Below are 53,256 nucleotides of genomic sequence, written 5' to 3'. Positions count from 1 at the left end.
TACTAATCACCCAATATTAGTATGTAATTCATAATCAATTTTGTACATCTTTATTCAAGCACGTTTGTACATATTTAAATTATCATTTCTACCTGAGATAAAGGAAACACGGTGAACGTTAGTGAGCCGATGTTGACTTATCGTAGGGAACGGGCGCGAAGCCCATCTGCCCCTGGGTGCCTGGAGCTAGACAAATAGAAAAGCGCAGCTGCCTAGGTAGCTGTTTATTTAACACAAAAGGAATAAAAAAATGGAACGGAAACAAAATGGAAGTTGACAATAGCTTGTTTTCTAATCTCACTTTATAATAATAGACAAGATTACAATAGAAAGGATTTATTTATGTCGCAAACTCAAAACATTGAAATTGAATTTAAAAATATGTTAACCAAGAAAGAGTATGAATTGCTTCTTACTCATTTTCACATTCAAGAAGGAGATTTATTTGAGCAAGAAAATCATTATTTTGATACAAGCGATTTTGCTTTAAAGGCTAACCATTCTGCATTAAGAATTCGCAAAAAGAATGACGGGTATGAATTAACATTAAAACAGCCTCATCCAGATGGACTTCTTGAAACAAATAAAGTTCTTTCCAAAGAAGAAAGCGAAGCAATTTTTGCAACTGGGAAAATAAACGATGAGAAAATTTCTCGTCTATTGGTAGAAATGAACATCGAGCCTGCTTCCATTTTATATTTTGGAAGCCTCCGAACTATTAGAGCAGAAAAAACAATTGGAAATGGTTTACTAGTTTTAGATCATAGTTTTTATTTAAAAAAAGAAGATTATGAGTTAGAATATGAAGTAAGTAATCGGGAAGAAGGAGAACTATATTTCACAGAACTATTATCCAGCTTAAACATTCCCGTTAGAAAAACGAAAAATAAAGTACGCAGATTTTATGAAGAAAAATACAAACAAAAATAAATTTTAGTTTATTAATACACCATTTAATGGACCTTCATATATGGTTCCATTGCGTTTTTTAAGATTGTATCTTGAAAATTTTGCTTATAATTAGTTGGCAAAATGGAACAGCCTGAATACACGTAGACTCCTATGGAAGTGGCTCGGCGCCTTCCCCATGGAGAGCGAAGTGTATTCAGGCTGCGTGTAATAACAGCAGACTTCAAGAAAACATTTTTTTAGACTAAAACAAGAAAATGGTCGTGCTTATCGTTAACGGCAATACTTATGTCCCAACCATCTTCATTTTGTTAAACGAAATTTTGCATGACTGTATAAAAGTCCTTATTTTAACAACGGAGGAAAGCAATGAAAATTGATCAATTTAAAGTAATGCTTGAACTCCAAGCTTTACAAGGTTTAAATTCTATGAACACTACAAATAGTAGTGCATCCACCCTTTTCCAAGACTTTCTGAGTAGTATGTTGTCATCCGAATCAACTTTAACAAATTCTATTGAAAACAATACTCTAGGAACTTCTTCCCTTCCTGTAGGAGTGACTAGTAATGTATCCCTTCTACCAATGAACTTAACAAAGCTTTCTTCTTCATCGTCATCTGCCACCGATTACGATGAAATGATTAAAGTAGCTGCGGATAAATATAATCTACCTGAAAAATTAATAAGCTCCGTTATTAAAGTGGAATCTAACTTCAATCCAAACGCTACGAGCTATGCAGGAGCATCTGGATTAATGCAACTAATGCCTAGTACTGCAAAATCATTAGGTGTACAAAATGTATTTAACCCAATAGATAATATCATGGGCGGAAGTAAGTATTTAAAGCAAATGTTAGACAAATATAACGGAGATGTTGAACTTGCTTTAGCTGCATATAATGCAGGGCCTGCTAATGTTGATAAGTATGGTGGTATTCCACCGTTCAAAGAAACCCAGAATTACGTAAACAAAGTCACACAGCAATATATGGCATAATTTCTATCTCGATCTATTTACAAGCTATTTATTTGTACAATGAAATGTGGATTGTTACAATATAATAAAGTAATGTTATAAAAGAACGAAAAAGGAGTTTTAAATATGGTCGAGAAAATGTCGACACCTTATGATCAAATCGGTGAAGCCACATTAAATAAACTTGTAGATATATTCTACAATCATGTTGGTCAACATCCTGACCTAGCTCCTATCTTCCCAAAGGATTTAACAGAAACAGCTCGTAAACAAAAACAATTTCTTACACAATTTTTAGGTGGTCCTTCCCTTTATTCAAATGAACATGGTCATCCTATGCTTAGAGCGAGACATCTACCTTTTCCCATAACAGAAAAGAGAGCACAAGCATGGTTAGCTTGCATGGATCAGGCCATGGAAGAAGTAGAACTAGATAGCGAACTGCGTGATGGGATTTTTTCAAGACTCGTGCTGACAGCAAAACATATGATCAATTCGGAGGAAATCGAAACTAAAAAAGGTGATAACACGTGATGGAAAAAGACTTCTCTATATCCAAGCCGAAAACAGCTGATGATAATTGCCAAGAAAGTAAACCACTTGAAATCTATATGTTTATCGATCCACTCTGTCCTGAATGCTGGGCACTTGAACCTATTATGAAAAAACTACAAATTGAGTATGGACGATATTTCTCCCTTAAACATGTATTAAGTGGTAGATTATCTTCTTTAAATTGTAGTAAGAAAAGCAAGCATGCAAACATTGCTGAATTTTGGGAAAAAACAGCTAGTCGTTCTGGAATGTCATGTGATGGTTCCTTATGGTTTGATAATCCTATTATTTCGCCACATTTACCTTCCATTGCGCTAAAGGCGGCAGAATTGCAAGGCCGGAAATCGGGAATGAAATTCTTACGAAAATTACAAGAGCTTTTATTTTTGGAGAAAAAAAATATTGCCACATTTGATGTACTTAAATCTTGTGCCAAGAGCGTGGGAATAGATGTAATTGAGTTTGTAGCTGATATCCATTCACATAGTGCAGCGAAGGCATTTCAATGTGATTTAAAAATCACAAGAGAAATGGAAGTAAATGAAATTCCGACATTAGTCTTCTTTAATGAAAATATTGAAGAAGAAGGAATTAAAGTCACAGGTTATTATCCTTATGAGATATATGTTCAAATCATCGAAGAAATGCTGCAAATTCAACCAGAAAAAGCAGCGCCACCACCACTCGAAAACTTTTTAGAGTGTTTTAAACTTGTTGCGTCCAAGGAATTATCTGTTGTTTATAATAAATCGATACAAGAAGTGGAAAAAGAAATGAAGAAATTGCAATTACAACAACTAGTAGAACAAATACCTGCTAAATACGGGGTGTTTTGGAAATATATCGGTTAGTAAATAAGGGATATGGCATATCTACAACAGATGCCATGTCTATTTTTTTATTTTGCTTCAAAATAGGAAAGATAAAAAGGAATCCTAAAAAAATAAAAAAGGACTTGCTGTCTCAAGGCAAGGCCTTTTTTATTTTTTTACGAACAAAGGGGATGGGAGAAATTTTTCACGGTCAAACAAAGGGGTATAAGTTTGTATGTGATTAACTTCACAACTATATACTATCATAGGTCAATCAATTTTCGCAATACACTCGATACTTTGTTCACAAAAGCGTCAAAATTAAAGACGTTTTTGTAAAGATTATCGTCATTTCCCGTCCGCTCTTTCTGAGAATACAACTCCTCCAAATTTACTGAAAAAGTATAGAAATGCAAAATCCATTAGACAAATAGGGGCTAGATTATTTTATGCGCCAGCATCTCCTACAATATCTTAGCTTAATAACTCTATTTACAGGAATCTATACTTCTTAATTTATTATTCATCTTTTAAATCTTTTATTAATTTTTTCATTTCATTAATTTCTTCTATTTGCGTACTTATAATTTCATCAGCGAGACTTCGGACTCTTGGATCAGTTATTTGAGCACGCTCACTCGTTAAAATGGCAATGGAATGATGGGGAATCATTGCTTCCATATAATCCACATCGTCAACAAGTGTTTGGCTCCTCAACAAGTATAGGGAAAGAAAAAAGACAACTACACTTCCAATCGCAATCATTATATTTACTTTCCGATTTTTTAACATTTTAACCATAAATACTAGCATAATCAGCGCCATTGTCGCTCCCATCAACAAAGCCATATACGCTCTTGTTTCACTAAAAAAAATATGGTCCATTTTATAAGTACTCAAGTATTTAAATAGAAACATGACAATTGTTGAGGTTAAAACCATTCCAAAAAACTTTACATATGGCTTCATAAAAAAACTCCCTTTCTATTAATTTTTAGAATTAACCCCCTCCGATTCTCAAACATCCCTTCTTAGAGATTTCTCTTCCCTAACTACAATTAAACAAAACCTCATCCAAATAATATGGAGTATTTCATATCATAGAATCCCTTATAACCTAAAATCCATTTATTACCAATAGAAGTATAATCAGATTTTGCTTTAGTCAACTATTCCTTAGCTTTTTGATGACTTTATCGAATATCACGGTCTGCCAATTTTATTATATTAAACTAAACCTTTTGAAACATAGATAGTCCTAAAATTCACATGCCCTATCCCTTTGTTCGAAGTAATTTTTTATCTATTAATCAATGATTTTCTAGAAAACAAAATAAATGAACAAAAAAAACGAGTAAGAGAGCTGTCTCTCCTACCCGTTTTTCATCCTACAGACTATTATAGTTCATTCAATAAGCTTTCCATTTCATTTAATTTTTCTTCAAATACCTTACAAGCCTCTTCAATTGGTGTTTTGCTTGTCATATCTACCCCAGCTTTTTTAAGAACCTCAATTGGATAATCGGAGCTTCCAGCCTTGAGAAAATCGATATATCGCTCAACAGCAGGCTTTCCTTCCTCCAAAATTTGTTTACTTAAGGCCGTTGCAGCACTATAGCCAGTCGCATATTGATACACATAGAAATTATAATAGAAATGCGGTATTCTTGACCATTCTAATCCAATTTCCTCATCAATTACGATGTCTTCTTCACCAAAATACTTCTGATTTAATGCGTAGTACTCTTTTGTCAATAAATCAGCAGTTAATGGCTCATTATTACTTGCCTTTTCATGAATTAGTTGTTCAAATTCAGCAAACATCGTTTGACGGAATACTGTACCTCTGAATCCTTCTAGGAAATAATTAAGCAAGTATAAACGTTTTTGCTTATCCGTAATCGTTTTAAGCAAATAATCATTTAACAAGGATTCATTACAAGTAGAAGCAACTTCAGCGACAAAGATGGAATAATTCCCATATGGATATGGTTGTGATTTTCTTGTATAGTAGCTATGCACAGAATGGCCAAATTCATGAGCTAATGTAAATAAATTATTCACATTATCCTGCCAGTTCATTAAAATATATGGATTTGTTCCGTATGCGCCTGAAGAATAGGCACCACTTCTCTTCCCTTTATTCTCATGGACATCCACCCAGCGATTTTCAAAGCCTTCTTTTAAGATTGAAGCATATTCTTCTCCTAGAGGTGCCAAACCTTTCACTACTAATTCCTTCGCTTCATCATAAGGTATTTCCATCTTTACATCCTTTACTAACGGTGTATAAAGATCATACATATGAAGCTTTTCTACTCCAAGAACCTTTTTGCGAAGCTTCACATAGCGATGCAATAATGGTAAATTTTTATTTATCGTTTCCACTAAATTTTCATACACTTGTTCAGGAATATTATTCGCAGCCAGTGCAGCATGCCTTGGTGAGCTATAATTTCTTATCTTTGCATTGAATGTATGATTTTTTACTTCTCCACTTAAAGTGGAGGCAAACGTATTTTTAAATTTTCCATAGGTGTCATAAACGGCCATAAATGCATCATGACGTACTCGCTCATCTGCGCTCTCTAAAAAACGTGAATAACGGCCATGAGTAACCTCTACTTCTTCTCCATTCTCATCTTTAATGGTTGGGAATTCTAAATCAGCGTTATTAAGCATTCCAAATGTATTGCTTGAAGAATCCAATACTTCTGATGCTTGTGCTAACAATGCTTCCTGTTCTGCACTTAATACATGTGGACGTTGCAAGTTAACTTCTTCTAACGCCTTTTTATATAGCTGTAATTCTGCTTTTTCTTCTAAAAAAGCATTGATTACTTTTTCATCAATAGACAATAATTCTGGAACCATATATGCAAGAGCACTTGCAGCTTGGGCATATAAGCTTTTAATACGGCCATCTACCCCTTGATAGTAACTGTTCGTTGTATCTTGGTCATACCGCATATGTGCATATGTATATAATTTTCCGAGCCTTGATAAAAGCTCGTCTTGATACTGCAAAGCTTCATAAAGAACATCTGCGCTATCTGCCAGCTTGCCTTGATATTCTGTTGCCTTTTGTGATAAATTCTTTACTTCTTCAAATTCTTTATCCCATTCTTCATCAGTCACAAAAATATCCTCTAATTTCCAAGTGTCCTCAACTGGAATTTCATTGCGTAATGGTAATTTCTTAACACTTGTTTCTGTTGACATACTAAATCCTCCACTCTTATCCTTCGTAATTCGAAAATAAACCATAATACATAGTTCTCTTTTTATAAACTAATTCCTTCTTTATTGTAACAAAATTCCGGTTTAATTCCGATTATAAGCATTTGACCAATACTATTATCATATGTAATTTCTCCTTTTTCATTATCATTTATTGCTTATCCATCATATTTTTTAATCGCTGATAAAACAGTACTTCTTCTTGTGTTTGTCTCTCATAATTACTTATTTTTTTCTGATGAAGAAGTCGAAAGAAATTGGGTTTTATTTCTTCCAAAACTTGGATACTCACAAGCATTTGTAAATAATGCTTAACGACGGTTTTCCATTCTATGTTTTCTAGAAAAGGAAACTCTCTTATTTTAATTTGTCCTGCCTTTATTCTTTTTTGAAAAAAATCATAAACTTTTTGAAGTGGATAAATTTTCTTTTCTTCATTAAGACAAAAGCTATCGAGAAAAATATATGCTTGCCAGAATAGTGGTGGTGTTTCAAAGAGGAAACCTTCTTTTACAGGGATTCCGATAAATGGTGGCAAAAAATGAGGATGTAATTCACCGGCATAGAGTTCTTTTAAAAAATGATCATTCGTCTTAGTAGGATAATGTAAATCTTTTGTTTTTTGGCGGTTTAGTAGCTCACGCCAATAGGAATAATGGATATTCATGCTTGGAATTTTCGGGAGACTTTTCTCTAATTTCACTAAGGGATAGGAAGAAGTAGAGATAAAAGTTTGAGAGACGGAGATTGGAATGGGATTGTGAAGCAAATAAAAGACCTTATTAAATGGGCAATATATTGGTAGAAGATACTGGCTCTGATAGAAAGTGAGAAATTGAAAAATAAAAGCAGTAAGTTTCAATTTGATTGGATTCCATTTTTTTATTTGATTAAAGCCAATAATCCATATGGGCTGAATATTAATTTTTCGATAGCCATCTGTACGCTTTTTTACAAATTGAGGAGAAATGACGGCACACTGAAATTCAATTACATACTTTTTATGATGTAAGATAAAGCTGATATCTCCCCGTTGCTTTATTTCTGGATAATATGGTTCTAATTCTGGCTGAAGATTTACTTGAAGTAATTTTTGATATAATTGAAGCTTCCCTTGCAAATGGTAGGAAGACTCAGCCTCTCCGTTACCTGAACAGCAGTCTTTCCTTTGATGGGCAAAATGAGTAATCTTTTTTGTCCCCATTTTCAAAATGACACGTCCTTTACATTCTGGACAATATGTCGGAATATTTTTCCATGCTTTTAGTTCTTCCTTGTCTCTCATAGTAAATAAATTAATAATGCTTCCTTTTTCGGTCATGGCAGTAAACAAATACAAATCCCTCCCTTTGATTTCTTTCCTAATACTTATTCTTTTTTGTCCTTCCGAATCCTTCAAGAATATTAATTTTCATGTAAAAAATGCAAAAAAAACTATCTTTGTCCAAGAAAGATAGTTTTCCCTGTTGCAAGGCTTGCTTTATAACAATGGTGACAATAATCTAGAAGTGGATTCAAGCATCCTATACCCATAATGCCTTTTATTAAAGCTCGCCACTTCTAATTCAAGTGAGTGTTTGATGTCTTCCTTATAATCTTTTACTAGTTTTTCTATACTCCTTGTTTTATATAAAAAAGCACTTACTTCAAAATTTAAATGAAAGCTCCTCATATCCATATTACAAGTCCCAATGGAGGCTATTTCTCCATCCACAATAATAATTTTGCTATGCATAAATCCTCGATTGTATTCAAAAATCCTTACACCTGACTCTAATAATTCTGGAAAATAGGAACGAGAAGCATGGAAAACGATTCGTTTATCTGGTTTACTAGGTACAAGTATGCGAACATCCACTCCACTTAGAGATGCTATTTTAATTGCAGAAAAAATGTCCTCATCTGGAATAAAATATGGAGTGGCAATCCAAATCGATACTTTCGCAGTCGTAATCATACTGAAAAATATACTTTTAATAACACTCCATTCATTGTCAGGACCACCGGCTATTAATTGTACTCCACCATGTGAATTTTCCTCAGAAACAGGTGTTAAGTATTCCTCTGTTAAAAAACTATGACTAGTCATGTAGAACCAATCTTGGAGAAAAATTAATTGCAAAGATCTTACTGCATTACCTTTCACAAGTAAATGAGTGTCTCTCCAATATCCAATTGAAGGATTTCTCCCTAAATACTCATCCCCAATATTCAGCCCACCAACAAAGCCCACATTTCCATCCACAATAATAATTTTACGATGATTTCTAAAATTAAATTTGCTATTAAAAAAAGGCATTTTAACAGGCCCAAATGCAATTACTTCAATGCCAGCCTCTTTCATTTCTAGGCAAAACCTTTTAGAAAGCTTCCAAGATCCAACTGCATCATATAAAAATCTAACTTGTACCCCAGCCATTGCTTTTTCAACTAATATGTCCTTAATCTGAGAACCGATTGCATCATCTCTTACTATATAATATTCCATGTGAATATGGTGTTTCGCTCGCTTCAGTTCATCTAAAATAGTAGAAAATGTTTCCTCACCATCTGTTAACACCTGTGTTGAGGTACCAAAGGAGATTGGACTATTTCCAAGCTTCTCAGCTAGGTGAAATAAATTGCGTTGATGTCCGTCTAGAATCTTTCTTTTCTCTTCTGATTTAGAACCAATATCTTGCTCAATCTTAAGAAATGCTTCTTTATCCAAAAAGTATTTTTTTCGATAAACTCTTTCCTTCTGATAGTTCCTGCCAAAGAATAAATAAAAGACAAAACCAATAATCGGAAAACTTCCTAAAACAATTAACCATGTTAGTGTTTGTGTTGGGTGTCTATTTTCAAAAAATATAACAAATCCAATAAAAATCACTGATAAACTTATTACTAAACTTAACTGCCCGTAAATTCCTCCCCGAATAGAAAAAAATAAATTAAACACATAAACAAAAAGAGCTGCAACAACAAAAAATAATCCTAACCTAGCAGTATGATTCATAGCAAACACCGCCATTCTCCCATTTACTTACATTAAGCTTAGCTCTATTCATTATTATTCCCTTATATTTACCCACAATGTCAATTTAATACTCGCTTTAAAAGCTGCTAAATTGCTCTTTTGAAAAGAACACTAATGAACCCACAACTCCTTGAAAAAATGAGGCCACTGAAAAAGTGAATTACCTGGTGAATCGGTAGTTACCAAACCTTTCTAACTTAGTGTAGGTTTTTGTTTTCCGAGGCTTACCGCACGACTCACCGGGGCGAGCGCCGAGCCGCTTCACAGCTCACGCTCCTGCAGGGTCTCGGACTTTCTCGCATCTCCCGTAGGAGTCGAGCGGACGCCTCTCCAAACCAACTTATTATTCGCTTTCAAATAAATAAAACCTCATTTTATTTGGAGAACTAGACTTTTTCAGTGCCCTCGAAAAAATAAGGCTAATTTTCTATTTAATAAAGGTGTCTATATCTATTAAAAATGAAAGACAATTATACATGCTTCACTGTGATTCTTTGGCCTATATACACAAAGAAGCTCTACAATGCAGGCACTAACCGAACATTGTAGAGCTTCTTCTTCACTTCCAAATATTATTGTTGTATCCTATTTTTTAATGAAAGTATTTTCTTAACTCCATAAATACTTCGTTCTCAATAATTATTTTTCCGTATTCTTGGAGAACATGAATTGTCATTTTGGAATCTTCTTGAGCATATTCTAATAAAATGCTTAATGCATTTTCTACTTCCTCTTCTGGTATTTCTTCGTCAAGGAACTGTACAAATAAGTAGTATTTATCATTATAGGTATAAAGTTTGGTATCAATTCCTTCTAGTCCCTGTAGTTTGGATAAGGAGATGATGTCCTCAAAATCTTTAAATGTTAGTATAAATTCAAGACTGTCATCGTATTCTTCTTCCCCATCTTTAATGGTAAAGTGTTGATCCATCAAGTCTTCAAATCTTTCATCTACTGGTAAATCCTTCAACTTATCCTCAGGGATAGAAATTTCAAACTTCTGTCCATCTTTTGAAAGCTGTGCTTTTGTAACGAGAATTTCCAACCCTTTTTCTAATGCCTGAACCTGAATCCATAATGGTCCATCAAACATGAAGTCTTCTTCTTGATGCACTTCATCCATCATTTCCCAAAATAGTTCTTCACTACGTTCCCGATTATACCAAATCTCCTCACGCTTAAAACCACGTTCTTCTATATCAATATACGAAATATAAAACTTTACTGTATGATCATTAATTCTTTCAATTTCCATACGCTAACACTCCCTTCAGACTATGATGGAAGGGACAAGAGACCCCCATACAGATTTGTTTTATTCCTTACAATAAATCGTTCTGAAATAAAAATTTATATTTTCCTTGTATTGTACCTTGTACCTTATATTTTATGACAAAAGCTGTATAAATGGAATTAAAATATCTTGGGATCGAAAAAAACCATTAAATACCCATTCAAAAAACATTCACAATTCTCAATTTTCTAAAATAAGCACAGCTTCATTCAGCCTCAGGTTTTATTTCTTTTTAATACCTTATTCCTGTTTCGTTATATTTAGTAGTATTACCTCATAGAAATTATTTCAAACTAAAAAGAAAAAGCAAATAACTATCCGTTTTATCCAAACATATTGATTTTCAGTTTAAGCTAATCATTTAAACTTTTACAAAGCATTCGTTCGTCGCTTCTCTTCCTATTAATAGGATTGAGCCTATTTCCCAAATAAAAAATAAAAATCTGACCAAAGGATGATAAAATCACATCCTATAAAGTCAGATCTTTTTATACTTGCTTATAATTAGTTAACTAATCGTTGAGCTTCTCTTAATTGGAAAGTACGAACTTTTCTTGGTAAGAATCGACGAATTTCATCTTCGTTATACCCAACCTGCAGCCTTTTTTCATCAATTATAATTGGGCGTCTTAATAGCCCTGGATTATTTTGAATAATGCCAAATAAATCTTGTAGCGGCATTGTTTCTAAATTCACATTTAGTTTTTGAAAAGTTTTGCTTCTTGTTGAAATAATCTCATCGGTTCCATCTTCTGTCATGCGAAGAATTTCTTTTATCTCGTCAATTGAAAGAGGCTCTGAGAAAATATTTCTTTCTTTATAAGCAATTTCATGTTCCTCTAACCATGCTTTTGCTTTTCTGCAGGATGTACAACTTGGTGAAGTGTATAATGTTACCATTTTACAAATTCACGCTCCCTTTATTTAGACATGTAATTAACTACATTCATTATAATTATAAATAACTTGAATTCTTTTTTCGAAAATTCTTAAATTATAATTAATTCAATCAAGTAATTTATATTAATTATTATACACTAATTATTTGCTTTATGGTATATGTTTTGAAAAAATTATCCACAAGTATGATTTTTTTCTGTTTATAAGCTTCTATTCTTTGCAATGTTTGTTGGTGTTCTCCTCCTTTATGTAAGAAAAACTCGTTATACTTGTACGAATTCCTCTCTTATTTTGTTGCTTATCATTATAGACGTTTGAAAACAAAAAAAGTTTCAAAAATTTACGGTATCTGTTAGGATATTTGTTTTAAAAATGACCTTATTTTTTAATACCCCTTATTTCTTTTCATTAAACCTATTTCTATTCTCAATTAAAATGTTTTAATGAAAATACGACCTTTACAGATCGTTCATCCTCAACCTATCTTCCTCAAGGGGATTTTATCTTTGCAAGCTAATTAAATTTCGTCAAAAATGTTTTTTTGTTCTTCCTCATCGTTCAATTGCACTACTTTTTCAACTGGTTCATAAGCTTCCCCGTAAAAATGGACATCCTTATATGTATGAATTTTATTATATGTCTTTACCAATGCCTGATAAACGACATCTTCTCCTTCATTATTTGGAGCCCAATAGAGAATTTCCATCGCATTTACTTCTCTAGTTGCTAATGACAACCGTCTATAACCAATCGTTTTTGCATGTTTAAATCCTTCACGCTGATAAAATTTCAATCTCTTTTTTGTATCACTATCCTTATAATTTATAGGTTCCACTTCTAATATAATTGGTTTCCCCTTCTTTTTTAGCTTCTCAACTAATTGATGTCCAAGACCTTGCCCTCTGGCTTCATTAGAAACAAATAAATAATCTATAAAAATAAAGTCCTCCGCTTCCACATACATCAACACATGATATTTGTCTTCATCCTTATGATAATACTCTGGAAAATCCTTAAGCAAAGCTTCCATATGTTCTTGCGATTTCATTTCTTCAACAGGAAAATATTCATTAAGTTTATCGTACCAATGCATTTATTAATCTCCTTTTTCTTCTTTGTTATTCGGTATATAGTTAACATTTTTTGTATAATTATTTCCAGCATTCCATAATAAAAACTCAGAAACCCCTTGATCATTTAAGGCTTGTATCTGCTTTTGAATCTCCTCTTGTCCATATACTTGATAATTATCTTTACCAAGCCATGTCGCTGTGAAGTCTTGGAGCCATGGTCTTGAAATTGGCGGTTTGTCAAGTTGATTTAACTTTTGCTTTTCGACTTTTATATACTCGCTCACAAGTTCATAAGGATGGAGGTCTGGTTTTTCAATGCCAAAATAGGAAGACCAATGGCTTGGATAAATCATCGATGAAATAACATCAACATGTTTACTTATTTTTGAAAAGTTTTGCCCAATACCTGGTGCTTGATCTAAGGTTGCTGTGTATCCAAATATATCAACAGAAACCTTTACATCATATGGTTCGAGTTTTCCTTTCGCATATTCAACAAAATCTGTAACAGCTTCTACTCTTTTTTCCCCTTCTGTTACATTTAATTTCTCATAATCACCCTTCGTATAGGTTAATTTATCTGCCTTATTTTCAAATCCTTCTGGAAAACGAACATAATCAAACTGTATCTCTTGGAAGCCCATTTTCGCCGCTTCCAATGCTAGATTGACATTATATTCCCAGACCTTTTTTTCAAAGGGGTTCACAAAAGCTTCTCCCCTTCCATTTGTCCAAACCTTTTCCCCTTGAACAAAAGACCATTCTGGTTTTTCCTTTGCCAGCACTGAATCTTTAAAAACAACAATGCGTGCAATCGGATAAATTTTCTCTTTTTCAAGCTGCTCCAATAATGCTTTCATGTTCTTTATAGAATCACTCCCAATTTTCTGATAAGGAGAGCTTTCTTCCGGCATAAAGGTCAAATTTCCATGGTCTTCTTTATAATCAATTACCATTGCATTTAAATCCGTATTTTTTACTAAATTGATTAATTGGTTCCACTTGCTCCCACCAATTGAGTGGGCATTTACATATATACCTCTTACCGCATCTGGGTATGAAAAAGTAAAGGAATTGGTTTTCAATCTTGGTAAAGTAGCTGGCAATTGTTTTATCATAACTTCCATTTGTTTTACTGGTTGTTTAGGAATGACCTTCTCCCCTTTAGCCAAAGCGACATTAGGGAATAATAAAGATATAGTTAACCCGAAGGATATTAGTTTTTTATTCACGGCGATAACTCCCATCTATGTACAGTATCCATTATCCACTATCTTGGTATAAATTATGTATTCCTTTTATTGTAACAACTCAAACAAACTTAGGCTATTACTGTTTTTTCTCTTTTGCCACCGTGCTAGTATAAAAAGGCGACACCTCATTATCTCTGAGATTGTCGCCTTTTTTAAAATCATTATTTAGCTACTTGCGTTTTATATTTCTTATATTCACTTTCAGAGCAATAAACAAAATGACCTGGCTTTACTTCTCGCATTTTAAGTTCTTCCCCATCTTGATATTGATGAATCGCAGGATCATAAACAGTTCTTTTTCTTGTGCGCTCTGTTTCTGGATCTGGAAGAGGAATTGCTGATAGTAAGGACTGTGTATATGGATGAATCGGATTATTATATAGCTCATCTGCTGAAGCAATCTCCACTAATTTTCCAAAATACATTACTCCAATACGGTCACTTATATACTTAACCATCGATAAATCATGGGCAATAAATAAATACGTTAATCCCTTTTCCTTTTGAAGTTTCTTCATCAAATTAACAACTTGGGCTTGAATGGAAACATCTAATGCAGAAATCGGTTCATCAGCTATGATAAAATCAGGATCTACAGCTAAAGCACGAGCAATTCCGATTCTTTGTCGCTGCCCACCTGAGAATTCATGGGGATAACGATTAGCATGCTCCTTATTTAATCCAACTGTATGAAGCAAATCGTATACCTTTTCCATTCTTTCACTTCTGTTCTTCGCTAATCCGTGAATATCAATGCCTTCTGCAATAATATCTGCAACAGTCATTCGTGGATTTAATGAAGCATATGGATCTTGGAAGATCATTTGCATTTTACGATTAAATTTCTTTAAATCTGCTCTTGATTTTCTTCCATGCACGTCTTCTCCATTAAATAGAACTTGACCACCGGTTGCATCGTATAGACGAATGATTGTTCTCCCAGTCGTAGATTTCCCGCAGCCTGATTCTCCTACTAGTCCAAGCGTTTCTCCTTTGAAAATATCAAAGGTTATATCATCCACTGCTTTTACTAAGTTAGGAGTGCCCACATTAAAATATTGCTTAAGATTTTTAATTTCTAATAACTTCTCAGCCACTTATTTCTCCCCCTTTACTAATACTGGTGTTTCAAAGTTAGAGGGTAGCTTTCTCATTCTCTCTTTAACAGAAGCAGGTGGTTCTACTGCTGGTGCATTTGGATGTAAGAGCCATGACTTTACAAAATGTGTTTCTGAAACTTGATATAATGGTGGTTCCTGTTCGAAATCAATAGCTAATGCATATGGATTTCTAGCTGCAAACGCATCTCCAACTGGCGGGTTTGTTAAATCTGGCGGTGTCCCTGGTATTGCTGCAAGCTCATCTTCGTTATCATTATCTAAGCTTGGCATAGACGCAAGAAGTCCCCAAGTATAGGGATGTCTTGGATCATAAAAAATTTCATCTACAGTACCCATCTCTACAATTTGGCCTGCATACATAACAGCTACACGATCTGCCACATTTGCAACAACCCCTAAGTCATGGGTAATGAAAATAATGCTTGTATCCATTTTGTCTTGCAAATCGTTCATTAAGTCTAAAATTTGCGCTTGAATGGTAACATCTAATGCTGTTGTTGGTTCATCGGCAATTAGCAAATGTGGATTGGCAGCTAAAGCAATGGCAATCATCGCACGCTGTCTCATTCCGCCTGAAAATTCATGTGGATATTGGTCCACTCTTTTTTCGGGTTTTGCTATTCCAACTAAGCTTAAAAGTTCTATTGCTTTCTTTTTCGCCTTTTCTTTATTCATTTGCTGATGTTTAATCAGCACTTCCATAATTTGCGTTCCAATTCTCATTGTCGGATTCAAGGATGTCATTGGATCTTGGAAAATCATACTCATTTCTTTTCCACGGATGCTTTCCATCTCTTTATCCGTTTTTTGAACAATATCTTCTCCGTTAAATAAAATTTGTCCGCCTTTAATATGACCTGGAGGCATAGGAATTAATTTCATTAATGTTTGAGAAGTAACACTCTTACCTGATCCGGATTCACCAACAATTGCCAATGTTTCTCCTTTATATAAGTCAAAGGATACTCCACGAACTGCCTGCACTTCTCCTCCATACGTATGGAATGAGACTTGTAAATCCTTTACTTCTAATAATTTTTCCATTTATCTCACTCCTTACTTACGTAGTCTTGGATCAAGAGCATCTCGGATTCCGTCACCTATAACATTAAATGCAAAGATTGTTAAACAAATAAACATTGCCGGGAAGAATAATCGCCATGGGTAATATTGCATCGCTCCGATTCCATCATTAGCCATTGTTCCCCAGCTAGCTAATGGAGGCGTTAACCCTAATCCAAGATAGCTTAAAAACGCTTCTGTAAAAATAGCGTTTGGCACAGTTAGTGTTAAAGTTACAAGAATAGGTCCCATTGCATTAGGAATTAAATGCTTGCCCATTATTCTTGATACTCCTGCTCCTAATGTTCTAGAGGCAAGTATATATTCTTGACTCTTTAAAGATAATACTTGTCCTCGGACCATACGAGCCATATTAATCCAACCTGTAATACTCATCGCTAAAATCATCGTCCAAATTCCTTGTCCAAGCACAACCATTAGAAGGATTACAAGTAATAGGTAAGGAATTCCATATAATACGTCTGCTATACGCATCATCACTTCATCAACCTTACCACCTTTATAACCTGCAATTCCGCCCCAGATTACCCCAATCACTAAGTCGATTAATGCAGCAGCAATCCCAATGAAGAGGGATATCTTTGCCCCATACCAAATACGTTCGAACATATCTCGACCCAATTCATCTGTTCCAAAATAATGCTCTGCACTTGGTGGTTGATTTGTTTTTGTTAGATCATTTTCATAGTAATTGTATGGCGTAAGGAATGGTCCAACAAATGCCATGACGATTAAAAGAATTAATAGTACAAGTCCAAATACTGCAAGTTTATTTTTCTTAAAACGAGTAAATACATCTTTCCAAAAAGACAGACTTGCTTTTGAAATCTTCTCTGATTCAACGCTGCTATTTCCTACTATTTCAAATTTATCTTTCGAAATTTCTTGCATCTTTACTCTCCTTTCTTCCCGCCCGATAATTTAATTCGAGGATCTATTAATCCGTACAATATATCGACAAGAAGAACAGATACTAACAGGATAATACTATAGAAAACAGTAACTCCCATAATAGCTGTATAATCACGATTGTTTATACTTTTTACAAACTGTGATCCTAGTCCCGGGATACCAAAGATTTTTTCAATAACAAAACTTCCTGTAACGATCCCAGCTGATAATGGTCCCATGTAGGAAACAACTGGTAGAATCGCATTACGGATTGCATGCTTTACGGTAATATTAAAGCCGCTAATTCCTTTAGCTTTTGCTGTTTTAATATAATCATTGCTTAATACTTCTAGCATGGAAGATCTAGTTAAACGGGCAATAAATGCTGTTGGACCAGCTGCTAACGCTATTGCCGGCAGGACACTTTGCATAAATGTTCCCCATCTTGCTACAGGGAAAATACCTAGCTTCATCGCAAAAATATATTGTAAAAAAGCAGCCATTATAAAGGAAGGTACGGAGATTCCTAATACAGCAACGATCATTGCCAAATAATCTTGCCATTTATTATGTCTTAATGCAGCAATTACACCCAATGTTACTCCAATTGCTAAAGCAATGAAAATGGCTTCGACTCCCAATACTAAGGAAACGGGGAAGCCCTCATTGATTAATTGATTAACAGTCTGACTCTTATATTTAAAAGATGGACCAAAATCCCATTGAACAACTCTTAGCAAATAATCTCCATATTGAGCATACCAAGGTTGATCAAGACCATAATGGGCATTTAAATTTGCTTCGATTGCAGGTGGCATTTTCTTTTCCGATGTAAATGGGTTACCCGGTGCCATCCTCATGAAGAAAAACGTTGCTGTAATGATTAACCATAAGGACAGCGCCATAAACAGCAAACGTTTTGTCAAGTACTTTATCATGGTTTTACCTCCATTTTTTTCTAAAACAACGCCAATTAGAAAGGAAGAGGATGTCTTAGGGAACGAGCTTCCTAGTGTATCACTCGTTAAATAAGACAGCCTCTTTTATCTCTTTGATCTTGTAGTTCATGAATGGTTTTCTTGTCCTAATTACACAAACAATTTAATAATATTTTTTAACAATTTCTATATGCAATTAGAATTTGAAATCCTTCTAACATGATTGCGGAACAAAGTAATTCCTTTTATTATTCAAAATGCGCCCATTTCAACTGAGCTTCCCCTAAACCTGAAATTACTACATCCTTCAGATTCTCTTTTTGTACCCAAGTGTTTGTATAAAAATATACAGGTGCAATTGGAAGTTCATTCATTAAAATAGCTTCTGCATCTTGTAATAATTGTTTACGCTTCGCTTCATCTGTTTCCTTTTGTGAAGCAATAAGAAGTTTTTTGTATTCTGGATTTTCCCAACCAGTATCATTGTTTCCGCCGTCTGCATCACGATACAATTCTAGGAAGTTAAATGCATCATTGTAGTCACCAGACCATGACATACGCCCAATCTGATAGTCACCAGAATCAATTTTTTCTAAGTAAACTTGCCATTCTTCGTTGTCTAATTCGACATTAATACCAAGGTTTTGTTTCCACATATCTTGAACTGCTTGCGCAATTTTAGCATGTGCTTCACTTGTATTATAAGATAATGTAATTTTTGGTAAGTCTTCTACACTATCATAGCCTTCCTCTTTCAAACCTTTTTCAAGAGCCGCTTTCGCTGCTTCGATATCATTATCTTTAAAGTAGCCTTTTTCGTTTTCAGAAAACATTGTTGGAGGAACAACTGCCATGGCTGGGATTTGTCCACCTTGTGTAATTTGCTCAACAATCGCTTGACGATCAATTGCATATGTTAATGCTTTACGAATATTTTCGTTATTAAATGGTTTTTCTTCCGTATTGAATTTATACCAATACGTTCCTGCTATTGCTTTAATATTTAGGTCCCCATTGTCTTTTAATGCCTTAATAGCATCTGTAGGTAATGAACCAAATGGTAAACCAGCCCAATCTAACTCATCGTTATCAAACATGCTTAATTCCGTTGTTGGATCTTCTACCATTGACATTTCCACTGTCTCTAATTTAACCGAGTCAGCATCCCAATAATCTTCATTTTTTTCTAAAAGAATAGACTCACTATGATTCCACTCTGTCATTTTGAAAGGACCGTTTGTAACATAATCATCGCCAGCATCTTTATACCAATCTGGATTTGCTTCTGCTACATTTTTATTCACTGGGAAATAAGTATAGAAAGCTAGTAATTGTAAGAAGTATGGTGTTGGATTTACTAAAGTTACTTCTAAAGTTTTTTCATCCACTGCTTTAATAGCAACATCATCAAGTTTACCTTCTCCATTATTAGCTGCTTCAGCACCTTTTATGGCATATAATTGATAGGCATATTGTGATTGGTTTTGAGGATCAATAGCCCATTTCCAAGCATATTCAAAATCTGCTGCTGTTACTGGATCACCGTTTGTCCATGTTGCATCTTCACGAATTTTGAATGTATAGTTTAATTGATCGTCTGAAACTTGAATATCTTCGGCCATTGCAGGCTGAGGCACTCCATCTTTATCAATACGAGTTAAACCTTCAAACGTTTGAATTAACACTCCACCAGACGTTGAATCTGTTGCTAGTGCTGGATGTAATGTTGGTGGCTCTGAAACGATGTTCAAGCGCAAGTTCTGTGATGATTTATCACTTCCACCATTGTCATTACCACATGCAGCAAGAAATGCACTTAGCACAAGCACTAAGCTCATTAGTACAAGCATTCTTTTTCTCATGTAATTACCCCCTAAATAATTTTCCTCAAATGGAACTTCGAAAATAGCTTTCCCATTCTAAACCTTAGAATACACAAGCAATCATTTCCTAAATAGTCTGTTAATTATAATAAACGACTATTGATGTATTAAAAACGATTAAATGCAAACCCCCATACATAGCGTTCAATATTATTATTTCGAAATAACTATTTCGCTAGTTCAACCTTTTATGTATTCTTATGTGTTTTAAAAAGTCTGAAAATACAACTACCTAATCCATTCGTAATCACAATTATATAATTGGAATATTTTTTACGCAAGAACTATGTAGAATTTTGTAGAATAAAAACAAATCAGAAATATACAAATCTACAGAATAATTATATTAATATAAATTTATCTAAATTTTTTTAATTCATAGAATTCATTTAACCGTTCTCATCTTCCTCATTTACCTTTAGACGAATCATTTATCTTTCTTTTCATCTGGCTCACTCTTTCTGTTTCTTCCACATATAGACTAAGCTGTTTTAAATCTGCATCTACCATCTACTACACTAAATCCAATTTACATGCCGTATACCTTCAACACTCCTTTAGAAACAACATTACTAATAGAAATCCACCATTTTTTCTATGAAAAACGACAAACTTTGAGAAAACAGCCTTTGAATATCAACTAATCATGCTAAAATGGTTATAATAATGAATATAATGTAGTTTCTGGGTTCTCTCTTTTTTGCTCTTTTTAACGAAAAAGTTGCTTTCTGATGCGAAGTGTACTTCACTAACGAGCGCTATACCAACGAATAGAAACCTAGTAAATAATATGAACAGTTTGTTTAGAGGATGCTGTCAACTAAACATTCGTGTCTAGAATACATAATGGAGGAAGTATTATAATGAAAACTATCTTTTCTGGGATTCAACCAAGCGGCACTATAACTTTAGGAAATTATATTGGTGCTTTAAGTCAATTTGTCGAGCTACAAGATGAATATAATTGTTTCTTCTGTATCGTCGATCAACATGCGATTACAGTACCTCAAGATCGAATGGTATTAAGAAAAAATATCCGCAGTTTAGCTGCACTTTACTTAGCAGTAGGTATTGATCCTAATAAAGCAACTCTATTCATTCAATCAGAAGTATCTGCCCATGCCCAAGGAGCATGGTTAATGCAATGTATCTCTTATATTGGAGAATTAGAGCGAATGACACAATTTAAGGACAAATCGACTGGTAAAGATGCTGTTTCTGCTGCATTATTAACATACCCACCATTAATGGCGGCAGATATTCTTCTATATAGTACAGATATCGTTCCAGTTGGAGAAGACCAAAAGCAACATCTTGAATTAACGCGTGATCTCGCAGAGAGATTTAATAAAAAATACAATGATATTTTGACAATACCTGAAGTTAGAATTCCAAAAGTAGGGGCAAGAATTATGTCTCTTCAGGATCCTACGAAAAAAATGAGTAAATCGGATACTAACAACAAAGCTACTATTACGTTATTAGACGAGCCAGCACAGATTATTAAAAAAATCAAAAGTGCCGTTACAGATTCAGAAGGTGTTGTTAAATTCGATCGAGAAAATAAGCCGGGAGTTTCTAACTTGCTTTCCATTTATTCTATCCTCTCTGGAGAAAGCGTGGAGAGTCTGGAAGCCAAATATGAAGGAAAAGGATACGGAGATTTCAAGTCAGATTTAGCAAATGTTGTGGTTGATGCATTAAAACCAATCCAAGAGAAATACAATGAGCTTATGAACTCTACTGAATTAGATGATATATTAGATGATGGAGCAGCAAAAGCTAATAAAGTAGCTGGTAAAATGATTAAGAAAATGGAAAATGCGATGGGATTAGGACGTAAGCGTCGTTAATTTAAATCTCTTATGGAAACGATGGAAAAGAGGATGTTCCTTTATTCCTACTGATTGATTATTTCTTGGAAAAACAAAATTTTCGAGTAATAAATCTTTAAAATCGAAGAGGAATGAAGCGGAAGACACTCGAGGCGCCGGGGAGGAATCTTAAGACTAGCCCATGGAAAGCGACGTGTATTCAGACTGCGAGCTTCTTCCCAAAATAAAAAAAACGAACAATTATGCATATCGTGATTGTTCGTTTTTTTTTATTAGTTGAAATACTTATGTCCGAGCCTTTATACTTATGCAAACTGGAGATTTTCATAAATCCCTATTTTATATAGTAATTTCTCCACTGAAAACGCTTAGTTTACCTTCGGACCATGCTCCATTTCCCATAGCTTTTCAAAAAACGGCTGACCTTTTATAATATTCTCACAAAAATGCTCATGCTTTTTAGACCAACCATACTTTGTACATTCATATAGTTCCTTCCATGCATTCTCAAAATCTAAGTGCTGAATCTCAAAATAACGTTCTGGACTCCATTCTGTGTACCAATAACGAACCTCTGCAACATTTTCAGAAGAATACAGTTGATCTAACGCCATAAACAATAATTGCTTTAATTGTCTTTCTTTTCTTGTTAATCCATTCATCACATGAGGTTCAGGTGATAAAATATGGAATTCTTTCTTTTCTTCATTGTTTTGAAAGTTATAATGAATCGTTTCTTGATTTTCAAGCAATTCATAGGCCAATTGTTCTTGTCTAGGTATCATTCGACTTTTCCTAATCGGAACAGAATATCCAATTGTATCTACTACTAAAAGTCCAATTCCATCAGAAACTACAAAACAATAATCTAATTGAATTCGTTCATGATTTTTTCGTAGATATGCTTTTTGATAAATTTCTTCTAATAATTGTCGTGGTAGTTCCGCCAAATCGTTTTCTATGTAATTGAATAAACAAGAGTCTACTTTTACTAGCGGAACTTGATCTAATAATTCAACACCATCATCTTTTCTCCATTCATGAAAGTGACAAACATTATATCCGTTTTCTTCTCCTTCAAACCAATTTACCCAAACATCATGAAGATACTGCATATTTTATCCCTCACTTCAACAACTGTTTGTCCATAAGTATTGGCAGAGCGTAGTAAATTTATTCCTATTTTCAAAGGATTATTTTATAATCCTCTATCTGATATGAAAAATATCTATCTTTCATGTATTCAGTTTGCTACGTATTTCTCTTTTTCTATAATTACTAAGAAGAAAGATAAGCAGAAGATATTTTCTTATTGAACCTATTATCATAATATGTACAAACTTTCCTTTCATGTCTTTTTTATTTCGTTTTCAGCCCCTTTTGCTAATTATTTATCCAGTTAAATTATTCTAATAGAAAGGAAATAAGTCTAAGACATAAGTACTTAAACCTAAGAAAAAGCCAACCAATCATACGGAATTTTGATTGGTTGGCTTTTAGTTTTTCAATAGACATTTATTTATAAAAAGGCTTCACTTTTTATCGTAAACTGCATCTTTGCTGTTTGTTTTTTCTTTTGAAAATAGGAATTGACAAGATAAAATCCTGTATTGTACCCAATCATGCGTGGATAGCGTCCATGTCCATACAAGAGTTGATCATGTTTCGTCTCTGTTTTTTTTACATCTAAATGTTCCTTTAACTCCTTCTCCCAAAATTGCTTAACCTCTTCTTCCTCATACAGGTGGCACCAGCCTGCATTATATGCCTTCCCACAGTTTTCTTTAACAGCAAACTCTGCTAATCCTTCCATGATGATAGAATCTAATAAGGTATAATCCTCTATTGGTTTTTTCAGACAATGCATGCGACATACATGATGATATTCGTGAATAAAAAGAGCCTCTAATTCTTTATCGTCCGTTACTTCCCCAACAAATAAAAATAGCTGATTAGGAAATGATACACCTGATTTGTTTTCATCCCCTCTCCATGTCATCTGAAAAGGAAAAAGATAAATAGGTACATCGGGTCCATCCCATTTTTTCTTATACTTTTTATAAAACCTCTCTACTTTATTCCAGGTTTCTAATTCTTTCATCTTCTCAAAAGTTTGTTTGGAACGCCTTGATGGTTTATACATTCCAAATCCATTTAAATAACGATAAATATTATGAGAGTCGTCTCCATCAAAGGAAGCTTTCATGTTTTCACATATAGAAGTCGGCTCATAAAAATGTTCCTCGAGCCATTTCTTTGTATTGATTATCCCCACCAATATTTCCCCTCTATTTCATTTTATTCTGTTCATTTAATCAGTATATGAATGGTGAATTGATGGCGTTCCAATGCAACTAATCTCTATTATTGAAAATAGGGGCGTGGACAAAATTAAATAACTAATCTTTAAAGACGAACACTCTCTAATTTAGCTCTTAAATAAAGCTACTTTCTCATGATGGTTATCTATGTTTTTTAAATATAGTCAAGTATAAAAACTAAGTCGTTCCATTGCGCTACAGACGCTCGCTTTCCGCGGGGAGGAAGCTCCTCGCTGCGCTGCGGGGTCTCAGCCTTTCCTCCACTTCCCGCAGGAGTCGAACGTCCTCCGCTCCATTACACTTCGTTTTTTAAACCTTTTTCTAAAAAAATAAAAGCGAACATTTACGCGAATTAATCACATTATAGTTCGTGTTTATTGTTAGTTGAGATGCTTATGTCCCATCCTCTATATAAATTATCTATGTGTTTCTTTCATGATTCTACTTCCGCATCCACAAATAATGGAGTGTTTTAATTTTTTGATTGGCTGTTTACACTCTAAACAAATGAACTCGCTTTTTCGCTTAGCCTTTTGAACATTGTTCACAGGTTCCGTAAAATTGGAGACTATGGGAGCTGATATTGAATTTAGATATGGATTTCGCAAATGATTCTACCTCCCTTAATGTAGGATACCAAATATCCACTATTTCACCGCAATCGCTACAGACAATATGATAATGTTCTTCTTTTTTCCATTCATATTTACTTAATCCTTCGCCAAATTGTATCGCTTTCAATAGCTCTAATTCTATAAATAAATGGATGTTATTATAAACAGTAGTAATACTTACCGAAGGCATATTCTCATTTAGGACATGATAAATTTCATCTACTGTCCAATGCTTATTGTCTTTAGATAGAATATTAATTAATTCAAGTCTCTGTGGTGTAAGACGAATATTTTTTTCTTTCAACAGGTTTTTAGCCTTTTCTATACTAAGCATAGAATTCTTCCTTTCTACGTAATATCTTCTTAAATAGTAAGTTCACCCTCGAAGAAAGCGTTTTCTTTTAAACATTAAAAATTTCCGAATTTATACCTTAAATAATAGAATTATAGTTTTAATTATATACACTTTATAATAATAGTCAATATTAATTTAAAATAATTATAAATAAAGATTGGATTGGTTTCATTTTTGCAATAAAAAAACTGCTAAGATTCAAGTTGTTAATGAATCCTAGCAGTTTTAATACATGACTATTTTATTAGTAGGAGCTTTTCAACAATCCTTGAATTAATTACATAAATAAGCGAAGTATTTATTGATATTTTTTAAATACAATAGTAGCGTTATGGCCGCCGAAGCCTAGGGAATTACTCATTGCTACATTTACTTCTTGCTTTCTATGGGCATTAATTACATAATCTAAATCACAATCTGGATCTGCTGTTTCAAAATTAATTGTTGGTGGAAGAATGCTGTCTCTAATTGCCAAGACGCTAAAAATAGCTTCGACTCCACCTGCTGCTCCAAGCAAATGACCAGTCATGGATTTTGTTGAGCTCATTGGGACTTTATAAGCATACTCTCCAAAGACTTCTTTAACAGCCATCGTTTCAAATTTATCATTATATGCTGTGCTTGTTCCATGTGCGTTAATATAAGAAACATCTTCTGGTGCAAGTCCGGCATCATTAATTGCCATTTTCATGGCTCTTGCTCCACCTTCTCCTCCGGGTGCAGGGGAAGTAATATGATAAGCATCTCCTGTGGAACCATATCCTACTATTTCTGCATAAATGTTAGCACCTCTTGCTAAAGCATGCTCCAATTCTTCTAGCACCACAATTCCTGCACCTTCACCAATTACAAATCCATCACGATTCGCATCGAATGGTCTACTTGCTGTTTTAGGATCTGGATTAAAGGATAAAGCGGTATTTGCGCAGAAACCAGCTACGGACATCTTTGTAATCGGCGCCTCTGCTCCACCAGTAATCATCGCATCAGCATCTCCACGCTGAATAACTTTAAATGCGTCTCCAATAGAGTTTGTTCCCGTTGCACATGCAGTAACAGTACAAGAATTCACTCCTCTTGCACCTAATGTTATCGAAACTTGTCCAGATGCCATATCTGGAATTAACATCGGTACAAAGAAAGGGCTTACTCGTTTATAGCCTCTTTTTTGGAACATTTCATATTGATTTTCGAACGTTTCCATTCCGCCAATCCCGGAACCAATCCACACGCCAATACGAGGAGCATTATCATCTGTTATTTGTAAATTAGCATCTTTTACAGCCATTAAGGATGCTGCAACCGCATATTGTGTAAAACGATCCATTTTTCTAGCATCTTTTTTTTCCATAAAATCTTCCGGATTGAAATCCTTCACTTCTGCTGCTACCTTTGCGGGATATTCATCAGCATTAATTCTTGTGAGTGGTCCAATTCCCGAAACTCCAGCTATAATATTATCCCATGTAGTTACTGCATCATTACCAAGTGGCGTTACAGCTCCAATACCAGTAACAACTACTCTTCTATTCGTACTCATGTCCTATTCTCCTTTTTGCTATATTTATCAACATAAATCTGCTAGTTTTCTTTTTACAAATCAAGGAATCTTTTATCTTCCCCAACGCATAGCAATTGCACCCCAAGTCAATCCTCCACCGAAACCGACCATTACAAGGACATCATCCTCTTTAATTTTACCTGCTTCTAATTCTTCCACTAAGGAAATGGGAATAGATGCCGCACTTGTATTTCCATATTTATGAACTGTTTTGGATAACTTCTCTTCTGGTAAATCCAATCTTTGTCTTGACGCTTCCATGATGCGAATGTTCGCTTGATGTGGAATAAGGAAATCTACATCTTCCTTGGACAATCCTGCTTTTACCAACACATTTTCACTGCTTTCGCCCATTTGACGAACCGCAAATTTAAAGACTTCTCTACCATTCATGTAAATATAGTCTTCATCATCTAAATAAAGATGTTTCCCACCAGAACCATCTGCTCCTAATTCGAATGAAAGAATCCCTCTTCCATCTGAAACTTTACCTAGTACAGCAGCTCCAGCTCCATCCCCAAAGAGTACAGCTGTATTACGATCTTCCCAATTTGTAATTTTAGAAAGCTTCTCTACGCCAACAACCAGTACATATTTATAAACCCCTGTATCAATAAATTGCTTTGCTGTCACCATACCATACATAAATCCTGCACATGCCGCACTTAAATCCATTGCTGCAGCCTTTTTTGCACCTAGTTTTTCTTGAATCATACATGCAACAGATGGAAATGACTGATCAGGTGTAACCGTTGCGACCATTATCATATCAATATCTTCTGGATGAATGCCAGCATCAGCAATTGCTTTCTTTGCTGCTGCTAATGCAATATCCGATGTATCTGTATTGTCGTCCGCTATTCTTCGTTCTTCTATGCCAGTTCGCGTTCTTATCCATTCATCATTTGTATCAACCATTTTCTCTAAATCAAAGTTTGTTAAAATTTTTTCTGGAAGTTCACGGCCAATACCAATTATTCCTGTACCCAAAGCTTTCAGCTCCTTTATATTCACCGGTTACCCGGTATCTCTCTCTTATTTGTTTTAATGCAGTTATTCCTTATCCTCATTTAAAAAATTGTCATGTATATTCATCCCTCAGTGATCTATAAACAAAATAAGGATGTTTTTTTTTAGTTTACCCTAATTTGTTCAATATGGTCTAAATAGAAAGGAGAAAATTACAGTATTACATTAATATATTATTATCAATTATTATGACTTGGTACTAATTTTATCAAATTCCTCCTCTCTTTTGCAACATATTTTGTTTTCTATTACATTGGTCTAAGCATTTACCGATGTTTTTCATAACATATTAAGAGCATAATTTAGAATGTATTATAGGAGGAAGAAATGTGGACGATTATAAAGAGGAACTATCTGATGAGAAAGATCAAAAGGATGTTATAGCAGATGAAAAAACAGAAATGGATCACTTTTCTCTATTTATGTTTGGTACAAACAGTCGTTCCATAAGAAAAAAGGAGTCACCAGAACATTCTCAACAAACGGATGTGGAGCCTTCCATTTCAAGAGGAGTTAAAGGAGATGATTGGATTCTTGGTAGAAGTAATAGGCAATCCAATCAGGTAGAAGAAAAGGAGGAAAATGCAAATTTTGATGCTGTTGCAAACTTTATAAATCAAATAGACCTTGAACTCCTTATGAAGAATGTCGATATGTTTATGACATCAGCGAATGATTTAAAGCCTCTATTCAAAAAAATAACCCCTTTCGTAAAAAAATGGATGGATTAACTTAGTATGAATTGATTACTTGTTAGTCCATTCCCATTTTTGATTCTATTTTATCTTCTTGCAATACATTAAAAATTATTTACGTCGTGTCAGGTCATCATATACTTATTCTTTTTCTCACTAAAGGACAAGGCTTTCCTAAAATAAAAAGAAATACCATCATGACATTATTGGAAGCCTTTTCCTTTTATTCCTCATTTGGCAGCTTTCCAGTCTTCTTATACCGATTTAAATCCTTCTGTATGGATTCAACAATATCTTGATCAATACTTGGACTGAATTTCCCTAAATATATGGTACCCTCTCTAATTCCACAGATTTGAGTACCGGAGTGAAGTTCCCCTTCATCAAATTCAGTGGCAATTTGTTCATAAAGTTTAGGAATATCTTGAACCGTGCTTGTTAGCACTGTGTACTTTCCTAAATTCGCTTGATCAGAAATATAACCAACTACGTGTAGACCTTTTTCTTTAATGCTTTCTACTATTTCTACATTAAAGCCATCTCCTACTGGATAAACAATATCCACATTCTTACTGATTTGATCATTTAATATGTTCATTGCCTTTTCTCGATTATCCCAATCATTCACAAATTCTTTTATGACTTTTGCATTTTTGTTGACATATTTGACTCCATCTTTAAATCCATTAACTTCTTCTTGCCATTCATAGGCACCAATTACACCAATAGTATTTGTTTTTGTCATCTGTCCAGCTACCATTCCACCAAAGAAGCCCATTGGATAATTTTCAAACTTAATATTGGTTGTATTATCTTTTGTCGCAGGCTCTCTCCCATTTATACTGACAAAATGAATGGAAGGATACTTAGAGGAAAGGATATTAAAATATTGGACAAAATCACCACCATGTCCAAAAATCAAATTGACACCTTTCGCTTTAAATTCCTTTACTGCCCTTTCTGTTATGGTATAAGAATCAATTGACTCTTTATAAAAAACATCCACACCAAGTTTAGTATGAATATTTAACAGTCCCTTATATCCTTTTGTACCCCAAACTTGATCACTTACTGTACCACTGACTAGAAGCCCTACTTTTTCAACCTTTCCTTTTTTAGCAATCGATCCATTAAAAAAAAGGAAAAGCAAAAGAACACACATAATTAGAGGAAGGATAATGATAATCTTTCCTCTAATTATTTTATTTCGAATGTTCATTAATGCTTTTTTCATTATTATTACTCCTATAACACTATTAAATTCTATATAATAAATGGTGCTTTTTCTGTTTATCTAAGTTCTCTGAAATACTGCGTTTATTTATTACTATTATCTCTTCTAATCCTTTTAAATTTTCTATATCTTTATGAACGCTTTTAGGTACATTCCATTTTAAATGTTCTAAGCATCTTTGCCAATGGTTTATTACATTACTTTTTAATAGAATATCCTTATTTTGTCCTTTATTTGTCTGTTTTACTACTTCCGATACAGCATCTTCGATATAAATCGCATCTGTAGGATATTCTCGTAAACCTATGCGAACAGCATCCTTTTCATTTCCTTCTACTAGCTGCTGAAACAAAAAATCGCTTGGCTGCCATGGCCCATATAATGTGGGCATATGTATCATCTGAATCATATAGCCTCCAAGGTCATCTCTAATGGAAGAAAGTAATTCTCTTTCTTTTTCTATTGCCATAATATTTACTAAGAAAACAAGTTTTTTATTAAAAAGCAATTCTTTATCACTACAGTCAAAAATGTGCCTTTTCATTGTTCTATACAAGGATTGTAGGCTTTCTATTGTATATAGGTCAAAAAAAAGATGGTCAATGCTTGCATCTTGGAGTATAGATCCAAGTTGATCCCAGCTTATTTCACTAAAATTTGCATTTCTGCCTATTTCCATTCTTTTATCTTCTATATCAGCTATATTTATATGCGGGAAAGATACACCTATTATCTCCTCTCCCTCTTCTAATAGTGCTCCACATATATGAAAACCGAGGAATTGATATGCACCGAATACTACTGCCTTCTTCATTAAAAAGCCTCCCATAAATAATTACTTAATGTATTCATATGCATGTAAAAGGGTAAATATTTCGAAGTACTTTAGGTACCGTACGTCAAAAATCATACACAGGATTACTTAGTTTCATGAAAGAAAAGCAAAAGATGTTGTTCGTTTAACATATGCTCATTGAACAACATCTTTTCTTCTAAAGTTTTTTTTCATACTTTCTAAAAAAAGAAGCAATTTGTTTCGGCATTGCACTTCGTTTTTCTGGTAGAACATAGGAGACAAAAATCGGCAAACTTTTTTCTTCCCAAATTTCAGAAGCTTTTTTTAATGCATGGGATTGATAATAGGACCTACCATTGTGGAGGATTTGAATGATTTTTGTCGGTGTATCAGTCTCCTCTAGCTGGTACTGCTTTTTATCCTTTAATAACTCCATTAATTCATGCCTATTTGTATTAAAAGCAATACTGATTTCATTGGTTAACTTCTTAATAAAAAACTTATGCTCTTTTTCCCTTTCTAAATGCTCCTTTAAAGATAGAATAGGGTTTAACAGAACAACAGATCGAATATTATCCTTCATTTCCATCATCAAGCGAATAGCTGTTAAGGCACCCATACCTTCTGCAATAATATGAATTCTTTGATTCAGTATCTCTGTACGAATAATATGTTCATATAGTCTTTTAGCCATCTGCAAAGCTTTTTCACTACCCCAATTTTTCCCATATAAATTGGAATAAAAAATGGTATAGCCATTATCCAGCAATGATTCAATTAAGGTTCTCTTTCCCTCATTTTGGTTCCAAAAACTATTTGTATCTGTAACAAAATTCCTTTCGTCTCCAATAATTAAGATACCGAAACCATTAGGTCGATGAGGATAATGTATCATGTTCCATTCGGTATCTAACTGGAAGTTCCGGTTCTCCATCTTAAAAACTCCTTTTTAGCATTTTCCTTTTAATAATGTATGTCTCTTTTATTAAAATGTAAGGGAGTTTGCCTATATTCCAAGAAGAAATGCGGAGTTACACGACCAAATGACATTGATTTTTCTCATCTCTCCTCCCTTAAAAATAATCATTGCATATATGGGAAGACAATTTATATGATGAAAAAGTGAAGAATTTAAGAAAGCTATATCATTCACATTTATTATTTATCTACTATGTGGTAAGATGAGTATGATTAGCAAGCTATAAAGAGGTGATTTCGGTTGCGTTACATAATGACAATTTTTTGGACATTTTTACTTGCTCAAATGTTAGTTTATGTTGTTGGTTCAATGAATGGGGTTCCTTTTGACTTTTCAATGGGAATGATTCTAACAGCTGTCTTTTCCGTAGTAGTTTTCATTCTATCAGCCCTTATTCCAAATGAACCTACTCATGAAGAAGGTTCCCATTAAGAATATGTCACTGTAGTAAATGGTGTTTAAATAATATATTCAATTAGGGGGGAATTCCCTAGTTCGTATATTTATTTAAACACCTTTTTAGTATGGTAACAATAAAGGTAATGTTCTAGCGTCAAAGCAGAAAACTTATGGTTTTTATACTGTAAAAAAGCAGCCTAAAATATCGTTTTCTTTCTATATTTTAGGCTGCTTAGACGAAGGTAAAATCTTTATTCCTTACGTTTTAACACAATATGTTCGTTTTCTTCATCAATCTGTACATGATCATTTTCTTTTATTTTTCCGCCAATGATGTCTTTCGCTAATAATGTTTCAATCGTCTTTTGCAAAAATCTTCTAAGCGGTCTTGCTCCAAATTTAGGGTCAAAGCCATTTTTCGCCACAAATTCTTTCGCTTTGTCTGTCATTTCAATGGTTATATGCTGATCAGTAAGCCGTCCTTGTAATTGATCAACAAGCTTTGAAACAATGTCCTTAATATTCGCTAATGTTAATGGCTTAAATAAGATAACCTCATCTATTCTGTTTAAAAACTCTGGTCTAAAATGACCATTTAATTGTGCCATTACTCCATCTCTAATTTCTTTGGGAATCTCATTTGCATCTCCAGTTTCTAATAATAAATGGGAACCAATATTAGATGTCATAATAATTACGGTATTTTTAAAATCGACCGTCCTACCCCTTGAATCTGTTATTCTTCCATCATCAAGAACTTGAAGCAAAATATTGAATACCTCTGGATGAGCTTTTTCCACCTCGTCTAAAAGAACAACAGAGTAAGGCTTTCTTCTAATTGCTTCTGTTAACTGACCGCCCTCTTCATACCCTATATATCCAGGAGGAGCTCCAATTAAACGAGATACGGCATGTTTCTCCATATACTCAGACATATCAATACGAATCATTTGTTCCTCACTATCAAATAGGGTTGCTGCTAATGTTTTAGCTAGTTCTGTTTTCCCAACCCCGGTAGGTCCTAAAAATAAGAAGGAACCAATTGGTCTATTCGGATCCTTTATTCCAGCTCTTGCTCTTAATACAGCATCACTAACTAGCTCAACTGCCTCTGATTGCCCAACCACTCTTTCTTGCAGAATTGCTTCTAAACGTAAAAGCTTTTCTCGTTCTTTCTCTACTAATTTGGAGACAGGAATACCAGTCCATCTGGCAACAATATTAGCGATTTCTTCTTCGGTAACTTCTTCTCGAAGAAGACGATTTTCCTGCTCTTGTTTCGCTTGACCTTCCATTTCTTTAATTTCTTTCTCTAATTTTGGAATACTTCCATGTCTTAACTCAGCCGCTTTATTTAAATCATAGTTATTTTCTGCATCCTCTAACTCTCTCTTTTTCCGTTCGAGCTGTTCTTTTTTCTCCTGAATGGATTGCAAAGCATCTTTTTCATGTTGCCATTTAGCCTTTAATGCATTCGAACTTTCTCTTAAATTCGCTAGTTCTTTTGCAATAATAGCCAATCTCTCTTTACTTTGGATATCTTCTTCCCCATGTAATGCGGCTTCTTCAATTTCGAGCTGCATAATTTTTCTTGTCAGCTCATCAATTTCAATCGGCATGGAGTCTATCTCGGTACGAATCATCGCACATGCTTCATCAATTAAATCAATTGCTTTGTCTGGCAAGAAACGTTCTGTTATATACCGATCAGATAAAGTAGCCGCTGCAATGATAGATCGATCTTGAATATTAACACCATGATGGATTTCAAATCTTTCTTTTAGCCCTCTTAAAATAGCAATTGTATCTTCTACTGTTGGCTCCGATACAAGAACCTGCTGAAAACGACGCTCCAGTGCAGGATCTTTTTCAATATACTGGCGATGTTCATCTAATGTTGTAGCACCAATACAATGAAGTTCCCCTCTTGCCAGCATCGGTTTAAGCATATTCCCTGCATCCATTGCTCCATCTGTTTTGCCTGCCCCAACTATCGTATGCAATTCATCAATAAATAAAACGATACGTCCATCGCTATTTTTCACTTCCTGTAAAACAGCCTTTAGACGCTCCTCAAATTCCCCTCTAAATTTTGCTCCTGCCACTAATGCTCCCATATCTAAAGAAAATATCGTTTTATCCTTTAATCCTTCAGGTACATCTTTTCGGACAATTCGTTGTGCCAGCCCTTCCACAATAGCTGTTTTACCCACACCTGGTTCACCAATTAAGACGGGATTATTTTTAGTTTTTCTTGATAAAATTCGAATGACATTCCGGATTTCATTATCTCGCCCAATTACTGGGTCAAGCTTCCCCAGCTTTACTTCATCCACGAGATCTCTGCCATATTTACTAAGTACTTCATATGTTGCTTCTGGATTCTTGCTAGTCACTTTCTGTGTCCCCCTTATCTCTTTTATTGCTTTTTTCATTTCTTCAAATGGAATACCCTCTTTTTTGAATATCGTTCCTACCGTTGATTTTTCTATTTTATATGTGGCGAGAATTAGATGCTCTACGGACAAATACTCATCTTCCCATGCAAGCATCTCTTCTTCTGCTTTCGTTAAAAGCTGTTGCAAACCAGCTGTTATATAGACTGCTCCCTGTTCGGAACCACTTAAGGATACTTGTGGCTTTTTCTGTAATTCTTTTGTTAATTTATCCAAAATCCTATTCGGTTCTATTTGTAGTTTTTGTAGTATAGAAGTCAATAAATTATCTTGCTGATGAAGAATAGCCAAAAACAAATGGATATCATCTATTTCTTGATGACTTTCCTTTATTGCAAGGGATTGTGCTTCTGTTATTGCTAACTGGACTCTTTCTGTCATCTGTTCTACATTCATTTTACAAGACTCCTTTTGACCTTTTTTGACCTTTGATTTTATTATAGTATATTTTATCCATATGTAAAGGGATCTCTCTTATACAAAGAGTAATGTTCAACATAATGATATCTCAATGGAGATATTTATCATGAAGCTGACTCTTTAAGAGAAATCCCTTTTATTAAAACTGTTTTACTGTTTTGTGATATAAATCAACCTAATCTCAACAAGAGAAATCCCATATTAAGGTTTTCTTTGGTATGTCCACAATCGATTATGGTTAGATGTTTCTGGAAAGCGATCTCCTGCTTTCATTTTTAACTTTTGAGGATTATTTATGTTGCTTCCTGTTTCACCGATCTCTATATATAAGCCATTGTTTGGTGCCTTTTGCCCTGGACGAAACTGTCTATTTTGACCCAAAATAAACTCCTCCTTTAGCTATCCTTTACCAATTCAGAAGTTAAGTAAACATGAACATAAATACGTTTTACTTAACTGGTTATTATTATTACCCTTTTTGGCATGAACATTACGGAAAATAATAACTGGTAAGCGCAAATACTTTTTCATTATTGGAGCATGCTATACATGGATAAGTAAGCAACATAAAAAAGCTGCTAACGAACACTACATTTGTTAACAGCTTTTAAATAATTTACTTTTCTTTTTACCATTTATTTTAATATTTCAACTAAAAGTGCTTTTTGAGCGTGCAATCTATTTCCTGCCTGTTGAAAGACATATGAATGATTCCCGTCAATAATTTCTGTTGTTACTTCTTCTTCTCGATGGGCTGGTAAACAGTGTAAGAAGATATAATCCGCTTTTGCATGCTTCACTAAGTCTGCATTAATTTGAAAGCCTTGGAAATCCTTTAAACGCTGTTCGTTTTCCGCTTCCTGTCCCATGCTGGTCCATACATCCGAGTATATGGCATCTGCTTGGTGGACAGCTTCCACTGGATCATTTGTAAGGACAATCTCACTGCCGCTTGCTTCAGCAAAAGAATAAGCTAATTCTGCCACTTTTGTATCTACTTCATAATTTTTCGGTGTAGCAACGGAAATATCAATCCCTACCTTTGAGCATGCTACTAGCAAGGAATGGGCAACATTATTTCCATCACCAATATAGGCAAGCTTTAAACCTTTTAAAGTCCCTTTCACTTCTAATATCGTAAGCAGGTCTGCTAATGCCTGGCAAGGATGATACAAATCCGTTAACCCATTAATCACTGGGATTGTTGCATGCTCTGCTAATTCTTCCACAATTGAGTGAGAAAATGTACGAATCATAATCCCATCCACATATTGTGATAGAACTTTTGCGGTATCAGAAATAGTTTCTCCTCTTCCGATTTGGAGGTCACGACTATTTAGATAAAGGGCATGACCTCCTAGCTGATGCATGCCTGCTTCAAAGGATACTCTTGTTCTTGTAGATGATTTCTCAAAAATCATTCCCAATGTTTTCCCTTGAAGAGGAGCAAATAATTCTCCATTCAAGTGCGCTTCCTTTATTGTCTTTGCCTTATCGAGTAATTCAAGAATCGTTTCTTTTGAATAATCAGCTAATGTTAATAAATCTTTTCCCTTTAAATTTAAATCGGATGCGATCATCATACCGTACTCACTCCTTTTTTTATCTCTTCATGCCATTCCTGAATGGAATGAACAGTTAATTCGTTCTCTTTGAAAGAGGTAATAAATGCCTCTAAGCTTTCCTTTTGTGTAAAAGTAATTATCCGATTTCTTGTAGCTAATTCACGAGATAATTTATCTTCTTTTAAATTTGTTGGATTGTAAAAAGCAACTGTTCTCTTATCCTTTAATAACGATTCAACCGTATTATTATCAGCCATTTTTACAGAAAGCTGTACCTGTTCAGCCACTTTATAAATCGCCTCTAAGTCTTCTGTCGTTTTTACAACTACTTTCATTTCATGTTTCGGCATTTTCTTTAAGGTAGGATGAAAGACTTTTTTCAAAGCCTTTTCAACAGTGGAAGCAAGTGCAATCCCCTCGCCTGTTGAACGCATTTCTGGTCCTACTTTAGAATCTAAGCCCTTTAAAGCATAATTGGAATAAACAGGGTACTTGACACAAGTAAATTTAATATCATCGGTAAACGTCTTTTCTTCTTCAGTGAAAGCATATTTCCCAAGCAATATTTTTGTCGCAATTTGTACTAGTGGCACCCCAGTTACTTTACTTACAATCGGAACGGTGCGACTGGCACGAGGATTAACTTCAAGCACATAAACCTCTTCGTTATTAATAATATATTGGATATTCATTAACCCTTTATAACCTGTATGTCTTACAATTTTTTTAGCATAAGTAATCATTTTTTCTTTTATGTTTAACGATAAATTTCTAGCAGGTAATAATGATAGACTATCGCCTGAATGTACTCCTGTTTTCTCAATATGCTCCATAATAGTTGGAACACAAATATCGACTCCATCAGTGGCCAAATCCAATTCTGCCTCAGATGCCTCCATAAATTGATCAACAAGCACTGGATATGGTACATCTGTTTGCAAATATAATTGTAATGCATCTTCATCATTAATACGTTCCATTCCTTTGCCGCCAATAACGTAAGATGGACGGATTAGAACTGGAAAACCTATTTTCTGCACTGATTGTATAATCTGCGCTTCACTTTCCGCTATATCTCCTTGAATATGCGGTATATCTTCTTCTTCTAAAAGCTTATAAAATAAATCCCGATCTTCTAACACATCAATGGTACTGCTGTTTGATCCCAGAATACGAACACCGTATGCTTCTAGCTCTTTTGCAACATTAAGTGCTGTTTGACCACCTAATTGTACAATGACATCCTTGATTCCCTCTGATTCGATAACATTCATAATATCCTCTACTACTAATGGTTCAAAATACAGGCGGTCTGCAGTAGCAAAATCAGTACTGACGGTCTCAGGATTGTTATTAATAATAATCGTTTCAATTCCTTCTTCTTTTAAAGCAAATACTCCATGAACAGAGCAATAATCAAATTCTATTCCTTGCCCAATTCTTATTGGTCCACTACCAATAACAAGCACTTTTCGTTTATCACTTTTATTTTGTTCATTATCTCCATAGTAGCTGGAATAATAATAATTTGTCTTTGCTTCAAACTCAGCCGCACATGTATCCACCATTTTATAAATAGGGAGCACAGCAAATTGTTTACGTTTTGCTCGAATCTCTTTTTCAGAGCAATTCCAAGCACTGGCTAAAAAGGCATCACTAAACCCTTTTTCTTTCCACTTCCATAACTCCTTTTTTGTTACTGTTTGGAGCGAAGAATGGATTATTTCTTTTTCCATATCTATTAATCTTTTAAAATTATGCAGGAAAAACAAGTCGATTTTTGTTATATCATGGATTTTAGTAACTGACTCTGACTTTCTAATAAGTTCGAGAATGACAAAAAATCTTTCATCTGTTTGTTCGAGCATTTTTGCATATAACGCTTCAACAGACATCTCGTTTAATCCAGGTAACGTTAAATCGTTCCCTTTTATTTCAAGGGAGCGAATTGCTTTTAATAAAGCCCGCTCCATATTCCGATCTATTCCCATTACTTCTCCTGTTGCCTTCATTTGTGTTCCTAGTTTTCTTGATACAGCAGGAAATTTATCAAATGGCCATTTAGGAATCTTAACAACTACATAATCTAATGCTGGTTCAAAACTTGCAAATGTATCGCCGGTAACCGGATTTATCAGTTCATTTAGCGTGTAACCAACTGCCAATTTTGCAGCCATTCTTGCAATCGGATAGCCAGTAGCTTTAGAAGCTAAGGCAGATGATCTGCTTACTCTTGGATTTACTTCAATTAAATAATATTTCTTGCTGTTCGGGTCTAATGCAAATTGGATATTGCATCCGCCAATTATTCCTAATGCAGAAATGATTTTAATAGAAGCAGAACGAAGCATTTGATATTCTACATCTGTCAATGTTTGAGATGGAGCAATAACAATGCTGTCACCAGTGTGGATTCCAACTGGATCGATGTTTTCCATATTGCAAATGGTAATACATGTATTCATGCTATCTCGCATTACCTCATATTCTACTTCCTTAAAGCCAGCAATACTTCTTTCCACTAAGCATTGACCAATTGCGCTTTCTTTCAAGCCACCAGTTACAAGATTAGTGAAATCTTCCATATTTTCAGCAATGCCGCCACCTGTTCCGCCTAGCGTATAGGCAGGGCGTACAATGATAGGGAAACCTATTTCATTGGCAAAGTCTACAGCTTCTTCTACTTTATGAACAATTTTGCTTTCTGGTACTGGCTCATTTAAGTGATACATTAATTCTCTAAACGCTTCTCTATCTTCTCCTTTTTTAATCGATTCGATAGAGCTTCCCAGTAATTTCACTTGATACTTTTCTAAAATGCCTTGTTCACTAAGTTGAAATGCAAGATTTAATCCTGTTTGGCCCCCTAAAGTTGCAAGGATTCCATCAGGCTTTTCTTTTTGAATAATCATTTCTAATACATCTACTGTCAATGGTTCGAAATATATCGAATCTGCAAATGTTTCATCTGTCATGATTGTAGCTGGATTATTATTAACAAGTATGACTTTATATCCTTCTTCCTTTAAAGCCATGCATGCTTGTGTACCAGCATAATCAAATTCTGCTGCCTGACCAATTACAATTGGTCCTGATCCTATTACAAGTATAGTATTTATCGTCGTGTCTTTAGGCATATGCAAAAACTCTCCCATTATTTGCTTTAACGTCTTCTATAAATTCATCAAATACATAACAACCTTCAGAAGGTCCTGGATTCGCCTCTGGATGAAACTGAACAGTTTGCAATGGATACATGCTATGAGACAGTCCCTCTACCGATCCATCGTGAAGATTATAAAATCTTGCTTCACAGCCAGTAGCAGTTAAACTTTCTTCTTTCACTACATAGCTATGATTTTGTGAGGACATAATCACCCTCTTTTTCTTTCGATCCATTACAGGATGATTGGCTCCTCTATGTCCAAATGATAGTTTAGTTGTTTCTGCCCCAAGTGCTAATGCTGCAAGCTGATGCCCTAAGCATATACCAAGTGTTGGATAATGCGTAATCAACGCTTTAATGGTTGGCAAAATCCCCTCTAATTCCTTCGGGTCCCCTGGTCCATTGGAAAGAAGAATTCCATCAGGTTGTAATGATTTAATACTTGTAAATTCTGTATTATATGGTACTACCGTCACTTTACATTCACGTTCTAATAATGCCGTTAACATGCTTTCTTTTTTTCCGAAATCAACGAGGACAATATGATATTCTCCCTGTCCATATGTTTTAAAATTCTTATCTGAAACTTTTGCTACTTTTCCATCTTCCTTTAAAGAAAAGGTATTACTAGTAATCTCTTTTTCTGCAGTCATAACTGCAGGCATGGAACCCGATTGTCTTATATTTTTGACAATCGATCGAGTATCCACATGTGTAAGCATCGGTATATCCCATTTGTTCAAATAATCCTGTAGTGAATATTCAGCCTGATAATGATAAGCCTCGCTATTTGATTCATAAACAATAACACCCGCTACATGTGGCTGTTTGCTCTCAAAATCTTCCTTATTGATTCCATAATTTCCGATTAGCGGATACGTAAATACGATTATTTGATCCTTATACGAAGGGTCTGTTAATACTTCCTGATACCCAGTCATTCCAGTAAAAAATACGATTTCTCCCTTTACCTCTTTGACTTTTGCCTCTATTGCAAAATCGCCTTTATATTTCACACCATTGCTTAAGTGAAGATAACCTTCCATTGTGTTTACACCTCGATAATGAATGTATAGTTACTCTTTATTTCTTATAATTATACATTATCATGCAAAAAAATACATATTAGATTGTGATTTTCGCATGAATATTTAAATTTTTTTCTAATATCTCTAACGCTTTTTCGAAATCTTCTTGTAGAGTATTAAGACTTGGTAATAATCGTATAACCTTTTCTCCAGCATTTAAAACCATTAATCCTTCTTTTCTTAATTCTCCCAAAATCGAAGCTACTGGCATATCCAGTTCAATTCCAATCATTAATCCTAATCCACGAATATCCTTCACTAGTTGATTTCCAACTAGCTTTTCTTTTAGAACACTAATAATCCATTCACTTTTCTTTTGTACATCATCTAAAAAGGATTGCTGAAAGATGATTTCCATTGTTTTTACGGCTGCGGCCATTGCTAAAGGATTTCCTCCAAATGTTGTTCCATGACTACCTGGTCCGAAAAATTCTTTTAACTTTCCATCTGCAACAATAGCACCTGTTGGTATACCATTTGCCATCCCTTTTGCTAAACTGATAATATCTGGTTTAATTCCAAAATGCTGAAATGCAAAGGCTTTTCCTGTTCTACCAATCCCTGTTTGAATCTCATCAATGATTAGCAAAACGCCTTTTTCTTTGCAAAGTGCTTCTACTCCTTGTAAAAACTCTTTTGAAGCAACAAAAATTCCGCCTTCTCCTTGCACCACCTCAAGCATGACTGCTGCTACATCCTCTGTTAATAGCTGCTGTAAAGCTTCTAAATCATTAAAAGGAACATATTCAAATTTATCTAGCATTGGACCAAATCCCTGCTTGATTTTATCTTGACCCGTTGCGGACATTGTTGCAAATGTTCTTCCATGGAAGGATTGCATAAAAGTTAGAATTTTAGTTTTTCCCGTTGCCTTTCTTGCTAGCTTAATCGCTGCCTCATTTGCTTCTGCCCCACTATTTGCAAAGAAAACAAGATCTAATCCAGACGCATTTGTTAACAGTTCAGCTGCCTTCTCCTGCAATTCTATTGGAAAAAGATTAGAAACATGCCAAAACTTATTTAATTGTTGTTCTACAGACTGTTTTACTTCCGGATGGCAATGACCTAAATTACAAACACCTATCCCTGATGTAAAATCTAAATAAACGCCCCCATCCTTACTATATAAATAGCTTCCTTTAGCTGATTCTGGCTCAATTTCCCATTTTGAATAGGTTGGGAATAAATGACTCATTCTATAATCCCTTCTTTCACAACGATTTTTGTTCCAAGTAAGTCTTCCCCATCAAAAAATTGTTTTTTGCCTGATACAATCATTACACTATTTAAACCACTTTCTAATGCAGCTATGGCAGAAGTAACTTTTGGAATCATTCCACCACTAATCTGACCAGTTTCGATAAAATGATTAATTTCCTCCTGTGCCATTACTGATTGAAGCCTTCCATCTATTAAGATTCCCGCTACATCTGTAACAAAGAGACATTGTTCCGCATGTAAATACTTAGCTACTGCTGATGCCACATAATCTGCATTTATATTTAATTTCCTACCATCCTCTGTAATTCCTAAAGGTGTTATAACTGGGATTAAAGCTTCTTCTAATAAGGTGTAAATCAACCTTGCATTCACCTTTGAAACAGCCCCTACTAAGCCAAGCTTTTCTTCATCAATAATAGATGCATTTATACAATTATCGTCTGTCCCATTAAGACCAATACCATCTAAGCCGTTCTCCCTTAACAACTGAACCAACTTACGATTTGTTTTTCCAGACAGAACCATCTCTACAATTTCCAGTGCCTCTTCTGTTGTCTTACGAAGCCCATTATGAAATGTTGCTTTCACTTGAAAATAATCAAGCATCTCGTTAATGTCTGGACCGCCACCATGTACAAATACTAGCTGATAGCCATTAGCTTTTAGCCTTTTTAAACTAGTAAAAAATTCTGAAGTTAGTTGATCGATTACACTTCCCCCACATTTTATAACAATGGTTTTCATCGATTTCACCTCAGGTTCTGTAGCTAGCATTTATCTTGACATAATCATAAGATAAATCGCAGCCCCATGCTTTTCCTTCGCCATCTCCATTATGCAGATCTACAAATATCTGAATGAAATCCTGATTTAAGTAATTGATTGCCGCTTGCTCTGAAAAGGATTGTGGCTCACTTTCCTTGAGCATAATGATATCCCCAATCGCTATATCTACTCTTTCAGGATTTACTGAAGTTTTGGTTTGACCGATAGCAGTGATAATTCTTCCCCAGTTAGCATCTGACCCATAAATTGCGGTTTTTACTAAGTTGGATCCAACAATTTGTTTGGCAATAACACGTGCTTCATCGTCATTATTACTTCCTGAAACTTTTACCTCCACAAGCTTCGTTGCTCCTTCACCATCTTTTGCAATCTGCTTAGCAAGACTCTCACATGATGTAGCAAGCAGTTCCAAAAAGATTGGGTAATCAGGATGATCTTCTGTAAGTGATTCATTTTTCGCCATTCCATTTGCCATAATTAACACTGTATCATTTGTTGAGGTATCTCCATCCACTGTAATTTGATTAAAAGTGGTTGGAATAACTTTACTTAAAGCACCTTGTAGTACTTCAGACGAAATATTTATATCTGTCGTAATAAAGCCAAGCATTGTTGCCATATTAGGATGTATCATCCCCGATCCTTTTGCTGTTCCTCCCATTGTTACCGTAACCCCATTGATAGTAGCGGCAAAACAGCATTTCTTCATTACTGTATCAGTAGTAAGAATTGCCTCTTGAAAGGCTTCGGCATTTTTCAGCGTGGCATTAAAATCGAAGTTTTTAATGCCTTTTTCAATTTTATCCATTTGTAAATATTCACCAATTACACCTGTAGATGAAACAGCAACATATTCTTCCTTAATATGAAGATAGTCTGCCATCATTTTTCTCATTTGATAGGCATCCTTTAAGCCTTTCTCTCCTGTACATGCATTTGCACATGCACTATTAACTACCACTGCCTGTATTTGCTTTTCCTTTGCAATAGATTCTTGCGTTACTTTTAAAGGTGCAGCTTGAAAATGACTTGTTGTATATACGGCAGCACAATTTGCTGGAACTTCACTTATAATGGCGCCAATATCTTTTTTGTTATATCGAAGTCCTGCGTGCACACCAGCAGCTTTAAAGCCAATCGGAGTGACGATATTTCCATCTTTTATTACTTCAATATGTGATGAATGTTCATGAATATTGTTAATAACCTGCACGTAGGCTCCTCCTTATGGGTAAAGCGGAAGAAACTGTAATCCAGTTGTTTCTTCATAGCCATTCATCACATTTGCATTTTGAATGGCCTGACCCGCAGCCCCTTTCATTAAATTATCAATAACGGATACAATCGTTAACCTTCCTGTACGTTCATCCACATTTATTCCAATATCACAATAATTGGAACCTGTTACTTCTTTAATGGAAGGATAGGTATGAAGTGGTCTCACTCGCACAAAAGGACTATTCTTATACATTTCCATATATAAATCATGCAAATAATCATTTGTGACCATTTTATTTAATGTTGCGTATATAGTTGCCATTAGCCCCCTGCTTGTCGGCAGCAGATGAGTTGAAAAAGTAATAGCTTTCATCTCAGAATTCCATTCAGCTAATTGTTGCTCTATTTCGGGAATATGCTGATGTTGATTCACTTTATAAATTTTAAAATTTTCACTCATTTCAGCAAACATATTAGCCCTAGACGGACTCCTTCCCGCTCCCGATATACCAGATTTCGCATCAACAATGATACTATTTGGTAAAATCATATTTTCTTTCACTACTGGTGCTAATCCTAATAGAGTTGCAGTGGGATAGCATCCTGGGTTCGAAATTCTCTTACTAGAAGCTATATTTTCTTTATTCCATTCGGAAAGACCATATACAAAACTATTGACAAGTTCAGCTGAAACAGGTTCTTTTTGATACCATTTTTGATAATCATCTGTATTCCTTAATCGAAGATCCCCAGATAAATCGACCATTTGTATTTCTTTATCTACGAATTCTTGAACCAATCTTCCAGATACACCTGTAGGAGTAGCAAAAAAAACAATATCACATTCTTTTGCTATTTTTTCTGGATTAATTTGTTCTAATTTATTCTCCATAATATTAAATAAATGGGGATATTCATTCCATACTGGAACTTCATCTCTTGTTGTATGTACAGACTTAATTGTAAATAATGGATGGCTATGCAAAATTCTAATTAATTCCGCACCACCATAGCCAGTTGTACCAATTATAGCTGCCTTCATGACTTCCTCCTTCCGATTGAATAATTGTATATTTAATCATTTTTATTTATAATTATTAATCTAAGATTCTCTTATTATAAAAACTACTGCACATAAAATCAACACTTTTTCATAAAAGTAATAGTTTTCTTATTTTTCTGATAATAATATAGGTAATAGGTTAATGAATTTAATTAGATTGTTTGTGTGGAAAATTTTTAGATGAAGATTGTTGGAATATGTGTGGATCGTATATGCTATTTTGATTATTTCTTCTTTTGTTTGGATCATATCTGCTTATTTTCAATCCTTTCTCCTTTGCTTCGAACACTATATGCATTTCTGCCGGTATCCATTCTACTCGAGAAAATTCTAAGCCCTCTATCTTCATGGAAAAAACTTCACTTTAATCCATAAAGATAGAGAATTTCTTGATTCAACATCAACATCATATGAGGCATTTATCTAGTGGTGTCAGAAATTTTCACAAAAAGCTCATTTATAAATCTTCTACTACTATATAAACAGCTTTTACTGGCCCATGGACCCCAACAACTAAATCCATTTCAATATCAGCTGAGTTACTTGGTCCTGTAATATAGTTAATACAAGACGGAAGCACTTCTCCGTTTTGTACTTTTTCTCTTAAGATTTTTGCTGCCTGCGTCATTCGTGGGACAATCGTGCTTTTTGGAATAATAACCACACTGTTTATAGGTAAAAAACTGACCGTTCTTCCACGATTTTTTCCACTATAAACAACAACTGTACCTGATTCTGCTAAAGTCATTTCACTTATCGTAATTCCAATATTTGCTTTCTCTGCCTTTTCAATATTCTCTTTTCCTAATATTGGGTCCCACTCAAATACCTCGATTTCTTCTTTGGGTAGCTTTTCGTTAAATAATTCCTCGAGTCCATACTGTTGATATCGAACATCCTTCCAAGTAACAATATTTCCGCCACCATACTCTTTAATGAAATGATGCAGTGTATTGGTGAGTTCCTTTTGGGAAGTAATGACTAAATCTGTATGAATAAGCGTACATTGCGATTTTAAAACCTCAACCAGTTCATCCTTCGATGCCTCTTTAAGTACCTCTTCTTGTGGCTGATAGGCCCAACGAGGTTTTTCTAACTTCGTTTTTCTTTGTCTGCCTAATTTAGAAGCAATTGTTTCAAGAAAAGCTTCCCTGTTCTCGATTGTCCCTGTCATTTTTTATCTTCTCCTTTCTCTCGATTCTTGAACCAATCACGGAATCTTTCTTTATTTGGTGCAGGAAGATCGCGAATATCTGTCCATTCTTTTAACATGCCAACACCTTTTGTAATTTTATCGCCTTTTGCTAATGGCTTTGTCACTGCAGGAGCCATTTTAGATCCAATATTATATAGTTTTGGGGAAGATGCTCCAATACCAAAAGCTTTAAAAATCATTTTTTCAGAAATTGGTGCTTTTCCTTCCTTTTCGACAATTACTTGTCTATGCTTATGCAACAACTCATGTAGAGGAATTTTAACAGGACACGCATCTGTACATGCTCCGCAAAGAGTCGAAGCATACGGCAACTCCTTATACTCTTCATAGCCACCTAACAAAGGAGAAAGAACTGCCCCAATTGGTCCAGAGTATATGGAGCCGTATGAATGTCCACCAACCTGTCTGTATACAGGACAAACATTTACACATGCTGCACAACGTATACATTGCAGAACAGATTGGAACTCTCCGCCAAGTATATCCGAGCGGCCATTATCCACAATAACTAGATGAAAGTCCTCTGGTCCGTCCACATCTCCCTCTTCTCTTGGCCCAGTTAGTGTTGTTACATAACTCGTTAGCTTTTGCCCAACAGCACTTCTCGTTAACATCCCAACCAATACTTCCATTTCGGAAAAAGTAGGGACTATCCGTTCCATTCCCATTACAACGACTTGTGTTTTTGGGAGAGCTGCGACTAAGTCTGCATTTCCTTCATTCGTTACGAGCGTAATCGATCCTGTTTCTGCTACAGCAAAATTGCAGCCAGTAATCCCCATATCTGCTGTTAAGTACTCATTTCGAAGCACCTGTCTTGCATGCCATGCTAATTCTTCTGGCTTTTCCGTATTGGTGTAGTTTAGTTTTTTTGTAAACACATCACGGATTTGTTCTTTGTTTTTATGCAAGGCTGGAACAACGATATGGGAAGGGGGATCATGATCATCCACCTGCAAAATGTATTCTCCTAAATCCGTTTCAATAACCTCGCATCCAGCCTTCTCCAACTTTTGGTTTAAGGAGATTTCTTCTGTGACCATCGACTTTGCTTTTACTACTTTTTTCACCTTTTTTTCTACAGCTACTTGTTCAATATACTTACTTGCCTCTTCACCGGTTTTCGCAAAAAAGACGTGACCTCCACGCTTTGCTACCTGTTCACTTAGTTCAAATAGATAGTAATCTAGATTTTCTAATACATGCTGACGGATTTCCTCACCATGGGACCGCCATTCCTCCCAATTCCCCATTGCCTCTGTAACTGTGTTTTTTCTTGTCTGAATGGTTTGTTGCGCCTTTGATACAGCACCACGCATAAATTCATTTTCCAACTCTGTTGAAACTCTCTCTTTAAATTTTTGTGAGCTTGTTTTCATCGACATAGCTATTAAATCCCCCCATTTTATTCTCGACTATTTAATACCTCTGCTATATGTAAAGCTTTTATTGCTTTGCCCTTTCGATCCATTCTTCCTCCAATATTCATTAGACAGCCTGCATCTGCACTAACTAAATATTCAGCATTTGTTGATTCGACACAAGCGACTTTTTCATCCACCATCTGTTCTGAAATTTGCCCCATTTTCACCGAAAAAGTCCCCCCAAATCCGCAGCAATTCTCCTTTAATGGCAATTCGGTATATTCAACTCCACGAACATTTTTTAATAGTTTAATAGGAGCTTCCTTTACCCCTAGCAATCTTGTCATATGACAGGATGTATGATAGGTAACCTTCCCGTGAAATGTTGCCCCGACATCTTCTATTTTTAAGACATCTACAATAAACTGTGTTAATTCAAATGTCTTTGTGACAAGCTCTTTTGCGATTGGCTCCCAGACCGGATCCCCTTTGAAAATATGCTCATATTCATGAAACATATAGGCACAAGAACCAGACGGACAGACAATATATTCTGCATCCTGAAAGGTCTTCATCATTGTTTTCATCGCTTCCTTCGTTTCCTTTACATAGCCACTATTATAGGATGGCTGCCCACAGCATATTTGTGTTGTTGGAAAGTCTATTTCACATCCTAATCTTTCTAACAATTCAACTGTTGCTTTCCCAACATCACTTTGAAACATATCAACAAGACAAGTAGCAAATAATGTTACTTTCATTTCAAATCCCCTCTTTCTAGATATACACCATCATTTTCTAAAAGAATATGAACACTAATGAACAGGTCATCTGATGACTTAATAAGTTTTTAAAGCGATTTCAAAACTTTAAATAGTTCTAGTAAACGATTAAAACCAAACACCTATTATTTATGTCACTTCTCCTTTTTAGCAAAATATTTGATTAATATCTCTTCTACATTTTCTAAATGCTGAGTCATGGCACTAACTGCCTTTTCTGATTCTTGATGCAAAATAGCTTGATAGATAAGCAAATGTTCCTCATAAAGCTGAGTCATCGTTGTCTGCTTTGAATATAACCAAATTTGCCTTGTTTCTTTCATCGTTTCTTGCATGAGATCTGATACATTCATTAATAGATTTACGAGCAATGCATTATTTGTCGCTTTAGCTACAGACAGATGAAATTCCAAATCGGCCGCTTCCCCTAATTCCTCTCCTCCATTCGCAGCACTCATCTTATCTAATGCAGCTTTCATTTCTATTAAGTCTTGATTCGTGCGGTTTTCCGCAGCAGATTTTGCCGCTCCACTTTCAATCATTCTTCTTACTTCCAGTAAATTCATGACATCTTTCTTGTTCATAAGAACCGCTTGGGGAAAAGAAAATACTACTTCCTCTGGATGATATGTTTTTACAAATGTTCCTTCCCCTTGCTTCAGTTCAATTAACCCCTTTGCCTTTAAGGCTGTCAGCGCTTCTCTCATTGCGGAACGACTAACTTGAAAGTTGTCAGCTAATTGCTGAACAGAGGCTAATTTTTCGCCAGACTTCAATTGTCCTTTTTTTATTGCTTCGTACAGAGCATCTGCTACTTCTTCGTATATTTTTTTCGGTTTTATTTGCTTAAATTCCATCTATTCACCTCCTTTAAATAAAAAATTTCCCTTCAGCTAGTTCTTACCCTCGCACTGTTAATTCCAGGGCCATTCAGAGCCTTCTTCCTCTTCCAATAAAAGAACATTTACACGCTCCCCCTTTTGATAACCTGTAGAATTGCTAGGAAGGATCGTTAATGCATTAGCAAAGGCAAGACTTGTTACAATATTCGATTTATCTACACCACTTGGTACGGTATGTAATCCATCCTCTTTCCAACTAACTGTACTACGGAAAAAACGAGTAAAAGCATTGGCTGTCAAAAAATCCTCTCCTAATATTGCAGGTGCAGATTGTAAATGCGGTTTGGAAGAAAAGAGATATCTTCTAATGATTGGTTTTGTAAAAATTTCAAATCCAACATAGCAAGCTGATGGATTCCCTGATAAGCCATATAAAAGTTTGCCATCTAAATGAGCAACCGTTGTCACACTTCCAGGTCTCATCGCAACTTTGTTAAAAAGCACTTCAGCTCCCAGTTCTTTGTAAATAGCTGGAAGCAAATCATAGTCACCAACCGAAACTCCACCGGTTGTAATTAATATGTCTACCGATGCAAGTTTTTCCTTCATCGCTTCATAGCTTACTGTAAATACATCTTGTAATTTTCCAAAATAGACAGGTATTGCTCCTGCTCTTTCTATTTGCGCCATTATCATATAGGCATTACTATTTCTGATTTTACCTTTTTCTAACTGTTCATCTACTTCTAATAATTCCGTTCCCGTAGCAAATATTCCAATAATCGGCTTTTTAGCAACTGGAACTTTCTCGTAACCAAAAGTAGCTAGAAGCGCCATAATGCCTGGGTTAATTTTTGTTCCTTTTTCTACAAGAACTTTCCCTTTTTTTACATCTTCTCCTTGAAAAGAAAGATTCGTTCCTTTCCCCACTTCATGATCGATTATAATATAAGGCTGATCATTTTCTCTGCCCTCTTTAACGACCTCAAACATTACTACTGCATCACAATCACTAGGTAGCATTGCACCTGTCATAATTCTGACAGCCTCATATTCTCCAATTCTTTTTTGACAAACTTGACCAGCACCTATTTCATCAATGACTGATAATGTAATTGGCTTTTCCTTGCTTGCCCCTTTTAAATCAACAGAGCGTATGGCAAACCCATCATATGCAGACCGATCAAAGGAAGGGACATCATGATTCGCTACAATATCTTCACATAAAAACCTTCCATTGCATTCATAAATGGAGACTTCCTCTTTTTTCCCCTCTTTTGCAAATTTCATTACTCTCATTACAGCTTCCTTTACAGAAATCGGAATTCTTCTTTCTACCACTATTATCACCTTTGATACGTATTTATTAATGGAATAAAAATCAGCCACCAATATAAGACATTTCGATTTTTTTTCGTAGCTTTGCCGTTTCTTCTGTTCTTTCATCTGAATACCTGTCTGTTCGTTGTCGCCAAATATTCTTGATAAAAGCAGACAAAGCTGAATCATCTGCGCCTTCTCTAATAAAGTCCCGAATACTATGCCCTTTTTCATTAAACAGGCATGTATATAAATAACCATTAGCAGATAGCCTTGCTCTTGTGCAGCTTGTGCAAAAGGATTCAGAAACGGAAGTAATAAAACCGACAAGCACATCGGAATCTTTATATTGATACTTTTTGGCAACTTCTCCAAAGTAATCGGCCTCTACCGGCTCTAAGTCAAAACTTTCTTGCAATTGCCTATAGATTTCTTTCTTTGTAATAACATCCTTCATCTTCCATCCATTTGTGCTACCAACATCCATGTATTCAATAAATCGAAGCTCTAATTCATTTTCTTTGCAATAGGTGGCCATCGGAATTATTTCTGAATCATTCAACCCTTTTTTTACTACCATGTTTATTTTAATTCCTAAGCCAGCTTTTTTAGCTGCTTCTATTCCTTTTTTAACAGGAGTGACGCCTACATTTCTGCCATTCATAGCCCCAAATAATTCATCATTCATACTATCCAAGCTAATATTTACTCGCTTGAGACCAGCCTTTTTTAAATCATTCGCATATTTTGGAAGAAAAATCCCGTTCGTAGTTAAAGCAATATCATGAACACCCTCTAATTGAACAAGCCTTTCAATTAGCAAAGGCAAATCCTTTCGTAACAATGGCTCTCCGCCAGTTAATCTAATTTTTTCGACACCTAACTGAACAAACTGTTTTGCAATTCTTTCTATCTCATCAAAAGTTAATAATTCACTTGGAGGAAGAAAGGGATAATCTGGACCAAAAATTTCTTTAGGCATGCAATATTGACACCGTAAATTACAGCGATCAATAACACTGATGCGCAAATCTCTTAGTGGTCTATCTAGCTGATCCTTCATATTCAATCTCACTCCTTCTTACTAAACGTTCACAAAAATTTCACTTTTAACTATCATACCACTTTTCATAATATACAGTATATTAAAAATAAAGAAAAAAAGAAGGTTTCCCTTCTTCTTAATACGAGCTACTTATCTCACGCCTAAGGCGATTTTTGCATATCTTGACATTCTATCTTTCGTCCAAGCTGGAGACCAGACAATATTTACTTCTGTATCACTTACTTCTGGAATGTCGGTTAAGGCTGCTTTTACTTGATCAACAATAACACCTGCAAGTGGGCATCCCATTGCTGTTAACGTCATCGTTACCACCAATAGACCATCTTCTTTAAGCTCCAAATCGTAAACTAAACCTAAGTTTACAATATCGACACCAAGTTCTGGATCGATTACAAGCTCCAGTGCACCCATTATACTATCTTTTAGTTCTTCATTCATGTGAAGGCACCCCTTATATTTATTTATGGTCAAGCATATTTCCTATTTTCTTCAAGAGAAATTTTATCTTTATAATAACACTATAACAAATAATGATGTCTAGAAAAAAGGATTTGAATCACTCTTTTTACAATCCAGCTTCTAAATGTTTTTCAAACCATTCCACTGTTTTCAGCATAGCACTTCTACTTACTTTATGACCTGTATTTTCTTCCGAAAGATATACTAATCGATCGGGTACTTCCTCATACAGTGGCTTTATATGTTCATAAAACTGATGAGAATAGGAATATGGTACAACTTCATCCTTCTTCCCATGCCAGAACATCAGAGGACGATGCTGTAAAGCTTCTGGTGCCTTGCTTAAATCCAGTTCTTCTAATTGCCTAATTAGCTCCTCGATTTCCCTCTCACTAAGCGGCAGCTCATAGCCTCTTTTTTTCACTTCAGAAATGGTATAGTGAGCAAATTTCTCATAATATGGCATTCCCATCAAACTCACAGCAGTATTAATCCACGGATACTTTTTTAATGCACCTAATGTAACAATCCCGCCCATACTTGTTCCAACAATACCTATATACTTTTCATCAATAAGTTCTTTCTTGCTAAAATAATTTTTTATCTCTTCCATTTCATCAATCGTTTTCATCACAATTTGCCAGAAATTCATCGATAATTCCATAGAGGATAATCCCTGCTCTCGATCTCCGTGATATAAACAATCAGGGAGAACAACGCGAAATCCCTTCTCTGCTAAGTGATAGGCAAAATGGAGATTATGCTCCTTTGCACTGGTAAAGCCGTGTGTAAATTGAATATATGGTCGTTTTTGATCATAGTGGTCTTTTTTTACAATATGCAAAACTGGAATTTCTTCTATATGTAATTTTTCAACCAGAATCATCTCTCGCCCCTCCTTTTTGGAAAAAATAAATAATTCATGTACAATAAAGTGAAACTTTCATCAGTGGGATGCCTTCCCCCACTGATGATTAGTTGAACCAATCGGACCTTTACGGACAGTTCTTCTCCCATTAACCTCTTCGCATTCTCCTACTGCTTAAAGGGGAGAGTTACTGTCCGTTAAGAGTGGGATAAAGTGAAACTTTCATCAGTGGGATGCCTTCCCCCACTGATGATTAGTTGAACCAATCGGACCTTTACGGACAGTTCTTCTCCCATTAACCTCTTCGCATTCTCCTACTGCTTAAAGGGGAGAGTTACTGTCCGTTAAGAGTGGGATAAAGTGAAACTTTCATCAGTGGGATGCCTTCCCCCACTGATGATTAGTTGAACCAATCGGACCTTTACGGACAGTTCTTCTCCCATTAACCTCTTCGCATTCTCCTACTGCTTAAAGGGGAGAGTTACTGTCCGTTAAGAGTGGGATAAAGTGAAACTTTCATCAGTGGGATGCCTTCCCCCACTGATGATTAGTTGAACCAATCGGACCTTTACGGACAGTTCTTCTCCCA

Annotated in this window: 45 protein-coding genes; 7 read left to right on the top strand and 38 right to left on the bottom strand. The window is 35.0% G+C overall.

The window, feature by feature from the left end; all coding sequences use genetic code 11:
• Positions 1-342: 342 nt before the first annotated feature.
• From ACTNDN_RS15085 to ACTNDN_RS15070, 4 genes are all read left to right on the top strand, one after another.
• On the top strand, positions 343-930 hold the full coding sequence (locus tag ACTNDN_RS15085; RefSeq protein ID WP_031539987.1) for a CYTH domain-containing protein: 588 nt from the start codon (positions 343-345) through the stop codon (positions 928-930).
• 348 nt (positions 931-1,278) lie between these two features.
• Complete coding sequence (locus ACTNDN_RS15080; protein ID WP_031539986.1) at positions 1,279-1,908, top strand: lytic transglycosylase domain-containing protein; 630 nt, start codon at positions 1,279-1,281, stop codon at positions 1,906-1,908.
• Positions 1,909-2,013: 105 nt separating this feature from the next.
• Positions 2,014-2,421, top strand: coding sequence for a globin domain-containing protein (locus ACTNDN_RS15075; RefSeq protein WP_031539984.1), 408 nt, complete (start codon positions 2,014-2,016; stop codon positions 2,419-2,421).
• Entirely contained in the window at positions 2,421-3,293 is an 873-nt protein-coding gene (locus ACTNDN_RS15070) for a ClpXP adapter SpxH family protein (protein WP_031539983.1), read from the top strand. Before ACTNDN_RS15075 ends, ACTNDN_RS15070 begins: the two co-directional genes overlap by 1 nt.
• A gap of 480 nt (positions 3,294-3,773) precedes the next feature.
• On the opposite strand, the gene ACTNDN_RS15065 is transcribed toward ACTNDN_RS15070, so the two are convergent.
• The 13 genes from ACTNDN_RS15065 to ACTNDN_RS15005 form a co-directional block, all read right to left on the bottom strand.
• A complete protein-coding gene (locus tag ACTNDN_RS15065; protein WP_031539979.1) occupies positions 3,774-4,223 on the bottom strand; it encodes a DUF305 domain-containing protein in 450 nt (149 codons plus the stop codon).
• Between the two features lie 429 nt (positions 4,224-4,652).
• Positions 4,653-6,476 carry an oligoendopeptidase F gene (gene pepF, locus ACTNDN_RS15060; protein WP_441131380.1) on the bottom strand — a complete coding sequence of 608 codons (1,824 nt, stop codon included), beginning with the start codon at positions 6,474-6,476 and terminating at the stop codon, positions 4,653-4,655.
• 169 nt (positions 6,477-6,645) lie between these two features.
• Complete coding sequence (locus ACTNDN_RS15055) at positions 6,646-7,827, bottom strand: competence protein CoiA (protein ID WP_441131379.1); 1,182 nt, start codon at positions 7,825-7,827, stop codon at positions 6,646-6,648.
• A gap of 147 nt (positions 7,828-7,974) precedes the next feature.
• A complete protein-coding gene (gene cls / locus ACTNDN_RS15050; protein ID WP_031539975.1) occupies positions 7,975-9,492 on the bottom strand; it encodes a cardiolipin synthase in 1,518 nt (505 codons plus the stop codon).
• Between the two features lie 613 nt (positions 9,493-10,105).
• Positions 10,106-10,768 carry an adaptor protein MecA gene (gene mecA, locus ACTNDN_RS15045; protein ID WP_031539974.1) on the bottom strand — a complete coding sequence of 221 codons (663 nt, stop codon included), beginning with the start codon at positions 10,766-10,768 and terminating at the stop codon, positions 10,106-10,108.
• Between the two features lie 543 nt (positions 10,769-11,311).
• Positions 11,312-11,707 carry a transcriptional regulator SpxA gene (gene spxA, locus ACTNDN_RS15040; RefSeq protein ID WP_031538220.1) on the bottom strand — a complete coding sequence of 132 codons (396 nt, stop codon included), beginning with the start codon at positions 11,705-11,707 and terminating at the stop codon, positions 11,312-11,314.
• A gap of 517 nt (positions 11,708-12,224) precedes the next feature.
• Complete coding sequence (locus ACTNDN_RS15035; protein WP_031538219.1) at positions 12,225-12,800, bottom strand: GNAT family N-acetyltransferase; 576 nt, start codon at positions 12,798-12,800, stop codon at positions 12,225-12,227.
• A 3-nt stretch (positions 12,801-12,803) separates the two neighbouring features.
• Entirely contained in the window at positions 12,804-14,027 is a 1,224-nt protein-coding gene (locus tag ACTNDN_RS15030; protein ID WP_035416518.1) for a putative glycoside hydrolase, read from the bottom strand.
• A 167-nt stretch (positions 14,028-14,194) separates the two neighbouring features.
• Entirely contained in the window at positions 14,195-15,130 is a 936-nt protein-coding gene (locus ACTNDN_RS15025; protein WP_031538217.1) for an ABC transporter ATP-binding protein, read from the bottom strand.
• Positions 15,131-16,198 carry an ABC transporter ATP-binding protein gene (locus tag ACTNDN_RS15020; protein ID WP_031538216.1) on the bottom strand — a complete coding sequence of 356 codons (1,068 nt, stop codon included), beginning with the start codon at positions 16,196-16,198 and terminating at the stop codon, positions 15,131-15,133.
• A gap of 12 nt (positions 16,199-16,210) precedes the next feature.
• Positions 16,211-17,128: an ABC transporter permease gene (locus tag ACTNDN_RS15015; RefSeq protein ID WP_031538215.1), complete on the bottom strand. Its 918-nt coding sequence runs from the start codon at positions 17,126-17,128 to the stop codon at positions 16,211-16,213.
• Between the two features lie 2 nt (positions 17,129-17,130).
• Entirely contained in the window at positions 17,131-18,066 is a 936-nt protein-coding gene (locus tag ACTNDN_RS15010; RefSeq protein WP_235251667.1) for an ABC transporter permease, read from the bottom strand.
• 248 nt (positions 18,067-18,314) lie between these two features.
• Positions 18,315-19,928 carry a peptide ABC transporter substrate-binding protein gene (locus ACTNDN_RS15005; protein ID WP_031538213.1) on the bottom strand — a complete coding sequence of 538 codons (1,614 nt, stop codon included), beginning with the start codon at positions 19,926-19,928 and terminating at the stop codon, positions 18,315-18,317.
• A gap of 884 nt (positions 19,929-20,812) precedes the next feature.
• Between ACTNDN_RS15005 and trpS the strand changes: the two genes are divergently transcribed.
• On the top strand, positions 20,813-21,802 hold the full coding sequence (gene trpS / locus ACTNDN_RS15000; protein ID WP_441131378.1) for a tryptophan--tRNA ligase: 990 nt from the start codon (positions 20,813-20,815) through the stop codon (positions 21,800-21,802).
• Positions 21,803-22,152: 350 nt separating this feature from the next.
• Here the strand turns inward: trpS and ACTNDN_RS14995 are convergent, their stop codons facing one another.
• The 5 genes from ACTNDN_RS14995 to ACTNDN_RS14975 all read right to left on the bottom strand — a co-directional run bounded on the left by ACTNDN_RS14995 (position 22,153) and on the right by ACTNDN_RS14975 (position 27,625).
• Positions 22,153-22,899 (bottom strand): YjbA family protein, encoded by a 747-nt coding sequence (locus tag ACTNDN_RS14995; protein ID WP_031538211.1) that lies wholly within the window; start codon positions 22,897-22,899, stop codon positions 22,153-22,155.
• Positions 22,900-23,303: 404 nt separating this feature from the next.
• Positions 23,304-24,059 (bottom strand): DUF2268 domain-containing protein, encoded by a 756-nt coding sequence (locus tag ACTNDN_RS14990; protein WP_441131377.1) that lies wholly within the window; start codon positions 24,057-24,059, stop codon positions 23,304-23,306.
• 571 nt (positions 24,060-24,630) lie between these two features.
• Complete coding sequence (locus ACTNDN_RS14985) at positions 24,631-25,053, bottom strand: Fur family transcriptional regulator (protein ID WP_031538209.1); 423 nt, start codon at positions 25,051-25,053, stop codon at positions 24,631-24,633.
• 319 nt (positions 25,054-25,372) lie between these two features.
• On the bottom strand, positions 25,373-26,614 hold the full coding sequence (gene fabF, locus ACTNDN_RS14980) for a beta-ketoacyl-ACP synthase II (RefSeq protein ID WP_349204103.1): 1,242 nt from the start codon (positions 26,612-26,614) through the stop codon (positions 25,373-25,375).
• A 72-nt stretch (positions 26,615-26,686) separates the two neighbouring features.
• The gene (locus ACTNDN_RS14975) at positions 26,687-27,625 is read right to left on the bottom strand and encodes a beta-ketoacyl-ACP synthase III (protein WP_235251671.1); all 939 of its coding nucleotides are present in this window, start codon (positions 27,623-27,625) and stop codon (positions 26,687-26,689) included.
• A 368-nt stretch (positions 27,626-27,993) separates the two neighbouring features.
• On the opposite strand from ACTNDN_RS14975, the gene ACTNDN_RS14970 reads away from it, so the two are divergent.
• A complete protein-coding gene (locus tag ACTNDN_RS14970) occupies positions 27,994-28,395 on the top strand; it encodes a hypothetical protein (RefSeq protein WP_235251672.1) in 402 nt (133 codons plus the stop codon).
• Positions 28,396-28,582: 187 nt separating this feature from the next.
• Here ACTNDN_RS14970 and ACTNDN_RS14965 read toward each other — a convergent pair whose 3' ends face one another.
• From ACTNDN_RS14965 to ACTNDN_RS14955, 3 genes are all read right to left on the bottom strand, one after another.
• A complete protein-coding gene (locus ACTNDN_RS14965) occupies positions 28,583-29,593 on the bottom strand; it encodes a BMP family ABC transporter substrate-binding protein (RefSeq protein WP_235251673.1) in 1,011 nt (336 codons plus the stop codon).
• Between the two features lie 22 nt (positions 29,594-29,615).
• Positions 29,616-30,407 carry an NAD(P)-dependent oxidoreductase gene (locus tag ACTNDN_RS14960; protein ID WP_031538204.1) on the bottom strand — a complete coding sequence of 264 codons (792 nt, stop codon included), beginning with the start codon at positions 30,405-30,407 and terminating at the stop codon, positions 29,616-29,618.
• 178 nt (positions 30,408-30,585) lie between these two features.
• The gene (locus tag ACTNDN_RS14955; RefSeq protein WP_284561065.1) at positions 30,586-31,323 is read right to left on the bottom strand and encodes a hydrolase; all 738 of its coding nucleotides are present in this window, start codon (positions 31,321-31,323) and stop codon (positions 30,586-30,588) included.
• A 297-nt stretch (positions 31,324-31,620) separates the two neighbouring features.
• On the opposite strand from ACTNDN_RS14955, the gene ACTNDN_RS14950 reads away from it, so the two are divergent.
• Positions 31,621-31,800, top strand: a complete 180-nt coding sequence (locus tag ACTNDN_RS14950; protein WP_235251674.1) for a YjzD family protein — start codon at positions 31,621-31,623, stop codon at positions 31,798-31,800.
• A gap of 218 nt (positions 31,801-32,018) precedes the next feature.
• On the opposite strand, the gene clpB is transcribed toward ACTNDN_RS14950, so the two are convergent.
• From clpB to ACTNDN_RS14865, 17 genes are all read right to left on the bottom strand, one after another.
• Positions 32,019-34,619 (bottom strand): ATP-dependent chaperone ClpB, encoded by a 2,601-nt coding sequence (gene clpB, locus ACTNDN_RS14945; protein WP_284561066.1) that lies wholly within the window; start codon positions 34,617-34,619, stop codon positions 32,019-32,021.
• Between the two features lie 225 nt (positions 34,620-34,844).
• Entirely contained in the window at positions 34,845-35,024 is a 180-nt protein-coding gene (locus tag ACTNDN_RS14940; RefSeq protein WP_251628601.1) for a YjzC family protein, read from the bottom strand.
• Positions 35,025-35,278: 254 nt separating this feature from the next.
• On the bottom strand, positions 35,279-36,226 hold the full coding sequence (gene argF, locus ACTNDN_RS14935; RefSeq protein ID WP_396953883.1) for an ornithine carbamoyltransferase: 948 nt from the start codon (positions 36,224-36,226) through the stop codon (positions 35,279-35,281).
• Positions 36,223-39,345, bottom strand: a complete 3,123-nt coding sequence (locus ACTNDN_RS14930) for a carbamoyl phosphate synthase large subunit (RefSeq protein WP_441131376.1) — start codon at positions 39,343-39,345, stop codon at positions 36,223-36,225. Before ACTNDN_RS14930 ends, argF begins: the two co-directional genes overlap by 4 nt.
• Positions 39,338-40,420: a carbamoyl phosphate synthase small subunit gene (locus tag ACTNDN_RS14925; protein ID WP_031538197.1), complete on the bottom strand. Its 1,083-nt coding sequence runs from the start codon at positions 40,418-40,420 to the stop codon at positions 39,338-39,340. Before ACTNDN_RS14925 ends, ACTNDN_RS14930 begins: the two co-directional genes overlap by 8 nt.
• 79 nt (positions 40,421-40,499) lie before the next feature.
• Positions 40,500-41,657: an acetylornithine transaminase gene (locus ACTNDN_RS14920; RefSeq protein ID WP_251628597.1), complete on the bottom strand. Its 1,158-nt coding sequence runs from the start codon at positions 41,655-41,657 to the stop codon at positions 40,500-40,502.
• Entirely contained in the window at positions 41,654-42,427 is a 774-nt protein-coding gene (gene argB / locus ACTNDN_RS14915) for an acetylglutamate kinase (protein WP_031538194.1), read from the bottom strand. Before argB ends, ACTNDN_RS14920 begins: the two co-directional genes overlap by 4 nt.
• A 10-nt stretch (positions 42,428-42,437) precedes the next feature.
• Positions 42,438-43,682: a bifunctional ornithine acetyltransferase/N-acetylglutamate synthase gene (gene argJ, locus ACTNDN_RS14910; RefSeq protein WP_031538193.1), complete on the bottom strand. Its 1,245-nt coding sequence runs from the start codon at positions 43,680-43,682 to the stop codon at positions 42,438-42,440.
• A gap of 12 nt (positions 43,683-43,694) precedes the next feature.
• On the bottom strand, positions 43,695-44,729 hold the full coding sequence (gene argC, locus ACTNDN_RS14905) for an N-acetyl-gamma-glutamyl-phosphate reductase (RefSeq protein ID WP_031538192.1): 1,035 nt from the start codon (positions 44,727-44,729) through the stop codon (positions 43,695-43,697).
• Between the two features lie 478 nt (positions 44,730-45,207).
• Entirely contained in the window at positions 45,208-45,924 is a 717-nt protein-coding gene (locus ACTNDN_RS14900; RefSeq protein ID WP_031538188.1) for a LutC/YkgG family protein, read from the bottom strand.
• Positions 45,921-47,351 (bottom strand): LutB/LldF family L-lactate oxidation iron-sulfur protein, encoded by a 1,431-nt coding sequence (locus ACTNDN_RS14895; RefSeq protein WP_284561069.1) that lies wholly within the window; start codon positions 47,349-47,351, stop codon positions 45,921-45,923. Before ACTNDN_RS14895 ends, ACTNDN_RS14900 begins: the two co-directional genes overlap by 4 nt.
• A gap of 20 nt (positions 47,352-47,371) precedes the next feature.
• Positions 47,372-48,091, bottom strand: a complete 720-nt coding sequence (locus tag ACTNDN_RS14890; RefSeq protein ID WP_284561070.1) for a (Fe-S)-binding protein — start codon at positions 48,089-48,091, stop codon at positions 47,372-47,374.
• A gap of 155 nt (positions 48,092-48,246) precedes the next feature.
• Complete coding sequence (locus tag ACTNDN_RS14885) at positions 48,247-48,969, bottom strand: FadR/GntR family transcriptional regulator (RefSeq protein WP_284561071.1); 723 nt, start codon at positions 48,967-48,969, stop codon at positions 48,247-48,249.
• Between the two features lie 57 nt (positions 48,970-49,026).
• Positions 49,027-50,295: a molybdopterin molybdotransferase MoeA gene (locus tag ACTNDN_RS14880; protein WP_441131381.1), complete on the bottom strand. Its 1,269-nt coding sequence runs from the start codon at positions 50,293-50,295 to the stop codon at positions 49,027-49,029.
• A gap of 40 nt (positions 50,296-50,335) precedes the next feature.
• On the bottom strand, positions 50,336-51,349 hold the full coding sequence (moaA, locus tag ACTNDN_RS14875; RefSeq protein ID WP_441131375.1) for a GTP 3',8-cyclase MoaA: 1,014 nt from the start codon (positions 51,347-51,349) through the stop codon (positions 50,336-50,338).
• A gap of 120 nt (positions 51,350-51,469) precedes the next feature.
• Complete coding sequence (locus ACTNDN_RS14870) at positions 51,470-51,778, bottom strand: metal-sulfur cluster assembly factor (RefSeq protein ID WP_031538181.1); 309 nt, start codon at positions 51,776-51,778, stop codon at positions 51,470-51,472.
• Between the two features lie 127 nt (positions 51,779-51,905).
• The gene (locus ACTNDN_RS14865) at positions 51,906-52,685 is read right to left on the bottom strand and encodes an alpha/beta fold hydrolase (protein ID WP_284561074.1); all 780 of its coding nucleotides are present in this window, start codon (positions 52,683-52,685) and stop codon (positions 51,906-51,908) included.
• Positions 52,686-53,256: the final 571 nt, after the last annotated feature.

Source organism: Niallia sp. HCP3S3_B10 (assembly GCF_052064465.1).
GTDB classification, from domain to species: domain Bacteria; phylum Bacillota; class Bacilli; order Bacillales; family Cytobacillaceae; genus Niallia; species Niallia hominis.
This window is presented reverse-complemented; position numbering and strand designations above follow the sequence as displayed.

Excerpts from the sequence above, each read along its gene's own strand:
- ACTNDN_RS14930 (WP_441131376.1), bottom strand. The coding sequence starts at position 39,345 with ATGCCTAAAGACACGACGATAAATACTATACTTGTAATAGGATCAGGA.
- ACTNDN_RS14890 (WP_284561070.1), bottom strand. The coding sequence starts at position 48,091 with ATGAAAGTAACATTATTTGCTACTTGTCTTGTTGATATGTTTCAAAGT.
- ACTNDN_RS14885 (WP_284561071.1), bottom strand. The coding sequence starts at position 48,969 with ATGGAATTTAAGCAAATAAAACCGAAAAAAATATACGAAGAAGTAGCA.
- ACTNDN_RS15010 (WP_235251667.1), bottom strand. The coding sequence starts at position 18,066 with ATGATAAAGTACTTGACAAAACGTTTGCTGTTTATGGCGCTGTCCTTA.
- ACTNDN_RS14870 (WP_031538181.1), bottom strand. The coding sequence starts at position 51,778 with ATGAATGAAGAACTAAAAGATAGTATAATGGGTGCACTGGAGCTTGTA.
- ACTNDN_RS15020 (WP_031538216.1), bottom strand. The coding sequence starts at position 16,198 with ATGGAAAAATTATTAGAAGTAAAGGATTTACAAGTCTCATTCCATACG.
- cls (WP_031539975.1), bottom strand. The coding sequence starts at position 9,492 with ATGAATCATACTGCTAGGTTAGGATTATTTTTTGTTGTTGCAGCTCTT.
- trpS (WP_441131378.1), top strand. The coding sequence starts at position 20,813 with ATGAAAACTATCTTTTCTGGGATTCAACCAAGCGGCACTATAACTTTA.
- ACTNDN_RS14900 (WP_031538188.1), bottom strand. The coding sequence starts at position 45,924 with ATGACAGGGACAATCGAGAACAGGGAAGCTTTTCTTGAAACAATTGCT.
- argC (WP_031538192.1), bottom strand. The coding sequence starts at position 44,729 with ATGAAGGCAGCTATAATTGGTACAACTGGCTATGGTGGTGCGGAATTA.
- ACTNDN_RS14995 (WP_031538211.1), bottom strand. The coding sequence starts at position 22,899 with ATGCAGTATCTTCATGATGTTTGGGTAAATTGGTTTGAAGGAGAAGAA.
- ACTNDN_RS15035 (WP_031538219.1), bottom strand. The coding sequence starts at position 12,800 with ATGCATTGGTACGATAAACTTAATGAATATTTTCCTGTTGAAGAAATG.
- ACTNDN_RS15075 (WP_031539984.1), top strand. The coding sequence starts at position 2,014 with ATGGTCGAGAAAATGTCGACACCTTATGATCAAATCGGTGAAGCCACA.
- ACTNDN_RS15085 (WP_031539987.1), top strand. The coding sequence starts at position 343 with ATGTCGCAAACTCAAAACATTGAAATTGAATTTAAAAATATGTTAACC.
- clpB (WP_284561066.1), bottom strand. The coding sequence starts at position 34,619 with ATGAATGTAGAACAGATGACAGAAAGAGTCCAGTTAGCAATAACAGAA.
- ACTNDN_RS14950 (WP_235251674.1), top strand. The coding sequence starts at position 31,621 with ATGACAATTTTTTGGACATTTTTACTTGCTCAAATGTTAGTTTATGTT.
- ACTNDN_RS14925 (WP_031538197.1), bottom strand. The coding sequence starts at position 40,420 with ATGGAAGGTTATCTTCACTTAAGCAATGGTGTGAAATATAAAGGCGAT.
- argF (WP_396953883.1), bottom strand. The coding sequence starts at position 36,226 with ATGATGATCGCATCCGATTTAAATTTAAAGGGAAAAGATTTATTAACA.
- fabF (WP_349204103.1), bottom strand. The coding sequence starts at position 26,614 with ATGAGTACGAATAGAAGAGTAGTTGTTACTGGTATTGGAGCTGTAACG.
- ACTNDN_RS15015 (WP_031538215.1), bottom strand. The coding sequence starts at position 17,128 with ATGCAAGAAATTTCGAAAGATAAATTTGAAATAGTAGGAAATAGCAGC.
- ACTNDN_RS14920 (WP_251628597.1), bottom strand. The coding sequence starts at position 41,657 with ATGAGTCATTTATTCCCAACCTATTCAAAATGGGAAATTGAGCCAGAA.
- ACTNDN_RS15070 (WP_031539983.1), top strand. The coding sequence starts at position 2,421 with ATGGAAAAAGACTTCTCTATATCCAAGCCGAAAACAGCTGATGATAAT.
- ACTNDN_RS14960 (WP_031538204.1), bottom strand. The coding sequence starts at position 30,407 with ATGAAGAAGGCAGTAGTATTCGGTGCATATCAATTCCTCGGTTTTCAT.
- ACTNDN_RS14985 (WP_031538209.1), bottom strand. The coding sequence starts at position 25,053 with ATGCTTAGTATAGAAAAGGCTAAAAACCTGTTGAAAGAAAAAAATATT.
- ACTNDN_RS14865 (WP_284561074.1), bottom strand. The coding sequence starts at position 52,685 with ATGATTCTGGTTGAAAAATTACATATAGAAGAAATTCCAGTTTTGCAT.
- ACTNDN_RS14955 (WP_284561065.1), bottom strand. The coding sequence starts at position 31,323 with ATGGAGAACCGGAACTTCCAGTTAGATACCGAATGGAACATGATACAT.
- pepF (WP_441131380.1), bottom strand. The coding sequence starts at position 6,476 with ATGTCAACAGAAACAAGTGTTAAGAAATTACCATTACGCAATGAAATT.
- ACTNDN_RS14965 (WP_235251673.1), bottom strand. The coding sequence starts at position 29,593 with ATGAAAAAAGCATTAATGAACATTCGAAATAAAATAATTAGAGGAAAG.
- ACTNDN_RS14895 (WP_284561069.1), bottom strand. The coding sequence starts at position 47,351 with ATGTCGATGAAAACAAGCTCACAAAAATTTAAAGAGAGAGTTTCAACA.
- mecA (WP_031539974.1), bottom strand. The coding sequence starts at position 10,768 with ATGGAAATTGAAAGAATTAATGATCATACAGTAAAGTTTTATATTTCG.
- argB (WP_031538194.1), bottom strand. The coding sequence starts at position 42,427 with ATGAAAACCATTGTTATAAAATGTGGGGGAAGTGTAATCGATCAACTA.
- ACTNDN_RS15005 (WP_031538213.1), bottom strand. The coding sequence starts at position 19,928 with ATGAGAAAAAGAATGCTTGTACTAATGAGCTTAGTGCTTGTGCTAAGT.
- ACTNDN_RS15030 (WP_035416518.1), bottom strand. The coding sequence starts at position 14,027 with ATGGGAGTTATCGCCGTGAATAAAAAACTAATATCCTTCGGGTTAACT.
- ACTNDN_RS15065 (WP_031539979.1), bottom strand. The coding sequence starts at position 4,223 with ATGAAGCCATATGTAAAGTTTTTTGGAATGGTTTTAACCTCAACAATT.
- spxA (WP_031538220.1), bottom strand. The coding sequence starts at position 11,707 with ATGGTAACATTATACACTTCACCAAGTTGTACATCCTGCAGAAAAGCA.
- ACTNDN_RS15080 (WP_031539986.1), top strand. The coding sequence starts at position 1,279 with ATGAAAATTGATCAATTTAAAGTAATGCTTGAACTCCAAGCTTTACAA.